Origin of the sequence: Flavobacterium sp. M31R6, assembly GCF_013284035.1 — a bacterium.
In the GTDB taxonomy this organism is placed as follows: Bacteria; Bacteroidota; Bacteroidia; order Flavobacteriales; family Flavobacteriaceae; genus Flavobacterium.
Map to the genome: position 1 here is coordinate 1,787,816 of NZ_CP054141.1, position 57,671 is coordinate 1,845,486.

47 protein-coding genes (2 of these 47 running past the window's edge) are annotated in these 57,671 nt (G+C 32.8%); 29 read left to right on the top strand and 18 right to left on the bottom strand.

Annotated features, from left to right (window positions below; genetic code table 11):
• Window positions 1-675, top strand: the 3' portion of a protein-coding gene (locus tag HQN62_RS07290) for an alpha/beta fold hydrolase (RefSeq protein ID WP_173503865.1). It extends 111 nt beyond the left edge of the window; only the last 675 of its 786 coding nucleotides appear in the window; the start codon falls outside the window, past its left edge; its stop codon occupies window positions 673-675.
• Between the two features lie 340 nt (window positions 676-1,015).
• On the opposite strand, the gene HQN62_RS07295 is transcribed toward HQN62_RS07290, so the two are convergent.
• Window positions 1,016-1,738: a DUF4197 domain-containing protein gene (locus HQN62_RS07295; RefSeq protein ID WP_116798353.1), complete on the bottom strand. Its 723-nt coding sequence runs from the start codon at window positions 1,736-1,738 to the stop codon at window positions 1,016-1,018.
• Window positions 1,739-1,931: 193 nt separating this feature from the next.
• On the opposite strand from HQN62_RS07295, the gene HQN62_RS07300 reads away from it, so the two are divergent.
• Window positions 1,932-2,588 (top strand): VOC family protein, encoded by a 657-nt coding sequence (locus HQN62_RS07300; protein ID WP_173503866.1) that lies wholly within the window; start codon window positions 1,932-1,934, stop codon window positions 2,586-2,588.
• A gap of 40 nt (window positions 2,589-2,628) precedes the next feature.
• Entirely contained in the window at window positions 2,629-3,672 is a 1,044-nt protein-coding gene (locus HQN62_RS07305) for a methyltransferase (protein WP_173503867.1), read from the top strand.
• Between the two features lie 97 nt (window positions 3,673-3,769).
• Here the strand turns inward: HQN62_RS07305 and purU are convergent, their stop codons facing one another.
• Window positions 3,770-4,624, bottom strand: a complete 855-nt coding sequence (gene purU / locus HQN62_RS07310) for a formyltetrahydrofolate deformylase (protein WP_173503868.1) — start codon at window positions 4,622-4,624, stop codon at window positions 3,770-3,772.
• A 329-nt stretch (window positions 4,625-4,953) separates the two neighbouring features.
• On the opposite strand from purU, the gene HQN62_RS07315 reads away from it, so the two are divergent.
• Window positions 4,954-8,406: a methylmalonyl-CoA mutase family protein gene (locus HQN62_RS07315; RefSeq protein ID WP_173503869.1), complete on the top strand. Its 3,453-nt coding sequence runs from the start codon at window positions 4,954-4,956 to the stop codon at window positions 8,404-8,406.
• A gap of 114 nt (window positions 8,407-8,520) precedes the next feature.
• The gene (locus HQN62_RS07320; protein ID WP_173503870.1) at window positions 8,521-9,726 is read left to right on the top strand and encodes an alpha/beta hydrolase; all 1,206 of its coding nucleotides are present in this window, start codon (window positions 8,521-8,523) and stop codon (window positions 9,724-9,726) included.
• A 101-nt stretch (window positions 9,727-9,827) separates the two neighbouring features.
• Here HQN62_RS07320 and HQN62_RS07325 read toward each other — a convergent pair whose 3' ends face one another.
• Window positions 9,828-10,232, bottom strand: a complete 405-nt coding sequence (locus HQN62_RS07325) for a secretion protein (protein WP_116795795.1) — start codon at window positions 10,230-10,232, stop codon at window positions 9,828-9,830.
• 184 nt (window positions 10,233-10,416) lie between these two features.
• On the opposite strand from HQN62_RS07325, the gene HQN62_RS07330 reads away from it, so the two are divergent.
• The 3 genes from HQN62_RS07330 (at window position 10,417) to HQN62_RS07340 (ending at window position 13,126) form a co-directional block, all read left to right on the top strand.
• On the top strand, window positions 10,417-11,289 hold the full coding sequence (locus tag HQN62_RS07330; RefSeq protein ID WP_173503871.1) for an AraC family transcriptional regulator: 873 nt from the start codon (window positions 10,417-10,419) through the stop codon (window positions 11,287-11,289).
• Window positions 11,290-11,457: 168 nt separating this feature from the next.
• Window positions 11,458-12,324 (top strand): alpha/beta hydrolase, encoded by an 867-nt coding sequence (locus HQN62_RS07335; protein WP_173503872.1) that lies wholly within the window; start codon window positions 11,458-11,460, stop codon window positions 12,322-12,324.
• A gap of 265 nt (window positions 12,325-12,589) precedes the next feature.
• Window positions 12,590-13,126 carry a hypothetical protein gene (locus tag HQN62_RS07340; RefSeq protein ID WP_173503873.1) on the top strand — a complete coding sequence of 179 codons (537 nt, stop codon included), beginning with the start codon at window positions 12,590-12,592 and terminating at the stop codon, window positions 13,124-13,126.
• A gap of 146 nt (window positions 13,127-13,272) precedes the next feature.
• Here the strand turns inward: HQN62_RS07340 and HQN62_RS07345 are convergent, their stop codons facing one another.
• On the bottom strand, window positions 13,273-14,232 hold the full coding sequence (locus HQN62_RS07345; protein ID WP_173503874.1) for a TerC family protein: 960 nt from the start codon (window positions 14,230-14,232) through the stop codon (window positions 13,273-13,275).
• A gap of 147 nt (window positions 14,233-14,379) precedes the next feature.
• Entirely contained in the window at window positions 14,380-15,396 is a 1,017-nt protein-coding gene (locus tag HQN62_RS07350; RefSeq protein WP_116795790.1) for a glutamine synthetase beta-grasp domain-containing protein, read from the bottom strand.
• Between the two features lie 383 nt (window positions 15,397-15,779).
• Here HQN62_RS07350 and HQN62_RS07355 point away from each other — a divergent pair, with 383 nt between their 5' ends.
• The 12 genes from HQN62_RS07355 (at window position 15,780) to HQN62_RS07410 (ending at window position 29,302) form a co-directional block, all read left to right on the top strand.
• Window positions 15,780-17,969 (top strand): glutamine synthetase III family protein, encoded by a 2,190-nt coding sequence (locus HQN62_RS07355; protein WP_116795789.1) that lies wholly within the window; start codon window positions 15,780-15,782, stop codon window positions 17,967-17,969.
• Window positions 17,970-18,351: 382 nt separating this feature from the next.
• Entirely contained in the window at window positions 18,352-18,972 is a 621-nt protein-coding gene (locus HQN62_RS07360; RefSeq protein ID WP_173503875.1) for a hypothetical protein, read from the top strand.
• Window positions 18,973-19,733: 761 nt separating this feature from the next.
• Complete coding sequence (locus HQN62_RS07365; RefSeq protein ID WP_116795787.1) at window positions 19,734-20,420, top strand: hypothetical protein; 687 nt, start codon at window positions 19,734-19,736, stop codon at window positions 20,418-20,420.
• 488 nt (window positions 20,421-20,908) lie between these two features.
• A complete protein-coding gene (locus HQN62_RS07370; protein WP_116795786.1) occupies window positions 20,909-21,430 on the top strand; it encodes a hypothetical protein in 522 nt (173 codons plus the stop codon).
• Window positions 21,431-21,433: 3 nt separating this feature from the next.
• Window positions 21,434-22,168 carry a CsgE family curli-type amyloid fiber assembly protein gene (locus tag HQN62_RS07375; protein WP_116795785.1) on the top strand — a complete coding sequence of 245 codons (735 nt, stop codon included), beginning with the start codon at window positions 21,434-21,436 and terminating at the stop codon, window positions 22,166-22,168.
• Window positions 22,169-22,216: 48 nt separating this feature from the next.
• On the top strand, window positions 22,217-22,624 hold the full coding sequence (locus HQN62_RS07380; protein WP_116795784.1) for a curli assembly protein CsgF: 408 nt from the start codon (window positions 22,217-22,219) through the stop codon (window positions 22,622-22,624).
• Between the two features lie 71 nt (window positions 22,625-22,695).
• Complete coding sequence (locus tag HQN62_RS07385; RefSeq protein WP_173503876.1) at window positions 22,696-24,072, top strand: CsgG/HfaB family protein; 1,377 nt, start codon at window positions 22,696-22,698, stop codon at window positions 24,070-24,072.
• Window positions 24,073-24,148: 76 nt separating this feature from the next.
• Window positions 24,149-25,648 carry a carboxypeptidase regulatory-like domain-containing protein gene (locus HQN62_RS07390; protein ID WP_254454495.1) on the top strand — a complete coding sequence of 500 codons (1,500 nt, stop codon included), beginning with the start codon at window positions 24,149-24,151 and terminating at the stop codon, window positions 25,646-25,648.
• A gap of 240 nt (window positions 25,649-25,888) precedes the next feature.
• Window positions 25,889-26,773, top strand: a complete 885-nt coding sequence (locus HQN62_RS07395) for an OmpA family protein (protein WP_173503877.1) — start codon at window positions 25,889-25,891, stop codon at window positions 26,771-26,773.
• 127 nt (window positions 26,774-26,900) lie between these two features.
• Window positions 26,901-28,079 carry an AIR synthase related protein gene (locus HQN62_RS07400; protein WP_116795781.1) on the top strand — a complete coding sequence of 393 codons (1,179 nt, stop codon included), beginning with the start codon at window positions 26,901-26,903 and terminating at the stop codon, window positions 28,077-28,079.
• Between the two features lie 44 nt (window positions 28,080-28,123).
• Window positions 28,124-28,480, top strand: coding sequence for a hypothetical protein (locus tag HQN62_RS07405; RefSeq protein WP_116795780.1), 357 nt, complete (start codon window positions 28,124-28,126; stop codon window positions 28,478-28,480).
• 222 nt (window positions 28,481-28,702) lie between these two features.
• A complete protein-coding gene (locus tag HQN62_RS07410; protein ID WP_116795779.1) occupies window positions 28,703-29,302 on the top strand; it encodes a GNAT family N-acetyltransferase in 600 nt (199 codons plus the stop codon).
• Here the strand turns inward: HQN62_RS07410 and HQN62_RS07415 are convergent, their stop codons facing one another.
• Genes HQN62_RS07415 through HQN62_RS07430 form a run of 4 tightly spaced genes read right to left on the bottom strand, consistent with a single transcriptional unit; the run spans window position 29,303 to window position 36,336 of the window.
• Window positions 29,303-29,698: a hypothetical protein gene (locus HQN62_RS07415; protein WP_116795778.1), complete on the bottom strand. Its 396-nt coding sequence runs from the start codon at window positions 29,696-29,698 to the stop codon at window positions 29,303-29,305. It abuts the gene before it with no gap.
• 44 nt (window positions 29,699-29,742) lie between these two features.
• Window positions 29,743-31,665, bottom strand: a complete 1,923-nt coding sequence (locus HQN62_RS07420; RefSeq protein ID WP_116795777.1) for a tetratricopeptide repeat-containing sensor histidine kinase — start codon at window positions 31,663-31,665, stop codon at window positions 29,743-29,745.
• Between the two features lie 33 nt (window positions 31,666-31,698).
• Window positions 31,699-33,606 (bottom strand): tetratricopeptide repeat-containing sensor histidine kinase, encoded by a 1,908-nt coding sequence (locus HQN62_RS07425; RefSeq protein WP_116795776.1) that lies wholly within the window; start codon window positions 33,604-33,606, stop codon window positions 31,699-31,701.
• 21 nt (window positions 33,607-33,627) lie between these two features.
• Window positions 33,628-36,336, bottom strand: a complete 2,709-nt coding sequence (locus HQN62_RS07430; RefSeq protein ID WP_173503878.1) for a tetratricopeptide repeat protein — start codon at window positions 36,334-36,336, stop codon at window positions 33,628-33,630.
• A gap of 421 nt (window positions 36,337-36,757) precedes the next feature.
• Between HQN62_RS07430 and HQN62_RS07435 the strand changes: the two genes are divergently transcribed.
• Window positions 36,758-37,195, top strand: a complete 438-nt coding sequence (locus tag HQN62_RS07435) for a hypothetical protein (RefSeq protein WP_173503879.1) — start codon at window positions 36,758-36,760, stop codon at window positions 37,193-37,195.
• 79 nt (window positions 37,196-37,274) lie between these two features.
• Here the strand turns inward: HQN62_RS07435 and bamJ are convergent, their stop codons facing one another.
• The 7 genes from bamJ to HQN62_RS07470 all read right to left on the bottom strand — a co-directional run bounded on the left by bamJ (window position 37,275) and on the right by HQN62_RS07470 (window position 44,693).
• Window positions 37,275-38,348 (bottom strand): BamJ family beta-barrel-assembly machinery protein, encoded by a 1,074-nt coding sequence (gene bamJ, locus HQN62_RS07440; RefSeq protein WP_173503880.1) that lies wholly within the window; start codon window positions 38,346-38,348, stop codon window positions 37,275-37,277.
• Between the two features lie 32 nt (window positions 38,349-38,380).
• Complete coding sequence (locus HQN62_RS07445; protein WP_116795772.1) at window positions 38,381-39,505, bottom strand: peptidylprolyl isomerase; 1,125 nt, start codon at window positions 39,503-39,505, stop codon at window positions 38,381-38,383.
• A 99-nt stretch (window positions 39,506-39,604) separates the two neighbouring features.
• Window positions 39,605-40,252 carry a gliding motility-associated peptidyl-prolyl isomerase GldI gene (gene gldI / locus HQN62_RS07450; protein ID WP_116795771.1) on the bottom strand — a complete coding sequence of 216 codons (648 nt, stop codon included), beginning with the start codon at window positions 40,250-40,252 and terminating at the stop codon, window positions 39,605-39,607.
• Window positions 40,253-40,258: 6 nt separating this feature from the next.
• Complete coding sequence (locus tag HQN62_RS07455; protein WP_173503881.1) at window positions 40,259-41,263, bottom strand: DHH family phosphoesterase; 1,005 nt, start codon at window positions 41,261-41,263, stop codon at window positions 40,259-40,261.
• Between the two features lie 168 nt (window positions 41,264-41,431).
• The gene (locus HQN62_RS07460; RefSeq protein ID WP_173503882.1) at window positions 41,432-42,907 is read right to left on the bottom strand and encodes a rhomboid family intramembrane serine protease; all 1,476 of its coding nucleotides are present in this window, start codon (window positions 42,905-42,907) and stop codon (window positions 41,432-41,434) included.
• A gap of 77 nt (window positions 42,908-42,984) precedes the next feature.
• Window positions 42,985-44,241, bottom strand: coding sequence for a voltage-gated chloride channel family protein (locus tag HQN62_RS07465; RefSeq protein WP_173503883.1), 1,257 nt, complete (start codon window positions 44,239-44,241; stop codon window positions 42,985-42,987).
• A gap of 65 nt (window positions 44,242-44,306) precedes the next feature.
• Entirely contained in the window at window positions 44,307-44,693 is a 387-nt protein-coding gene (locus tag HQN62_RS07470) for a RidA family protein (protein ID WP_116795767.1), read from the bottom strand.
• A 352-nt stretch (window positions 44,694-45,045) separates the two neighbouring features.
• Here HQN62_RS07470 and HQN62_RS07475 point away from each other — a divergent pair, with 352 nt between their 5' ends.
• Window positions 45,046-45,711 (top strand): hypothetical protein, encoded by a 666-nt coding sequence (locus tag HQN62_RS07475; protein WP_116795766.1) that lies wholly within the window; start codon window positions 45,046-45,048, stop codon window positions 45,709-45,711.
• 25 nt (window positions 45,712-45,736) lie between these two features.
• On the opposite strand, the gene HQN62_RS07480 is transcribed toward HQN62_RS07475, so the two are convergent.
• Both HQN62_RS07480 and HQN62_RS07485 read right to left on the bottom strand, forming a co-directional pair.
• Window positions 45,737-46,264, bottom strand: a complete 528-nt coding sequence (locus HQN62_RS07480) for a hypothetical protein (protein ID WP_116795765.1) — start codon at window positions 46,262-46,264, stop codon at window positions 45,737-45,739.
• A gap of 118 nt (window positions 46,265-46,382) precedes the next feature.
• Entirely contained in the window at window positions 46,383-47,525 is a 1,143-nt protein-coding gene (locus HQN62_RS07485; RefSeq protein ID WP_173503884.1) for a DUF3179 domain-containing (seleno)protein, read from the bottom strand.
• Between the two features lie 204 nt (window positions 47,526-47,729).
• Between HQN62_RS07485 and guaA the strand changes: the two genes are divergently transcribed.
• The 7 genes from guaA to yidC form a co-directional block, all read left to right on the top strand.
• Complete coding sequence (guaA, locus tag HQN62_RS07490; RefSeq protein ID WP_116795763.1) at window positions 47,730-49,259, top strand: glutamine-hydrolyzing GMP synthase; 1,530 nt, start codon at window positions 47,730-47,732, stop codon at window positions 49,257-49,259.
• Window positions 49,260-49,320: 61 nt separating this feature from the next.
• Window positions 49,321-51,222 (top strand): LysM peptidoglycan-binding domain-containing protein, encoded by a 1,902-nt coding sequence (locus tag HQN62_RS07495; protein WP_173503885.1) that lies wholly within the window; start codon window positions 49,321-49,323, stop codon window positions 51,220-51,222.
• A 63-nt stretch (window positions 51,223-51,285) separates the two neighbouring features.
• The gene (locus HQN62_RS07500; protein ID WP_254454496.1) at window positions 51,286-53,244 is read left to right on the top strand and encodes a PBP1 and LysM peptidoglycan-binding domain-containing protein; all 1,959 of its coding nucleotides are present in this window, start codon (window positions 51,286-51,288) and stop codon (window positions 53,242-53,244) included.
• Between the two features lie 41 nt (window positions 53,245-53,285).
• Window positions 53,286-53,687: an OsmC family protein gene (locus tag HQN62_RS07505; RefSeq protein WP_173503887.1), complete on the top strand. Its 402-nt coding sequence runs from the start codon at window positions 53,286-53,288 to the stop codon at window positions 53,685-53,687.
• 55 nt (window positions 53,688-53,742) lie between these two features.
• Window positions 53,743-53,973, top strand: a complete 231-nt coding sequence (locus HQN62_RS07510) for a DUF3820 family protein (protein WP_116795759.1) — start codon at window positions 53,743-53,745, stop codon at window positions 53,971-53,973.
• Window positions 53,974-54,140: 167 nt separating this feature from the next.
• Entirely contained in the window at window positions 54,141-55,754 is a 1,614-nt protein-coding gene (locus tag HQN62_RS07515; protein ID WP_173503888.1) for a CTP synthase, read from the top strand.
• Window positions 55,755-55,878: 124 nt separating this feature from the next.
• Window positions 55,879-57,671: the 5' portion of a membrane protein insertase YidC gene (yidC, locus tag HQN62_RS07520; RefSeq protein WP_173503889.1), read on the top strand. It continues 106 nt past the right edge of the window; the window shows 1,793 of its 1,899 coding nt (coding positions 1-1,793); its start codon is at window positions 55,879-55,881; its stop codon lies beyond the right edge, outside the window.

The following is a 57,671-nucleotide window of genomic DNA, read 5'->3' on the forward strand; positions in this document are numbered from 1 at the left end:
AAAGACTACAATATTTTGTTGTTGGATTTGAGAGGTCATGGAGAATCCAAAACAACTTTGAAAACGGCCTTCAAACAGAAATATACTTTTTCGGCTTTAGCCAATGATATTCTGGAAGTTTTGGATCATCTTAAAATTGAAAAATCACATTTTGTTGGAATTTCATTAGGAACAATCCTCATCAGACAATTGGCAGAAATGTATCCGGATAGAGTGCAAAGTATGATTCTGGGTGGAGCCATCTTAAAAATGAATTTCCGTTCCCAGATATTAATGCGTTTAGGAAACACTTTTAAATATGTATTGCCTTATTTGGTTTTGTATAAGTTTTTTGCTTTTGTTATAATGCCTAAAAAAAGTCACAAGCAATCACGATCACTTTTTATAAATGAAGCCAAGAAATTATATCAAAAAGAATTTATCAAGTGGTTTAAATTGACTGCTGAGATAAATCCAGTACTAAAGTGGTTCCGTCAGGTTGAATTGAATATCCCTACGCTTTATGTTATGGGAGAAGAAGATTATATGTTTTTGCCGTCAGTTCGTAAAGTTGTCGAAAGCCATTATAAATCATCCAAGTTATTCGTAATTGAAAATTGTGGACATGTGGTCAATGTAGAACAGCCTAATGCTTTTAATTCAGCTGTTTTGTCTTTTATACATAGGGCCAAATAAAATCAAACTTATTCTAAATAAAAAATGCCTGCACCATATAGATGCAGGCAATTTTATAACTAACCAAAACCAAAGTAATAAATAACCAGTTTATTACATTGCAAAGATCAGCATAATGTTTATTTTTTGTTGTTAAGGAACTGTTATTACTTTTTCTTGAAAAGTTAAGTTTTGTATTTTAATTTTAACACATTAAAATTTTGATTTTTCAAAAACAGAACTAATTGATTATCAGTATTTTTTTGATTTGGTTTAAGATTGACATTTTTGAATTTTAAAAAAGCATAAAAATCACTTTAGCTATTGTTATTTAAATTGATATTGCCATTGTGACCCAATCTTACTTCTTGTCCTGTAAAGCAAAAACTTTTTTCAACACATCCGAAGTTCTGGCATTCAAATTGGTTCGGATGTTTTTTTCTTCAACAGTAATCATTTTGAAAACTCCTTCCAATGCTTTTTTGGTTATGTAATCCGTAAGGTCTGGATTTACTTTGGTAACAAACGGTATGGTGTTGTATTGCTTAATTATATTTGACCAAATCACATCAGCTCCAACCTTACCAATCGATTGTTGAACCACTGGGTTAAACTTGGCGTAAAGCGGTGTTTCTGTTGATGACTGCAAATAAACCGTTGCGGCATTTTCTTTACCCAGCAAAATACTTTTGGCATCGGTTATAGTGATATTTTTGATAGCCGAAACAAATATGGGTGTTGCTTCTTTTACAGCATCTTCAGCGGCTCTGTTCATAGCTAATATTCCTTGATCGGCCAATTTTGACATTCCCATCTTTCTCAGCGTTCTGTCCAGTTTGGCTAATTCTTCGGGCATTAGAATTTTAACTGCATCATTTTTATAAAAACCATCGGTAGCAGTAAGTTTTGATACTTGTACGGTAACCCCTTTGTTAAGGGCTTCTTTTAGACCAGCAGCTATATCTAAGCTATTATTTGATTTCGTTACAGCATTGATTTTTTCGGATGCTTTTGTCAGTATGTCTTTGAATTGTGCATTGCTGATTGCAGGTAGGATAAGGAATAGGAATAGGGCCTTTTTCATTTTATTTTTAATTTTTTTCAAAAGTAGACAAACAATATTTACTAATGAAAAGCAATTTCCCAATGAAATGCTAAAAATGATAGACATCGTTTGCAATAATCGCTTGGTTTTATTTATTATATTTGTAATGTGTTGAAAAATAGATGTTTGTGTTTTTTTTTTTTTTGAGTTGGAATAATTGCAATTTTAAAAAATGAAGATACTGGAATTGGGATTACTGTCGGATGATGTTTTAGAAACGGAAGCTTTTTATAATCAAGTTTTGGGATTGGATACTTTGTATAGAGATCACTCCTCTGTTTCATTCCATGTAGGCGCCACTAAACTGACTTTTCATACTTCCCAAAATGTAAAACCGGTTTATCATTTTGCTTTTGATGTGCCAAATAACAAGCTTATTGAAGCTTTTTGTTGGATAGAAAGCAAAACCGAAATAATGTATGTTATTCCGCCCGATAAAATTGCCGATTTCTACAACTGGAATGCCAAGTCTTTTTATTTTTATGACAATAACGGGAATATTCTGGAGTTCATTGCGAGAAATGATTTAGATAACGCTTCACAAAATTCATTTGATGGCAAATCCATTCTGTCGGTTAGTGAGATGGGATTGGTTTCCAAAAATGTTGCAGCACAATGTGATGAACTATTTGAGAAATATGGATTAACGCCTTATTCAAAGCAACCCAAATTACCCAAGTTTATTGTTTTGGGAACTGTAACGGGAATTTTTATCCTTGTGGAAGAAAACAGGGATTGGTATCCAACAGATAAGAAATCAAAATCATTTTGGACAAAAATAGTTTTTAATCATGAAGGAGAAACTAGAGTATTGGAAGTTTTAGAATAAATAAAATCAAAATAAATGTAATATTAAATCAAACAAAAAAATGGAAAATCAAGACAATCAGCCATCACCGGCTAGTATTATGCAAATCGGATCTGGGTTTTGGTCATCAAAATTATTGCTGGCTGCAGTAAAGTTTCAATTATTTACCAAACTTGCTGAAAAGCAATCGATGTCAGCTCAGCAAATAAAGACGATGTTGAATCTGAAGTGTGCTGATATTCATTTGTTTGATTTTTTGGATGCCTTGACGGGACTTGGATTTCTGAATAGGGAAGGACTTTTGGAGTCAGCAATTTATTCCAATAGCGTCAATGCCGAGGCATTTTTGGTTATTAACAAGCCGGCCTATATTGGCGGAATGCTGGATATGCTGAATAACCGTTTGTATCAGTTTTGGGGAAACTTGGAGGAAGGTTTGCTTACCGGTTTGCCACAAAATGAAATTAAGGCAGGAGATGATAATTTATTTCACGAACTCTATAAATCACCTGAAAGATTATTGGAGTTTATCAATGCGATGGGAAGTATTCAGATAGGGAATTTTAATGCTTTTGCCCAGCTATTTGATTTTTCAAAATACAAAACCTTGACTGATGTTGGCGGATGCGGCGCGGCGTTGTCTACTACAGTGGCAATGCACCAGCCTCATATGAAATGCACTAGTTTTGATCTTCCTGTTGTGGAGCCTATTGCAAAAGAAAAAATAGCAAAGACACCTTTTTCGGATAGGGTTACAACAGCAAGCGGCGATTTTTTTGCTGATCCATTTCCAAAAGCAGATGTCGTGGTGATGGGAAATATACTTCACGATTGGGATGAACCAAAGAAATTGGCACTTCTTCAAAAAGCTTACGATGCCCTTCCGGAAGGTGGAGCATTTGTGGCGATAGAGAACGTAATTGATGATGATAGATCCAAAAATGTTTTCGGAATGATGATGAGCCTAAATATGCTGATTGAAACCGGAACTGGTTTTGATTATACTTTTTCCAGTTTCAATAAATGGACAAAAAGCGTTGGCTTCAAATCGACATCGATTGTTCCGCTCACAGGACCTGCAAGTGCGGCAATTGCTTATAAATAGATTGTTTAATGAAAATAAAATCTGCCTAATCTGCGTGCTAATTTTTTTCACGCAGATTTTTGCAGATTTTGCAGATTTAAAAAAACGGTTCTATTTCTTAAGAGAACACAACTGTTTTGTTATTATAGACCATCGTTTTTCGCTCGGCGTGCAAGGTAATGGCTCTAGCAAGAACCATACGCTCCAAATCACGACCTTTCATAATGAAATCCTCAATCGAATGGCTGTGGGAAACTCTGGAAATATCCTGTTCAATAATTGGTCCTTCATCGAGCCCTTCGGTAACGTAATGACTCGTGGCACCTATAATTTTTACGCCGCGCTTGAAAGCTGAATGATATGGTTTGGCTCCAGGAAATGCCGGTAAAAAGGAATGGTGAATATTAATGATTTTGTTTTTGTAAAGTGCAATCAAATTTGGAGTGATAATTTGCATATAGCGAGCCAAAACAATAAAATCAATATCAAACTTTTTCAATAATTCAATTTGTGCTTTTTCACCTTCTTCTTTGTTGTCTTTCGTGAAAGGAATGTGAAAAAACGGAATATTAAAACGCTCGGCAACCGGTTTCAAATCTTCGTGATTACTGATTATTAAAGGGATTTCTAATGGTAGTTCACCAGCACAAAAACGCCCCAAAATATCATACAGACAGTGATCGTATTTTGAAATAAATAACGCCATTTTTGGTTTTTCATCCTGTGGATACATCGCCCAAGTCATATTAAAAGGAGTGGCAAGATTCGTCTGAAAATGACTTTTTATAGTTTCAATATTCCAGGTGTCCCTGCTAAATTCACATTCCAGTCGCATAAAAAATACATTTTCATCGGCATCAACATGTTGGTCAAGGTAAATAATATTTCCATCAATTGAAGCGATATAATTCGTCACCGAGGCAATAATCGCTTTTTTATCTTCGCAATGGATAAGTATGGTAATTTTTTGCATTTGTTTAAAATTTTCTAAAAATAATTAGGAGCTATTCCTATAGATTTTTGAATGATGATTGCCGATTTCTGATATTAGATTTTGTACTGTTAAGCATAAAGATTGTTGGTTTTATGAATTTTAAAACTTCAAAAATCAAATATCGTTAATCAAAAATCTTAAATTATTTTTATCAGGGCTAGACCTCGAAAATACCAATTTTTTCCGAAAACTAAGCTCGTTTTCTTAATAAAAAACATTGTTATCATATTTTGTGTTTTATGTTATTTTTAATGATTTTTATTTTAAAATTTATGTAAATTGCACCCTTAAATTATCATATTCACAAAATGGAATTACTTAAACCGTATGTACCCGTAAATAAAGTCCGAATTGTAACTGCTGCATCACTTTTTGATGGTCACGATGCCGCAATTAATATAATGAGAAGAATTATTCAGTCCACAGGAGTTGAGGTAATTCATTTGGGACATGATAGAAGTGTAGAGGAAGTGGTGAATACCGCCATCCAAGAAGATGCCAATGCGATTGCAATGACTTCCTATCAAGGAGGGCACAACGAATACTTTAAATATATGTATGATTTGCTTCAGGAAAAAGGAGCGGGTCATATCAAGATTTTTGGTGGAGGTGGAGGAGTGATCCTGCCTTCGGAAATAGCCGAATTGCAAGCCTACGGCATCACCCGAATTTATGCTCCAGATGATGGACGTGCGATGGGATTACAAGGAATGATCAATGATTTGGTACAACGTTCTGATTTTCCTATCGGAGATAAATTGACGAATGAACTCGATTTAATAGAAAATAAAACACCAACGGCAATTGCCCGTTTAATCTCGGCTGCCGAGAATTTCCCAGAAATAGCAAAACCATTTTTTGATAAAATCCATACTAAGAATGAATCTTCAAAGATTCCTGTTCTTGGAATCACCGGTACTGGTGGTGCAGGAAAATCATCATTGGTGGACGAATTGGTGCGTCGTTTTTTAATCGATTTTCCAGAAAAAACCATCGGACTGATTTCTGTCGATCCATCCAAAAGAAAAACAGGTGGAGCGTTATTGGGAGATAGAATTCGTATGAATGCCATTAACAATTCAAGAGTTTATATGCGTTCGTTGGCAACACGTCAATCCAATTTGGCACTATCAAAATACGTAGCCGAAGCCATTGAGGTTTTAAAAGCCGCAAAATATGATATCATCATCCTTGAAACTTCTGGAATTGGTCAATCTGATACAGAAATTATGGACCATTCGGATGTTTCATTATATGTAATGACACCAGAATTTGGTGCGGCAACCCAATTGGAAAAAATCGATATGCTTGATTTTGCTGATTTGGTAGCCTTGAATAAATTTGATAAGCGAGGAGCTTTGGATGCCATTCGCGATGTGAAAAAACAATACCAACGTAATCATAATCTGTGGGATGTGAATCCTGACGAAATGCCAGTTTATGGAACTATTGCTTCTCAGTTTAATGATCCAGGGATGAATACGTTGTACAAATCCATTATGGATAAAATTGTGGAGAAAACAAATTCCGATTTGAAATCGACTTTCCAAATCACCCGCGAAATGAGCGAGAAGATTTTTGTTATTCCACCACATAGAACTCGTTACTTATCTGAGATCGCCGAAAGCAACAGGAAATATGATACTGTAGCTTTAAGTCAAGAACAAGTGGCTCAAAAGTTATACGGAGTATTTAAAACGATTGAGAGTGTTTCCGGAAAAATTCCAGTAATCAATAAAGCAGGAATTGATGAAGATTCAGTATTGCCAAGTGCATTAGAATCTGAAAAACCAGGTGGCGCAGATAATAAAATCTTTTTAAATCTTTTGCTGAATCAATTTGATAAAGTAAAAATGGATTTAGATCCACACAATTGGAAATTGATTCTTAATTGGAACGACAAAGTCAATAAATACAAGGATCCAGTTTACACTTTTAAAGTTCGTCACAAAGAAATAAAAATGGCTACGCATACGGAGTCGCTTTCGCACTCGCAAATTCCAAAAATTGCCTTGCCAAAGTACCAAGCTTGGGGTGATATTTTACGTTGGTGTTTACAGGAAAATGTACCTGGAGAGTTTCCTTTTACCGCAGGATTATATCCGTTTAAAAGAGAAGGTGAAGATCCGTCAAGAATGTTTGCCGGTGAAGGTGGGCCAGAAAGAACCAACAAGCGTTTCCATTATGTAAGTGCAGGATTGCCTGCGAAAAGGCTTTCTACAGCATTTGATAGTGTGACTTTATATGGTAACGATCCACATATCCGTCCTGATATTTACGGAAAAATTGGTAATGCAGGGGTTTCTATCTGTTGTTTGGACGATGCCAAAAAATTATATTCTGGTTTTGATTTAGTGCATGCCATGACTTCGGTAAGTATGACAATTAATGGACCAGCGCCTATGTTGCTTGGATTCTTTATGAATGCCGCTATTGATCAGCAATGCGAATATTATATAAAAGAGAATAATCTTGAAGAGGAAGTAGCTGATAAAATCAACGAAATTTATAAACAAAAAGGAGTAGAACGTCCCCATTATCAAGGCGATTTGCCTGAAGGGAATAATGGTTTGGGATTATTCCTTTTGGGAGTAACTGGTGATCAAGTATTGCCTTTGGACGTGTATAATGAAATTAAAGAAAAAACACTTTCGCAAGTTCGTGGGACAGTTCAAGCCGATATCCTAAAAGAAGATCAAGCACAAAATACCTGTATTTTCTCGACTGAATTTGCTTTGCGATTAATGGGGGATGTTCAGGAATATTTCATTGCCAAAAATGTAAGGAACTTTTATTCAGTTTCCATTTCAGGATATCATATTGCCGAGGCAGGTGCTAATCCAATCACGCAATTGGCTTTTACACTTTCAAATGGTTTTACTTATGTGGAATATTATTTGAGCCGTGGAATGGATATCAATGATTTTGGACCAAATTTATCGTTCTTTTTCTCGAATGGTGTCGATCCGGAATATGCAGTTATAGGTCGTGTGGCTCGTAAAATTTGGGCGAAAGCCATGAAAAATAAATACGGTGCGAACGAAAGAGCTCAAATGTTGAAATACCATATTCAAACTTCGGGACGTTCTTTACACGCACAGGAAATTGATTTCAATGATATACGTACAACTTTGCAAGCCTTGTATGCTATTTATGATAATTGTAATTCATTGCATACCAATGCGTATGATGAGGCAATTACAACGCCAACTGAAGAATCTGTTCGTAGAGCAATGGCAATTCAGTTGATTATCAATAAAGAATTAGGTCTTGCCAAAAATGAAAACCCAATTCAAGGTTCATTCATTATCGAAGAATTGACAGACTTGGTTGAAGCAGCTGTTTTACAGGAATTCGACAGAATTACAGAGCGTGGAGGTGTGCTTGGTGCAATGGAAACAATGTACCAACGTTCTAAAATTCAAGAAGAAAGTTTGTATTATGAAACTTTGAAACACACAGGTGAATTCCCAATTGTGGGAGTAAATACTTTCTTGAGTTCCAAAGGTTCTCCAACCGTAATTCCGGCCGAAGTAATTCGTGCCACCGAAGAAGAGAAACAATATCAAATTACTATGCTAGATAATTTACATCAGTGTCATGCCGCTTTGGTTAAAGAACATTTGAATACCCTACAGGAAGCTGCTATCAAAGGCGAAAACCTATTTGGACATTTGATGGAAGCAACTAAAGTTTGTTCTTTGGGACAAATCACCGAAGCATTGTTTGAAGTTGGTGGTCAGTATAGAAGAAATATGTAAAATAAGCACATACTTTTTGTCTTTCGCAAAAGCGTATAATTATTATTAAAAATCAAAAAGATTCTTCAAAAATGAAGAGTCTTTTTTTTGGTTTTATTTTTATAAATTCGTGCTATGAAAAACACTCTTTTATGTCTTTTTATACTTCTCATTAGCATTTGTAGTTATTCACAAGAGAAACAATTGTTGCCAAAAGGAGTAATTGTTGATTCGGTTAAAATAGCAAATACAGCTAATGAGTCCTATGCCGTTTATTTGCCAAAGCAATACAGGAGAGAGGTGCCTTCTGCGATTGTTTTTATTTTTGATCCAGGAGGAAGAGGGAAAGTTGGGATTGAACCTTTTATTTTGGCTGCAGAAACGTATAAATATATTTTGGTATGTTCCAATAATTCGAAAAATGGACCAACTGATCTGAATTTAGAAATTGCAAATCGTCTGTTTGAAAGTGTGTCAACTGAATTTAATTTAAATCCTTCAGAGCTTTACATTTCAGGCTTTTCAGGAGGTGCAAGATTAGCGGGCAGTATGGCTGTTTCTTCGGTTGCTTTTCAGGGAGTAATTGCTTGTGGAGCTTCTTTTAATGAAATGGATAAGTTCGCTTTGCAAGATGCCAGTTTCTCGTATGTGGGTATGGTAGGTGACAAGGATATGAATTATCAGGAAATGGTTCGAAATGAAGAGTGGTTGAACAAAATGATGGTAAAAAATACTTTGTTTGTTAGCCATCAAGGTCATGCTTGGCCATCGCAAAAAGAAATGCTTCGTGCTTTTGATTGGTTAGAAATACAGGCTTTTAAAAATAGCATTAGAAAATCCAACGAAACTACCATTAAAAGAATCTATGATGAGAATTTAAAAATAGCCGATAGTTTAAAAGGAAATAATGAGATGATTACGGCTATTGCTGAGTATGATAGATGTTGTGCTATTTATGATAGTAAGGATGAAAAAATAAAAACGATTATTGAGTCAATAAAAAAATCCAAAGAATATAAAGCTCAGATTGCAAAAAGAGATGAAATATCAGTTTTAGAAAATGAAATTACCAATTCACTTTTAAATCAATTTGATAAAGAATTGGAAGTTGCAAAAAGTGATGATGATTTTAAATTTTGGAAAACAGAATTAAAAAAGCTCGATGAGAGAAAAGCAAAGAGCAAAGATATTGCAATTAAAAATATGGTTGATAGGATACAATCTATGACCAGAGCATTGGTTTATGAAACAGCCAATGAAAGTAAAAGAAATTTTAAAAATGATAAATTGCTTTATTGTGAGGAATTGAAAAAAGTAATTCAATTGTATGATAAAAAATAATGGTTTTGAGTCAGGTTTGATAGAATATAAAAAAAACAGCTCCCAAAGAAGAGCTGTTTTTAGATAATTCGAAGTTTTAGTTCTTAAATAAACTAATTCAATTAATTAGTTGTAGCTACATTTTGATTTTTCATTTTCAATTCTCCTTTGTAAACTTCAGCGACTGATTTTCTTGATAAGGTTGAAACTTCTTTTGAAATAACAATCTCATGTGTTACTTTTTTCAAATTGGTTTCAACTTCCAAAAAGTAAACACCATCAGGAAATTCTTCAAGGCTGTATGTTCTTAAAATGCCACCTTTTCCAGTTGCAACCTCAGAATAGATTACAGTATGGTCTTTATCGTAGATAGTCACATTCGCTTTTGGAATCTCATTTACAGAAAAACTAATTTCTTTACCAGTTCCTTTTTTTACATTTAGTAAAAAATCACCATCGATTGCATAACTGCTCATTGTAGTCATTGCCACTAAAACTACCAGACTTAATTTTAAAATCGTTTTCATAATACTGTTGTTTTAAATTAGTAATCAAATTTCTAATGCTAAAGTAGATTGATAATCTATTTGATTATACAACTGTTTTTTCTTATTTATGTGTTATTTTAACCTTGCGAAAACGATGTATGTTAATTTTTGATAATATAGAATTGTTTTGTGTTAAATTTGAATAGTTTTAAAAATGGGTCTAATGAAAAAAATGAGTCCAACACTTGAAATTATCACTCCTTCTTTTGGGAGTTCTTTTACTTTTTCCAGATATGTTGAGAACGCCAATTGCAAATCGGATCTCTGGCATTACCATCCCGAAATTGAATTGGTTTTTGTCAATGGAGGTTCCGGGAAAAGGCAAATAGGAAGTCATATATCCTATTATTCAGATGGTGATCTAGTTCTTATCGGAAGCAATTTGCCTCATTGTGGATTTACAAACGAGCAAACTGGTAATAAGAATGAAACGGTAATCCAGATGCGTCCAGATTTTTTGGGAAATGATTTTCTGGAAATTCCGGAATTAAAAAATATTCAGCATCTTTTGCATAAAGCAAAAGGAGGTATTGCTTTTGGCCCCGAAACCAAGAAGTTAATTGCGGGCTTGATGGAAGATATGGAAAAGCAATCGGGTTTTGATCGGTTGTTAAGGATAATCCGTGTTTTGAATACTTTGGAAACCAATAATGAATATACTATTTTGAATGCTGATGGTTTTACCATGGAAATGCAGGTTCAGGACAATGATAGAATTAATGTAGTTTTTAATCATGTTAAAGACCATTTTCAGGAGCCTATTCAGCTTGATACTGTTTCAAATATGGTGAGCATGACGACTCCTTCATTTTGCAGGTATTTCAAAAAAATCACCAATAAAACATTTACCACTTTTGTAAATGATTATCGTTTGGTTCACGCTTCAAAACTCTTGTCTGAGAATACGAAAAGTATTACTGAAATTTGCTATGAAAGTGGGTTTAATAATTTTAGTCATTTTAATAAGTCATTTAAAGCATTTACGGGCAAAAGTGCTTCCCAATACAGACATGAATTGAAGTCTTATATGGAGTGATTTTGAGCTCATGGTTTGTTTGTTTTATATTACAAAAACAAATCAATTTAAGTGTAATTATTTGTATATTAATATTTTGTTGTTTTTTGTTCTCTAATCAAATAAAGAGTGTTCTGTTATTGCTTTTGGAAATTGTATATTTACATTTCATCCAAAAAAAGGAATAATATGAAAAATTTACGAATACTGTTTATTGCATTTTTATTTGGCAATACGATTTTGTCTTTTGCTTCTACAGTAGACACTTTGCAAATTCCAAGTGCTGCTATGAGTAAAACCTATAAAGCAGCTGTAGTCTTGCCTAATTCGTATGCAAAAGGGAAAGCTGTTTATCCAGTGCTTTATCTTTTACATGGTGCTTATGGGCATTTTTCGGATTGGTTATCAAGTACGCCCAATAAAAATACAGTTAAAAATTTAGCCGATCAATATAATATTATAATAGTGATGCCAGAAGGGGAGACATTCAGTTTCTATCTTAATAGTCCAGTAAATAAAGGCAGTCAGTTTGAAACTTATATAACTGAAGAAGTAATTCAAAAGATTGACAAAACGTATCGAACGGTAAATGATAAAAAGGGACGTGTCATTGCAGGGCTTTCTATGGGAGGACATGGTGCTTTGTCTCTTTCTGCCAAACATCCCGAATTGTTTTGTGCTGCAGGAAGTATGAGTGGAGCTGTAGATATGGGAACAATGTTAGGTCGGGAGCCAAATGATCAAGTTATAAAGTTAATGCAGCCTGTTTTTGGCGATCAAAGCAATAATCCTGATCTATATGCACAAAACGCAGTAATGGGAATGGTTGATAAAATTAAAGTCAATAAACTAGCGTTAATTATTGATTGTGGTGTAGATGATTTTCTTATTGAACCCAATAGAGAATTGCATAGAAGATTAGTGTATGCCAAGGTTTCTCATGACTATACTGAACGTCCAGGAGCACATACTTGGGAATATTGGGAAAATGCATTACCTTATCAAGTCTTGTTTTTTAGTAAAATATTAAAAAATAATGGAGTTCTAATTAATTAAACAATGATTAAGAATAGAGAAAGAGCTTTTCGGTTAGAAGAGCTCTTTTTCTATGAATTTTATTTTTAAAGTGTTTATTTTTAATTTGATACAAACAATTGTACTGGAGAAGGAATGAATTTTTAATAATGAATTTAGGTGTTTTCGCCCATTATTGTTTGTGTAAAACAAAAACTTTTAAATTATTTTTAATAATATTATAAAAAATAATTTTTTTTTGGCTCGATTTTTGAAATACCTTTATAGAACTTTAAATATATAAAAAATGAAAAAAATAATTACACTTTTGGCAGTTATAGGGATGTTTGGTTTTCAGGGATGTACTGGACCAGAAGGACCTCCTGGAGTTCCAGGACAAGATGGACAGGATGGATTGATAGCGGAAGTATTTGAACTTAAAAATGTTAATTTTGTTAATGACCCATTGGATAGCCCAGATTTAGGTTATTATATTTATCGAAAATTGGATCCTAAAATATTAGATTCAGATCAAATTTTAATTTATAGATTGGCTGGGACAATTGATGCCAATACTCCAATATGGCAATTGATTCCAAGGACTTTATTTTTGCAGCAAGGAGAGTTGGACTATGATTTTGATTTTAGCAAGGAGGATTTTAGTATATATGCTGGAGGTACTTATAATTTATCGTTAACTCCGCAGTATCTAAATAATCAAACTTTTAGAATTGTAATTTTGCCAGGTTATTTTTCAACTTTAATTGATAAAAATAATTACAATGCTGTAATAAGTGCTCTGAATATAAACGAAAGTCAAATTAAGAAAATTGATTTGCAATAGTAAACTTTGTAAGCATAAAAAAAGGAAATCTCTCGATTTCCTTTTTTTATGCTCTTAATTTGAAAGAGCATTTCCGTTTTATAAAATCAAGAATATAAAATTTAAATTTTTATATATCTAATGTCAAAACTGCTTAAAAGCGGGGCTTATTTAGTTTCTGAAATGTTTTCTTTTTTACTAATTTGAATAGAAACAATTACACCGATAACAAGTGTCAAAGCAATAAATGACAATGAAGCCCATTCAGGAATTTCGATGTAATCATGCAATAACATTTTTAATCCCACAAAACTCAAAATAGCAATCAAGCTATATTCCAGATGACTAAATTTCTCTAGCATATTGGCAAGGAAAAAGTACAAAGAGCGCAATCCTAATATCGCAAAAATATTGGAGCTAAATACTAAAAAGGGATCGGAAGTGATAGCTAAAATAGCCGGGACACTATCTACCGCAAAAATTACATCCATTACTTCGATGACTATTAATGCCACGAATAATGGAGTAGCAGCATTCCCTCTTTCTGTTTTTATGAAAAAATGATCTTTTTCGGTATGGGTAGAAATAGGAATTATCTTTCCTAGGATTTTATAGATTAAAGATTTTTTAGGATTAAACTCTTCTTCATCCTTGGTAAATAGCATTTTTATAGCAGTGAATAATAAGAATGCTCCAAAGATATAAGCTGTCCATGTGAACTTATTGATCAACAATACACCAAAATAGATCATTAAGCCTCTAAAAACTATCGCTCCAAGGATTCCCCAAAACAAAACACGATGTTGGTATTTTTTTTGTATTTTGAAAGAAGCGAAAATCAAAGCGATTACAAAGATATTATCAATACTTAATGATAGTTCAATTAAGTAACCTGTTATGAATTTCATTGCAGCGACAGAGGGCTTCAATTGATTGGGGTTTAGTACATAATCAGTTGAATACAACCAATAAACCACACCAGAGAATAGCATGGATAAAGTAAACCATATAGCGGTCCATTTGCTGGCTTCCTTGGTGCTGATAATATGGGGTGTCTTGTTGAATATTCCCAAGTCAAGAGCCAGTATTATAAAAATCAATACAATAAATAATATCCAAACAATCATAGTCGTATCTATTTTTTAGTGGGTCTCAAATGTGAAATTTGATTTGTTAATTTGTTTCTATTAATTTTTAAAGGTACTGTAATTTGCTTAAATAAAAAAAGTGCCTTCAATTACGAAGGCACTTTTTGGTTTTTGATATGCTTATGATTATAATGCTGATTTTACAGTTTTGATAATTCTTGCAGCAATTTTGTATGGATCACCATTAGAAGCTGGTCTTCTGTCTTCTAAATATCCTTTCCAACCATGTTGAACAGTATATAATGGAATTCTAATTGAAGCTCCTCTGTCAGAAACTCCATAAGAGAAATCGTGAATAGAAGCAGTTTCATGTTTACCAGTCAAACGTTGTTCGTTGTATGCTCCATAAACCGCGATGTGCTCTTCAACAACGGGACGGAAAGCTTCACATATTTTTTCGTAAGTTTCTTTAGAACCACATGTTCTTAGTACTTCGTTAGAGAAGTTAGCATGCATACCAGAACCATTCCAGTCTGTATCACCTAGTGGTTTTGGGTGGTATTCGATATAGTAACCGTATTTTTCAGTCAAACGATCTAGTAAGTATCTAGCAACCCAGATTTCATCACCTGCTTTTTTAGCTCCTTTTGCAAACAATTGGAATTCCCATTGTCCACAAGCAACTTCTTGATTGATCCCTTCAAAGTTAAGTCCAGCAGCAATACATAAATCGGCATGTTCTTCAACTAATTTTCTTCCGTGTGTGTTTTTTCCACCTACTGAACAGTAGTACATTCCTTGTGGAGCAGGATAACCACCTACTGGGAAACCAAGAGGTAGTAATGTTTTTGTATCCATGATAAAGTATTCTTGCTCGAATCCGAACCAGAAATCATCGTTATCGTCATCAATTGTAGCTCTACCGTTTGATGGGTGTGGAGTTCCGTCAGCATACATAACTTCAGACATTACCAAGTATCCATTGATACGAGTTGGGTCTGGATAAATAGCTACCGGTACAAGTTGACAGTCAGAAGAACCGCCTTCAGCTTGTTTTGTAGAAGAACCGTCAAAAGACCAATTTCCAATTTCTGCCAATGTTCCTTTGAAGTTTTCGTGTTCTTCAACTTTAGTTTTGCTTCTTAAATTTTGCGTTGGTTCGTATCCGTCTAACCAGATATACTCTAATTTTATTTTAGCCATAATATTATAAATAATTTGTTTTTTGATTTTTTTTCTGATGCAAATATAAAATAATTTAATTATGTCGTAAAATTAGGGGGTGGTTTTTATTTATGTGTATTTAATTTTTGATATTACTGCATTTTAGGAGGGGTATAATTGAAATATTATAATTTTTGTAGGGTATAATAATTAAATTCGTAATTAGCGGGTTTTTAATATTAATTATAAGTTAAGATTTTTATTACTATTATTTAAAAATCAAGCTGTTGGTACAATTTTTTTGATATTACATCTAGCTCAATTGGATGCTATGTATTAATGGGGCCTTTAATTATTTTGTTTAGTAGAATAATTTATATTTGTATGTGTTTATTAATGATTATTAATTTAAGATTTATCATATGTCATCAATTCGTTTTCAAGCTTTAAAAGAAGCTTCAAATAGAAAGTTAGTAGAGTTTCAGGAGACAGGAAGAAAATCGGTTCTTTTTGGGGCTAATGTGTTCAATGATAAGGCTATGAAGCAATATTTGACTTCAGATGCTTTTAAAGGTGTACAAGGTGCAGTTCAACACGGAACTAAAATCGACAGAAAACTGGCAGATTATATTGCCATGGGAATGAAAGAATGGGCTTTGTCCAAAGGAGTAACTCACTATACGCACTGGTTTCAGCCACTTACGGGAACAACAGCAGAGAAACATGATGCTTTTTTTGAAACTTCTTATGACGGAAGTGATCCATTAGAAAAATTTGGTGGGGCTCAATTGGTCCAACAGGAACCGGATGCATCGAGTTTTCCTCATGGTGGAATAAGAAACACATTTGAAGCAAGAGGTTATACTGCTTGGGATCCTACTTCACCAGCGTTTATTTTTGGAACGACATTATGTATTCCAACTATTTTTATTTCCTATACAGGAGAAGCGTTGGATAATAAGATTCCATTATTAAGAGCATTGTCGGCTATGGATGAAGCTGCTACGGAGGTCTGTAGATATTTTGATAAAAATGTTAAGAAAGTAACAGCTACTTTAGGCTGGGAACAAGAATATTTCTTAATTGACAGATCATTGGCTAATTCACGCCCAGATCTTATCATGACAGGAAGAACTCTGTTGGGACATACTTCTGCCAAAGGACAACAGTTGGATGATCATTATTTTGGGTCTATTCCAACTCGTGCTTTAACCTATATGAGAGATTTGGAACAAGAATGTATGTTGTTGGGAATACCGGTGAAAACACGTCATAATGAAGTGGCTCCGAATCAATTTGAATTTGCACCTATTTTTGAAGAGACAAATTTGGCGGTAGACCATAACTGTTTGTTGATGGACGTTATGCAAAAGGTAGCTGAGCGTCATGATTTGAAAGTATTGCTTCATGAAAAACCTTTTAAAGGGGTAAATGGTTCAGGGAAACACAATAACTGGTCATTAGCTACAGATACTGGAGTAAACTTATTGAGTCCTAGTAAAACGCCGATGACTAATTTACAGTTTTTGACTTTCTTTATCAATACTATTAAAGCGGTGAATGATTATGAGGCTTTATTGAGAGGGTCCATTGCTACTGCTAGTAATGATCATAGATTGGGAGCCAATGAAGCTCCACCGGCAATTATCTCCGTATTTATTGGAGAGCAATTGACTAAGGTGTTGGCCGAATTGGAAGGAGTTTCCACCGGGAAATTGTCTCCAGAAGAAAAAACCGATTTGAAATTGAATGTTGTAGGTAAAATTCCAGATGTCCTTTTGGATAATACCGATAGAAACAGAACTTCACCTTTTGCCTTCACCGGTAATAAATTTGAGTTTAGAGCGGTTGGTTCTTCAGCAAACTGTTCGAATGCCATGACTACGTTGAATACTATTGTTGCAAAACAACTTAAGGATTTTAAAGTTGCTGTCGATGATTTGATTGAATCAAAAGACATGAAGAAAGATGATGCCATTTTCAATGTTTTAAGAGAATACATTAAGCAATCCAAAAAAATCCTTTTTGAAGGGGATGGTTATAGTGAGGCCTGGCAAAAAGAAGCTGCAAAAAGAGGATTGAGCAATTTTAAAACTACTCCGGAAGCTTTGAAAGCTAGAGCTTCTAAACAAGCGATTGATTTGTTTGCTGAAATGGGTATTATGAATCAAATAGAAGTTGAAGCACGTTACGAAATTGAATTGGAGGAGTATACCAAAAAAATACAGATTGAAGGAAGAGTACTTGGAGATATTTCAAAGAACCATGTAATTCCAACGGCGATTAAATATCAAAATACTTTGATTGAAAATGTGAAAGGATTGAAAGATATTTTTGGATCGGAGTTTGAATCCATTGCCAAAGAGCAAATTATTCTGATAAAGGAGATTTCTGGGCATATTGAAGGTATCAATTCTAAAGTGGAAGAGATGACTGAAGAAAGAAAGAAAGCCAATAATCTGACAGATGCCCATGCTATGGCAGAAGCTTATTGTAATCATGTAAAACCATATTTTGAAATCATAAGAAACCACTGTGACAAGTTAGAGTTATTAGTCGATAATGAACTATGGACTTTGACTAAATATCGTGAATTACTTTTGACAAAATAATTTTGGCAAATCCATTAAGAAAGGGGCTATTCGTAAGAAAGCCTCTTTTTTTTTAAATTAAATTGTAAAATTAGTAGGATAAATATAGATTTATATTTATTCAATTTTACGCTTTATCGGTTTAGTTTTACAGTTTGTCGAAAATAGCTAATGAGTTAATAAATAAGGCATTGCCTTTTTTTGAATGTTCGGAACATTTTATAAATTTGTCCCGTGTCAAAATGAGATGTAGCTAAATGAAATTATCTTAATAATGTCACAAAAATGAAAAATCCCCTATTTCATTAAATGAATAATCTACAAAATATAATATAACTTGCCCTGTTTATATTATTAAAACCTACATAATATTTGTATTAACAACCAATTAAATATATGTATTATGAAAAAAGTTTTATTGAGCGTCTCGATGATGCTATTAACAATGGTAGGTTTTGCCCAGGCAAACGTAAGTAACGTAGATCAGTATGGCTGGTTTAATGGGGCATTAGTTGCACAAGTAGGTGCTTCTAATGATTCTGATGTTCTTCAAATTGGATTAGCTAATGATGCGGTAGTAGGTCAAGTAGGGAATTTGAATGAGGCTTTTATTGGGCAATTAGGAGTTGCAAATGGAGCCCTAATAACTCAGAATGGATGGTCAAACGATGCTGCGATTGTTCAAGTGGGAGCATTCAATTATTCTGAAATTAATCAAAAAGGGAATAACAACAGTGCTACAAATTGGCAATTAGGATTTGGGAATGATTCTAAAATTGATCAGGACGGGAATGATAATACTGCTTTTGATGTACAAGGTTTTTGGGGAAATGCAGTTGCCATAAATCAACTTGGAACTGGAAATAGTGCATCATCAATTCAACTTGGCTGGGACAATACATCTGACATTATGCAAAATGGTCTAGGTAACTTTGCCGCAACGATTCAAGTTGGTAATGATCATATTAGCACTATAAATCAATGGGGTGCGGGTAATGTTGCAGTGGTATACCAATCCAATTAATTAGTAAAATTTAATTATTTCAAAAGCAGAACTGATTGGTTCTGCTTTTTTTATTTTGAATAGTGAAAAGTGTCTAGGTCAGAAAATATAATTTAGAAATGCGTTTCATTTAGAAATTTTATAGGTAGGTAGTCTGTAATTTGATTTTTTATCGTTTAAAATTAATTTTTAATATTTTTTTTCAGTTAATTCATTTTGATTAATCTTATAATTTAAATTGGAGATTGATATTAAATAATAGCCGTTTGATTTTTAGAAATATAAAAAAGAGCATTTTAAAAATATTTGATTGAATGTTCAAGTGATAATGTAAATAATGTCTTTTTAAATGACATATTAAAATGTAGAATTAATGTAAAAGAGGGCATAAAGGAGCTAATGTTATAACAGTTGTTAAAAAAGGAAAGCTATAGTTCAAGTTAAATTTACATGCTTTTTGTTCTTTGTCGATTTACTATTACACTTCATCGAAAAACTTGGAAATGTCTATAAAATAGGTGGTTATAAGTTTTTTTTATAAAAATAAAGTTATAAATTTGACTCGTAATACTTCATAAAGCACTTGTATTAAGATTGTTTAGATGTATTTATTAAGTAAGAAATTCCCAAATTTCATTTTTTTTTAAGCCTACGATATAGTACAATTTGCCCCTCATTGGACTATCTAAAAAACCTACAGAATTGAATAATATAATTCCCCTGTTATATTATTTTTAGCCTACATAATAATTTGTATTAACAACCAATTAAATATATTTATTATGAAAAAAGTTATTTTGAGCATCTCAGCGATGCTATTGTCCGTAGTAGGTTTTGCACAAGCAAACGTAAGTAATGTTGATCAAGTGGGATTTCTTAATGGAGCATTAGTTGCCCAAGTAGGATCATCTAATGATTCAGATGTTTATCAAATTGGATTGGCCAATATATCTATAGTGGCTCAAGTTGGAGATTCAAATGAAACCGACACTAATCAGGGAGGTATTTTAAATATTTCAACTGTTACTCAAGATGGTAATTCAAATGATGCATATGTTGGACAACTTGGATTATTTAATGTGGCAACAACAGCTCAATCTGGTGATAGTAATGATGCCGTAACAGGACAGTTAGGGGCCTTTAACTCAGCTTCAACTATTCAGGTAGGAAATGATAACAGCGCAACTACTTTACAATTTTTAGTAGGAAATTCATCTGACATCTATCAAGAAGGTGAATTTAATACAGCAGGGGTATTGCAATTTGGATTCAATAATTCCGCTTCTACCACTCAATTAGGTACTTATAATGACAGTAGTACTTGGCAATTAGGTTTTGATAACTCTGCAACTACTATGCAAGATGGAGACAGCAATTTCGCATTGACTATTCAACTTGGAGATTCACACATAAGTACTATCTCTCAAGCTGGAGCTGGTAATAATGCGATTGTATACCAATCTAATTAATTAGCAGAAAAATTTTAAAAAAGGAGAATTGAATTTAATTTCAGTTCTCCTTTTTTTATTTTAAATATTAATTATTTGCATTTAAAGTGATAAAAATGTTTTTATCGCTTTATTTTTTGTTTTTAAGTGAGTTTAGTTTTAAATAGTAGCCAATGTTTAAAATTGGTTAAAAAAGAAAGTAATTTCTTGTTTTTGTTTTACCATATTTTACCCTTCAACGACTTAGTGTCGCTTTTTATCGAATAAGTGACTCACTGAGGTAAAATAGCTTATTTCAGTTAGTTATCTTTTAAAAACATTTTATAAATTTGAGTGTATAATTGAAATTTAAAGTTTAAAAGCGTTGCTTTTTTACTGAATTGCTAAAATTTTGGTTTCTGATCTTTTTTCTTTTTTACAATTAAAATTGGATTCTGTTAACTGGAATTATTGAGGTAAGCATTTTTTAAAATTTATTTTAGGACTTATATTTTTTAAATCCAAAAGCCATGATTATTAAAGTTAAAATATTTTTATTCCTTATGTTTCTCTCTTCTCCGGTCGTGCTAAATGCCCAAGAGGATTTTGACAATAAATCACTTGATGGGGTTTCATTAATGACAAAAGAACTGTTGATTAGAAATAATAAAGTAAATGTTGAAAATTCACAAAGTACCAATCAATTTCTTCAAAATAATAATTTAGTTCAAATTCAGCAAATTGGAAATTATAATTATTCAAATGTTTATGTTAGAAGTTATGCAGCCGAGGTTCAGTTAAATCAGAATGGAGATAACAATTTTGCTAATGTTTATAGAAACGCCTACATAATTAACGAAAATATTAGCCAAACTGGGAATAATAATTTCATTAGTGATTTCTCGGTTTATTCAGCGGAACCAGTAAACACAACATTCAATCAATACGGAAATAATTTGACAATAATTAACAATGGTTCAAATTCCATTTCCAAGAATTTACAGATCAACCAAACTGGAAATTCTGGCACTGTGTATATTTATAATCGTTAGATCATGAAAGACTTTGTACTCAAATGGGTTTGTTTGTTTGTGTTTTTTAGTTTACAAAAAATGTATTCTCAGGCTGTTTATAAAGAAGTAAAAGCAAAGATTGAAGTTGAAAAAGTTGAAAATATCCTTTCTGTTAAAGGTACAGTCGAAAATTTAAAATCTGAGTATAAAAGTATCTCCTATAAATTGACAGTTTTCAAAAAGAATAAAAGCAATTCAAATAGTTCCAAGAATTCTCAAGATGGAAGAGTTATTTTGGATCCTCAACAGAAAGTTGTCTTATCAAAAACTCAAATAAATGAGGGCAAGGACGATCAAATTATTCTATTGTTGATTATATATGATGAAAATAATGTCATAATAGGTAAAGATCGAATAGAAATGGGAATTGATGACGAGTCAAAAGTTGGGGAAGCAAAACCAAATGACGGCTTGGAAATGATGGGGATTGTGTCTAATGATACCAAGACAAAATTAGGAAATGATTTCTACGAACTGTTTTATAAAGAATATTCTAAATTAAAAATTAAGACCAATAAAATTGTTTCGGTTCAAGAAGAACTAACTTTTGGAAGGACAACAAAAATAATGGTTTCAGTAGATGGAGAGTTAATTAATGAATTTATATCACGACCTGATGAAGATTTTATGAAATACATGGCTGAAACCGTCTCGGATAATGTTTTTAAATATTTTAAAAATATTGAAAAGCAAAACAAGGCTATAATGAGATATTAAGAGTCGAGTAAAGTATAATTTATGTTTTAATAATTAAATCAAAAAGCAATGAAATCATATCTAGCTTTAATTTGTATGCTTGGTCTTTTTTTGAATGCAAATGCTCAGGCGTTAGTGTACAAACCCATGAATCCTAATTTTGGAGGTGATACTTTTGGTTATCAAATGTTACTTAGTTCAGCCGATGCACAAAATGATTTTAAGGACAATGGTGCAAGTACTTATAAGCAACCAACACAATTGGAACGTTTTAAAGAAAATTTAAATAATCAATTGTTGAATAAAATTTCAAATTCATTATTCAGTGACCAGTTTGGGAGTAACGGTATATCTCAGGGTACCTATAATTTTGGGACATTATCCGTCGATGTTTACCCATCGAATCTTGGTTTAACAGTAGATATATTGGATATAGAAACTGGTGAACAAACACAAGTAATTGTTCCGGGAAGTTAATATTATAAAAGTAATAGAATAGAAAGTAATAGAATAGATTTTGCCTCAATTTTTGTTAAATAACCTTATTCATGAATCGAAAAATAACAATTGCATTTTTACTTGCGCTTCTTTTGTCGAGTTGTGGTGCGTACTTTAATCAGCCAGTTGGAGTTCAAAAGGCTGTTTTTGGTGAGAACACACCTGCAACTATAAATTTAAGAAGTTTACCACTCCCTAAAGAGCAAGTAGTAGTAGGTGTTTACAAGTTTAAAGATCAAACGGGTCAATATAAACCTACCGAAATAGGAAGCACATTTAGTACTGCAGTCACACAAGGTGCTACTTCTATACTAATTAAAGCGCTTCAAGACTCTAAATGGTTCGTGCCTATTGAGCGAGAAAACCTTAGCAATCTTTTGAACGAAAGAAATATTATTCGTTCTACAAGACAAGAATATGCTACCGATTCCAATACCAAGGATGCCCCTTTGACACCGTTATTGTTTGCCGGTGTTCTGTTAGAAGGTGGAATTATATCATATGATTCCAATATTATTACAGGTGGATATGGAGCAAGATATTTTGGCGCAGGAGCTTCGACCCAATATCGACAAGACAGAATTTCTATCTATCTAAGATTAGTTTCTACTTCAAATGGTAAAATTCTAAATACAGTTTATGTTTCAAAAACAATACTGTCCCAAAGTGTTGATGCTAGTTTGTTTCGGTATGTTAATATTAATCGACTCTTAGAAGTTGAAACAGGATATACTAGAAATGAGCCTATTCAGCTTGCGGTTACCGAGGCTATCGAGAAAGCGGTTGAAGGTCTGGTTGTTGATGGAATTAAGGATAAAATTTGGGATGTAAAGGCTACAGATGAGGAAGTTAAAGCATTTTTGGACAGTTATGCCAAAGAAAAGGAAGAAGCTGATTTAGCCTTGCTTTATGGTAGAGACAGAAATGAAAAAAGAGGTAAAGTTGGATTTGATTTAGCTGGAGGTGCAGCTTATATTGATGGAGATTATGCAAATCCAACACCTAAACCAATGGTGAAAGCGGGAATGAGATACTTTTTTACTCCCTATTTTGATATAAGCGGTTCGTTTAGTGTTTTTCGAGTCGGCAATAAAGATAGATTAGATGTTGGTTATGGATCTATAGATTTGAATCTGGATTTTTTAATTCTCCCGTATGATGCCTTTAGCCCTTTTGTTTATGTAGGCAGTGGTACTTTTTTTAACAGAGCTTACGAAAATATACAAACCAAAATTCAAGCAGGGATAGGTTTAGAGTATTTAGTGTCAAATAATTTTGGAATCAAAGCCTATAGTGAGTTTAATATGGATTTTTCGGATAAACTCGATTATATAACAGCCGGTAAAAGAGATGATTATTTTTATTGTTTTGGTCTAGGTGTGAGTTATTATTTGCCTCAACATTTTGGTAAAAAATCAGTAAAATAATGTTGATTTAGAAATGCTAAAGTTATACTTAGATTTTGCTAATAATAGATTAAGTTATTTATAAAAAAACCTACAAATGGAAAAGTTAAGAATCGGAATTTTAATGTGCTTAATTATCTTAACTTCATGTTCTGAAGAAAAGATAACTGACGGCGGAACTGGTACTGTAAAAGGTAGAGTTGTGGATGCTGTTACTTATGCGCCTATTGAAAATGCAAAGGTATCTTCAAATCCGGCTACAAATACATACTATTCAGATAAGGATGGATATTTTACTTTTGAGGGAATTGAAACAGGAAAGTATACATTTGAAGCGAGAAAAGATAAATACGTTGCTAAATTTGAAGCGGCAACAGTGGAGTTAAATAAAACTACTCAAATTATATTTGAGATGAAAGTCTCTACTGCAGATAATAGGCCTCCAGATGTTCCAGTATTGACTTCTCCTGTTGATCTAGCAAAAAATCAGGCCATAAATCTAAAGCTAACCTGGACTGCAACCGATATTGATAAAGATTCATTGACTTATGTTGTTACTGTTAAAAATGGAACTACAGATGAAATTACAACTTATAAAGACATAAAAACAAGAAGTTTGGACTTGAAAGGCTTGAAATATAGTACCAAATATTATTGGCAAGTAGCTTCTTCTGACGGAATTAATACACCTGTCAATAGTTTGACAAGTTCTTTTACTACTCTGCCATTTCCCAATCCAAGATTTTTATACATCAAAAAGGTAAATAGTAATAATGTGATTTTTACTGCTGATGAAGCTGGCAATGAGTTACAATTAACATCTTCGTCTGTCAACAGTTATCGTCCTAGGAAGAATTTGCAATCCAATAAAATTGCCTATATCAGTTCTGATGGATCCCAAAACCAAATTTACATGATGGATCTTGATGGATCGAATGTTAAAAAAATAACAAATACGACTCCTATTGCTGGATTTAATATGGAAAATATCAACTTTTGCTGGAGTACCAACGGAAGTCAAATTATTTATCCAAATTTTGACAAATTATACCGAATAAATATTGATGGAGGAGGACTGATTGAAATGTTCAGGACGCCAAATGGAAAATTTATTTCTGAATGTGATTGGAGCCAAGATGGAAAAGAAATTGTGCTCAAGGTAAATGATATTTCGGGTTACAATGTTGAAATTTATGTAATTAAATGGAATGGTCAGGTGTTGTATAGTGTGTTATCTGGAATAACTGGTGCAGTTAGTGGTTTAAATATGTCCTTTGATATGCAAAAAATCGTGTTTACCAGAGATGTTTCTGGGAATGAAAATTCAACCTATAGAAGATTTGATTCAAGAATTTTTATTTATGATAAGGTTGCCAATACTATAACACAGCTGAATACTAGCAAAGATAATGGCTTTAATGATTTGGATGTAAAATTTTCTCCAAATGAAGCGGAAGTCATTTTTACCAATACTTCAAATGATGGAATATCAGTAAAAAATGTATACAAAACATCGCTCACAAACACAGGCACAGGTACTACGGGAAGTGCTAGAACTTTATTGTTTTCGGGAGGTTCGATGCCAGAATGGAAATAAGGATATTATAAGAGTCTAAAATATAAAGGTTGAAATACGTTTAAACTTTTCTTGCAATTTATGGAAGAGTTTAGGCGTTTTTCTTTTTTGGGGTTTATTTAAAAAATTGATTTAGTAGATTTCCCCAAATTGATAATTCTGTTTTTGAGAGTTATTATAAACGGTCATTTGTGTTTTCTTTTTTTTCATGGAACTATCGATTAAGTTTTATTGTAAATTTGAGGAATTAATCCCCGAATCATGAAGTTTTTTGCTACTCTATTATTTAGTTTCGCGGTTTCTTGTGTTTTTGCGCAAGAACAAGTTTCGTTTTTTTTTGAAAGCAACAAGTTTGTTTTGAAAAAAGAGGAGTTAATAAAACTGAATAAATGGTTAAATGCAAATAATACCGTAAAAGTCGTTGGAGTTCATGGTTTTTGTGATGAAGAAGGATCTGTTGTTTATAATGACACTTTGGCCAAAAAGCGAATCGATTATGTGTTTAATATCATAAAGAGCAAAGTAAAAATTAGAGAGGATTTCAAAACAAGAAATTTTGGAGAGTTACATACTTCGTCTCCTATTCAAGCTGAAAACAGAAAAGTCACGTTGTATTATATTTTGCCAAAAGATTTTGCAAATGAAGAAAAAATAATTGCCCCAAAAAAAGAAGTGACGCTAGAAAAGAAAAAGCCAAAAATTAAATTTTCGGATGTTTATGTTTTTGAAAACCCAGATGGTTCTACAGTCAATATTAAAATTGATACTATCTTTATGAAAAAAGTCAGTCTTGCCAATGTAGGGGAGAAGCTAAAACTGGAAAGCATGAATTTTTTTGTAGATACTTTTGCAATAATGCCGCAATCCAGATCGGTAATGTTTGAATTGCTCACAGTTATGCAAAACTGTCCCGATTTAAAAATACAAATTCAAGGTCATATTTGTTGTGTAAAAAAAGATATTCGGGATTTAAGTACCCAAAGGGCTAAAGCCATTTGCAAATTTTTGGAATATAACGGTATTGATAAAAGCAGAATGACTTTTATTGGATTTGGCAGTTCGAAACCATTATATGCTTTACCAGAAAAAACAGAAGCAGAACGGGAAGCAAATCGCCGTGTAGAAATTGAAATTATTGCCAATTAGTACAAGATTTTAGAAATCAGAAATTGGATTCCAGAATTTGAAATTTGCCACAGCCATTGCTATTGAAATTTAATTGTATAATTGTTACATTAAAATTATCTTTGCCCAACATACACACAACTAAAAAATGAGTTCAGATACTTCAAAAAGATATGCACAACGCGGTGTTTCGGCATCAAAGGAAGATGTGCATAATGCCATTAAAAATATAGACAAAGGTTTATTCCCTCAAGCATTTTGTAAAATTGTTCCAGATTATTTGACACAGGACGAAGACTATTGCTTAATAATGCATGCAGATGGTGCTGGTACAAAATCATCATTAGCCTATATGTATTGGAAAGAAACAGGGGATATTTCGGTTTGGAAAGGAATCGCCCAAGATGCCTTAATAATGAATATTGACGACTTATTGTGTGTAGGTGCAACCGATAATATTTTGCTTTCTTCTACTATTGGAAGAAACAAAAATGTAATTCCTGGTGAAGTTTTATCTGCCATAATCAATGGAACCGAAGAGCTGATAAAAGAGTTGGAGTCGTTTGGAGTTACTATCCACTCAACAGGAGGAGAAACTGCCGATGTTGGTGATTTAGTAAGAACCATCATCGTCGATTCTACCGTAACGGCTAGAATGAAGCGTTCCAAAGTAATCGATAATGCTAATATAAAAGCGGGTGACGTCATTGTTGGATTGGCTTCTTTTGGTCAGGCCACTTATGAAAAAGGCTATAACGGAGGAATGGGAAGCAACGGATTAACGTCTGCGCGTCATGATGTTTTCGAAAAATATTTAGCCAACAAATATCCAGAAAGTTTTGATGCGGCCGTTCCTAATGAATTGATTTATTCCGGGCAAGTAAAATTGACCGATGCCGTAGAGAATTCACCTATAGATGCAGGTCAACTAGTACTTTCGCCAACAAGAACCTATGCACCTATTATCAAGAAAATTTTAGATAAATATACTTCTGCGGATGTTCACGGAATGGTGCATTGCAGCGGAGGAGCACAGACAAAGATTTTACATTTTGTTCAAAATCTACATATTATAAAAGACAATTTATTTCCAGTGCCACCTTTGTTTCAATTGATACAAGAGCAATCCAAAACCGATTGGAAAGAAATGTACCAAGTATTCAACTGTGGACATCGTATGGAAATATACGTGCCAGAAGAAATCGCGCAGGATATCATCGCTATCTCAAAATCATTCAATGTTGATGCCCAAATTGTGGGTAGAGTAGAAGCCTCTGATTCCAAAAAACTAACAATTACAAGTGAATACGGTACTTTCGAGTATTAAAAATTGTTAAATCGTTTAGTTATTTAATTATTTAATTTAAAAAAATGTACGAACTACTATTTTGGAAATACTTGGAAGGCGTTTATCTGAATCATCACGAAGTGTATGAAGCAATAGATGAGCAGCAACTTGTGGACGGCTTAGAAACACTTCCGGTTGAGGTAATCCTAAATAGATTTCATACCGTTTTTTCAAAATGGGAAAAAGTCGATGAAAACAGCTGGAAAAATACCAATGGTAAAGGCGCTTTTCAAATAAGAACAACCCCACAAAGCATAAAAATAGATTGTTACGGCACCGAAGGCAAGACCATGAATTTACTTGTAGATACCATGGCAGAATTCAAATGCCCTCTTTATGATCCTCAAGTACCCGAACGTTACGACGAAATGAATGAATAGCTTTTTTAAGGAGCTAATCCAGCTATCCACTACAAGTCCACGCTGTAAAACACCATTTTTCTAAGTCATAAAAGGAGCTTCCGTTGGTCGCTCTTTTATAACAAGAAAAATTAGTGTTTTACAGCGTGGACTTTTCGTTTCTATCTGTGCTAAGACATCTGTGCATATTTAGAAAATTACTGTGATTTGTCTTTTTTTTATAAATTAGTAAAAAAAATAATAATGTCTACTTTTCAATTCCCGCAAGATATAATACTCGAAGACGAAATGGTTTTGCTTCGCCCCCTGCAAGCAACCGATGTCAAAAACCTATTGGATATTTCAATCAATGAACCTGAAACTTGGGAGTATTCTTTAGTTCGCGCCAACGGAAAAGAAAATCTTGAAAATTATATTCAAATAGCCCTTAAAGCCAGAGAAAATAAAACCGAATACCCTTTTATAGTCCAAGACAAAAAAACGGGCAAATATGCAGGCAGTACGCGTTTTTATGACATCAATATGGGATTTAAAACGCTGCAATTGGGATATACTTGGTATGGGAAAGATTTTAGGGGAACCGGACTCAATAAACACTGTAAGTATCTTTTGCTACAATTTGCATTTGAAACACTCGGAATAGAACGGGTAGAATTTCGTGCCGACAACAACAACCAGCGGAGCATAGCTGCCATGAAAAGCATAGGGTGTAAAGTTGAGGGAGTTATGCGTAGTCACATGCCAACTGTTGATCGTAATGTTCGCAGGGACAGCATAGTATTGAGTATTCTTAAAAGCGAATGGTTTGATGGGGTCAAAGAAAATTTAAAAGCAAAATTATAATTATTTTAATTTGGCAAATACAATTGGACCATTATTTCCTTTCTCATCCTCGTAGGATCCTCTTAAAGTATCTTCTTGTTTGTTTAATGTAAGGTGATGTTTTCCTTTTGTCGCCCAACCAGGGATTGCTTTTGTAACAACAGCATCATAAGTAACGGTTGTTTCTTTTATTTCTCCAATACCATATTCGACCATTTTATTGCCTTTAAATTCGAGGTAATGAGTCATGACTATTTTATTTCCGTCTTGGGCAATTATCACATAGCAATTCTTAAAATTACTGGAGTTTACATCTGCCCATAATCCACTTATATTTGCGGATGAAGGTTCTGTTTTTGAAGTACATGATGATAGGACTATAAAAAGCGTCAGTAATGCAATTATTTTTTTGAACATGATTTTAGGTTTTGTATAAGGTTAATGCAAAAGAGTGTAATGAATTAAATAAGGCTAGAGTTTTTGTTAGGGAAACTAATATAAAATGTACTTCCTTTCCCTTCTTCGCTTTCAACCCATATTTTACCTTTGTGTTTTTCTATAAATTCTTTACATAAAATTAATCCTAGACCTGTACTAGGTTCTTCTTCAGTTCCAACTCGGTTGTTTTGTACATCTAATTTGAATAGGTTTTCTACTGTTTTTGGATTCATTCCAATTCCTGTATCTTTAACTATAATAACAGTGTTGTAGAGATCTTCTTTTTCTTGGATGTTAACTGATCCTTTTTTTGGTGTAAATTTTATAGCATTCAAAACAATATTACGAATTATAGCTTGGAACATATTTTTATCAGCAAAAAGAGTTGCCGAATTAGAAATTGTTGTAGTGATACTTATTCCTTTTTTGTCTGCATTATCTTGTAGTGTGATAATGCTATCTAATAAAGTTGATTTTAGCGGGTGTTCTTTTGGAACAAATGGAATTAAACCTTGTTCCATCCGTGACCACTCCAATAAATTCTCCAAAAGGGCAAAAAGATTTTTGGCAGAACTTCTCATATTAACAGCGGCAAATTTTATATCCTCGGCGGACATCATGTCTATGTCTTCGGCCATTAACTCTGTTAAGCCTAAAAAGCCATTGAACGGACCTCTTAAATCGTGAGCTATAATCGAATAAAATTTGTCTTTTTGAGAATTTATATTCGAAATTAATGTGTTTTTTTCTTTGAGCAAGAGGTTGTTTCTTCTTTTTGAATCATATAGGAATAAGAACAAACCCAATAGGGCAGCAACTGCAGTAGCTATGGTAATTAGAAAATATACTTTTCGTGAATCGCTATTTATTCTGAGGGTCTGGATTTCTATTTGTTTATCTCTTAAATCTATTTCTCTCTGAAATTCAAGATTAGCTAATTTTTTCTCGCTTTCTTTCGAAAATATAGAGTCCTTTATGCGGGAATGTTTTTCAAAACAATCCAATGCCACTTCATAATTACCTTTTGACTTGTTAGTTTTGGAAAGATATAAATAGGTTTCCTGAATATCTTTTAAAGATTTGTATTTTTTAAAAATTTGTAAAGCATTTTCAAATAAAGAGATGGATCTATCAATAAGTGCTTTTTTATCCTTTTTATATTTTTCATCTTGAGACATTAAGTAATAAGCTCTGCCAAGATCATAAGTATTATAATTATTGTACAGGTTTGAATGATCATCATAAGTTGCAATTGACTTATTTAGCATCTCAATGCCTTTTTCATAATTTTTTAAGTTGATATAACAAATGCCTATATTGGAAAGATTTAAACCAATTCCTTCTGTGTCGTCAAGTTTTTTATTTATTATTAAGGCTTTGTAAAAGTAGTTTAATGCTTTTGGATATTCTTTTTTTTGCAAATAGACATCACCGATATTATTTAATAGCAACGAAACATTTCTTTCTTTTTTGGATTGGTAGCTTAGTTGAAGCGCTTTGTTATAAAAAATAAGACCTTGCTTATAATTTTTGAGGTCAATATAGATTAGTCCTATGTTATTGTAAACCGTAGTTAGACTTTTGACATCATTCAAATTTTCATAGATTGCAAGTGCTTTATAAAGGTTTTTTAAAGCATGCGCATAGTCTGATTTTATTTCATAAGCTGTACCCAAATTTCCATAGGTCTGGCCAATCTGCTGTTCGTTTTTTGTTTTTTGAGCATAATAAAGTGCTTTTTTTGCATATTTTATTGCTTCATCAGGTCCAATGTATTCTGAATAAGAGGAAAGTTTAGTTAGTAAAACTGTTTTATCCGAGTCCTCTTTTGTTTGGTTTAATGCTATTTTTAACGAATCAATGGTCTTATAAATAGGATTTTGAGCTTGTGCTGGAACTGTTGAAAAGATAAAAAAAAGTAATAATTGAGTAGTTTTTTGAATCATTTAGTGCGGTATTTTTTTCAAAAATACACTAATTTATGAAATAGCATGTGGAAAATTAAAATAAAAAGTAGTGCCTATATTTACTTCACTTTCTACCCATATTTTCCCATTATGTTTCTCCACAAATTCTTTACACAATATCAATCCCAGACCGGTACTGGGTTCGTTTTCGGTTCCATTTCTATTGGTTTTAACATCAAGTAGAAACAGATTATTGAGTATTTTGGCATCCATTCCGATTCCGGTATCAGCTATTGAAACGACGGTACTTTTCGAATCATCATGAGCCTCAATTTTTATGGCTCCATCTTTTGGTGTAAATTTCACCGCATTTGACAATATGTTTCGAATAACCGATTGCAGTATGTGATGATCTGCATAAATGGTTAAGTCTTCCGGTATTGACGTGTGAATTTTGATTCTTTTTTTATTTGCTTCGTCTTGTAACGTACTGATACTTTCTTTTACTAAGGGAAGAAAATTGCTTTTTTGAGGGGAAAAAGGAATCAAACCTTGTTCCATTCTCGACCATTCCAGTAAGTTCTCCAATAGACGGTTCAAATTAACAGCAGAGCTTCTCATGTTTGCGGCTGCAAACTGGATTTCTTCTTTGTCCATATTGTCAATATCTTGAGCTAATAGTTCTGTTAGTCCCAGAAAACCATTAAAAGGACCTCTAAGGTCATGTGCAATTATAGAAAAGAATTTATCCTTTTGTTTGTTGATGTTGGATATTACTTTGTTTTTTTCTTTTAATTGTAGGTTCGTTTTTCTCTTTGATAAGTATAGCCAAAAAAACAGCGCTAAAAGAATTATAACTGCAATGGTTATGGTGTATAATAAATATACTTTTCGAGCTTCATTTTTGATTTTAAGATTTTGAATCTCAATTTTTTTATCTCTCAACTCGATTTCTCTTTGCGATTTTAGAAATTCTATTTGTATTTTGTTTTCATTTGAAAAAATAGAATCGTTGAGATTTGAACTTTTTTCAAAAAACGAAAGTGCCAGTTCTGGTTTTTCTTGAGTTTTATAAATTTTAGATAAATAAGAATAAGAATCTCTGATGTCTATTAGTGATCCCTCTCTTTTGAAAATTTTCATGGATTCATTGATGTAGTCCAAAGATTTTTGTAAAAACTGATTGCTGTTTGTCGTGTTTTTTTCTGCTAAGGCAAGATAATAATAGGATTTCCCTAATTCTAATTTATTATAGGCATTGAACAAACTGGAATCATCTTTATAAATTGAAATTGATTGATTACTGGCTTCTATTGATTTTTCATATTGTTTGAGAAAGTTTAATGTAATGGCAATATTGGTATAGTTTAGCCCGGACTCATAACTGCTTTTTTCATAAGCGTTCATTTTAATTGCTTTATCAAAATAGCTTAATGCTTTTTGATAATCTTTCATTCTTAAATAGACATCCCCAATGTTATTTAAATATGTGGCAATTGATTTTCGATCATTTATTTCTTGACTTTCTTTCAATGCTTTTTTATAACAAGTTAGCGCTTGTTTATAATTTTTAAATTCCACGTAGATGGTGCCAAGTCCATTATTTGCTTTGGCAATACCGTTTTTGTCGTTTAGAATTTCAAATAAGTGAAGCGATTTATAATTGTAATCCAGTGCTTTTGGAAAATCGGCTCTTATTCTGTAATAAACTCCAAAATTGTTGTATGAAAGAGCTATTCCTTTTTTGTAATTGGCTTTTTTTGAAAGAGCATATGCTGAGTTAGAATAATACAGACTTTTTTGAGAGTCGCTATAATACAATAAAGCAGATAAATCACTAAGCGCTTTTATCTTAATGGTATCTACCGTTGCTTGATTTATTACTGTTTTTATAGAATCAATTTTCTGTTCCTGACTTTTTTGAGAAAATGAATTAATACCAATAAAAAGTAAATAAATTAAAATGAGATTTTTTTTCATTTTGATTATTATAAAGCCATTTTAAATGGCATTGATTGTATTATTTTTTGGAAAACTAAAATTAAAAGTAGAACCTTTTCCTTCTTCACTTTCTACCCAAATTTTTCCTCTGTGCTTTTCCACAAATTCTTTGCAAAGAATCAACCCTAATCCAGCACTTGGCTCGTCATCGGTTCCCCTTCTGTTTGTTTTGACATCAAGTTGGAATATATTTTCGATCATTTTGATATCCATTCCTATTCCAGAATCAACTATTGAAATAATAGTATTTTTTAAATCTTCTTGCGCATATATTTTTATCTTTCCTTTTTTTGGAGTGAATTTTAAGGCATTGGATAAAATATTTCGGATAACAGACTGCAAAATGTGATGGTCTGCAAAAATTTTAAGATTTTGATTTATAATAGTTTCGATTGTTATGGCTTTCTTGTTAGCAGCATCTTGTAAGGGCTCTACACATTCTTTTATGACTTTGACCAAATTACTTTCTTGTGGAGAAAATGGAATCAATCCCTGTTCCATTCGAGACCATTCAAGTAAGTTTTCCAAAAGACGGTTCAAATTGTTAGCAGAACTTCTCATGTTGATAGCTGCAAATTGAATTTCTTCATTATCCATATCATCAATTTCTTCGGCCAATAGTTCCGTCAGTCCTAAAAATCCATTGAAAGGTCCCCGCAAATCATGCGCAATGATGGAGAAAAATTTGTCCTTTTGTTTGTTGATGTTTGATATCTCTTCGTTTTTGTTTAATAGTAATTCGTTTGTGTTTCTTTTGATTATATACAGCCAGAAGAATAAAATAAAAAGTATTGCAATTGTGATGGTAATAGTTACTAACAAATATACTTTTCTGTAATCACTATTTATTTTAAGTTTTTGAATCTCAATCTGTTTGTCTCTTAAGTCAATTTCTCGTTTGGATTGAAGATTAGTTAATTTGTTTTGGCTTTCATTTGAAAATAGAGAATCTTTTATAGTATTGTGTTTTTCAAAATAATTTAAGGCTTCGGTGAAATCACCCTGTTCTTTTTTGGTTTTATAAAGTTCAAGATAGCAAATGCTCAGCCGGTCCAAAATACCTTTTTGTGTAAACAAATACGCAGCATTATTAAGAGATTGAGCGGATTGTGCTAGTAATTCTTTTTTATTGCTTGAATTTACTAAAGCCATTTTGTAATAGACAATTCCCATTCCTATGTAGTTATTGCCAATATTATAGGTTTGACTTTTATCGTAACTATTTAAAGCTTTTTTGAAATAATCAAGACTCTCTTCATATCTTTTTTGGTCAGAATATATTTGTCCAATTTTTGAATAACAATATCCTAAACCATTTAAATCATACATGGAAAGATTTAGGTCTTTTGATTTAGTATAATATTCAAAAGCTTTCCTATAATTTTTTTCATTGTAATAGGCCGAGGCAATATTATTCAAGTTATAAACCATTGATATTTTATTGCCCGTTTTTTTGTTTATCTCAAATGCCTTATCGAAGTACTTAAACGCTTGATTGTGTTTTTTTATTTCAACATATACCAACCCTAAATTGTTATAAGCTTCCGAAATACCAGTTTGGTCATTTAGTTCTTTATATTTGGATAATGACAGGTCAAAATAGTTGATGGCCTTATTATAGTCAGTTAATACCCATTGGCATACCCCAAGGTTGTTATATGCCAAAGCAATTCCTTTTTTCCAGTTTATTTTTGTTGCCAGTTTAAGAGCTCTTTCTCCATAAGGAATTCCTTCTTTTGGATTGGTGTAAAAATAACTACTGGTTAATCTGTTTAGAATGTTGATTCTTGTAGTGTCTTCTGTCGCTTTTCCGAGTGATTCTTTTAAAGAATCTATTGATTGTGAATACTGTTGTTGTTTTGAGGATGTTTGTTCCAAAGCCTTCTTTGAAAGAGCGATATATTTGTTTTTATTTATAGCATCCGACTTGGACATCAAAAGATAAGTTTCGCTCAATTGCTTAAGTGTATTGTCAATGTTGCCTATTTGATTTTTATCGTATTTATTTAAAGCCATTGATAAATAACTTACCGCTTTTGGATATTCTTTTTGCTTTGAATAAATTTCGCCAATACGTGCGTAGCAATAGGCTAGTCCATTATTGTCCTTTATTTCTTCATTTATTTTAATGGATTGTTTGTATTGTTCAAGCGCTTTTGAATTATTATTTTGTTTGAAATAAACATCGGCAATATCATTTAAGCCATATACTATTAATAATTTATTGTTTAGTAGTTGGTTAATTTTTAATGCTTGTTCAAAATATAAAAGTGCTTCTGGATATTTTTTTTGTACCAAATAAACAAGCCCAATATTTTTGAGCGTGCCAGAAACAGCTGATTTCTTTGGTATTTGTTTGTATAATTGTAACGCTTTCTGCAAATGATTTATGGCTTCAGTATAATTGGCTTCAGTTTGGTAGCAAATTCCCAGATTTTCATTTGCTTCGGCCATTCCTTTTTTCCAATTTAAACTATCTGATAATGATAATGCATTCCTCCCATATTTTAGCCCTTCTTGCGGATTGGAATACCTGTATGTTGCAGCAATTTCGTTTAGGATATTTATTTTGGTAGTGTCAACGGTCGTTTTCTGAAGTTTTATTTTTAATGTCGCTACTAATTCTGGATTTTGGTCTTGAGAATAAGCAAAGTTACCTAGTATGACTAGGCAGATTATCCATTTATTTATTTTGTGAAGGATGTTCATTGAAGCTTTTTGTCGATCTTTTTTTATTAAAATAGTATTGAAATAGAAAATTTTGTATTGTCGTTATCCAACAATCGTACCAAAAATACTAAACATATAGATGTATGACACTTTTTGATAGATAAAATGCATAATATGTTAATTTTTGTAGTATTAAATTTATTTTTATTTAATTTCTTTTTAATGCGCTATTATGAATTTGGGATAATGACAGTTTTTTTTATGTAATTTATTGATTAAGAATTGTTTTGTCATAAAGTTATAAATTTATATTCACCAGAAGTATTCATTTCATTTTTCTAAAGAATTAAATTTTGCTTTTTTAATTGTATTCTTTGTTTTTGATTTCTAAAAATGGAATTCCCTTAAAAAAGGATACCTTTGTGGGCTGTAAGAAATAAATAAATTAAAAGGTATCTATATGAAAATAAATCCAAAAAACGGAATTGACAAACTCATTTTCGGAATGAAACAAAATGATGTTATTGCTGTTTACGGTAAGCCTAATAAAAATTACAAAGACGAAGATGATAATGTGATTTTTGTTTATAATGACCTTAAGATCCGTTTGACTTTTTATGAAGAAGAAGATTTGAAATTGGGATATTTAGTGGCCTCAAGTCCAAGTTTGGAGTTACTTGGTAATAAAATCATCAATAGAAAAATATCGGACGTAAAAAAGGATTTGGCACAAAAAGGAATAACCAAATTTTCTCAGGAGGAATTCGATACTTTCGAAAATTACTTCAATGAAGAAAATTGGATTATTCTTCAAACCGAATTTGATGAAGTAGTTAAATTCGAAATTGGAGCAATAATCAATAATAAAGATGAATTTGACTGGAAGTTTAAAAAGTAGTTTTGTTCATTTTATATAAATAATAAAACCCAACAGTTTCTTTAAATCTGTTGGGTTTTATTTATAATTGTTTAAATATTTATTGATTTATTTTAATCAATTCTACTTCAAAGATTAAATCGCTTTTTGGAGGAATAGCACCAGGATACCCTCGTTCTCCATAAGCCAAAGTATAAGGTATATAAAATTTATATTTTGCACCTTCCTTCATCAATTGAAGTCCTTCTGTCCAACCTTTAATTACCTGATTTAAATTAAAATCGATTGGTTCACCACGTTGAACACTGCTGTCGAAAACTGTACCATTGACAAAACTTCCTGTGTAATGCGCTTTGATATTACTGGTTAATGTTGGCATTGCACCCGTACCTTCTTTTAAAACAATATATTTTAAACCACTTGCAGTTGTTTGTCCATTAGCAAATTCTTTCAAAGCTATAGCATTTGCTGCAGCTCTTTCACTTTCTTCTTTCTCAGCTTTTAATTTATCTTCAACCGCTTTATTTCCGTAATAGTCAGTGAATACTTTTGCAGCATCAAATTTTTTGGCTGCTTCTCCTTTTCTAGAAATAGTAATCTTTGTGATCACATCATCTTGCGCAATAGCATTTACTACTGCCATTCCTTGTATTACTTGACCATAAATAGTATGTTTACCATTCAGCCAAGGAGTATCTTTGTGAGTAATAAAAAATTGACTTCCATTGGTAGCGGGACCAGAATTTGCCATAGCAAGAATTCCTGCTTTGTCAAATTTCGAATCGGTAAATTCATCTTTGAAAGCATAGCCAGGTCCGCCAGAACCATTACCGTCAGGATCGCCACCTTGAATCATGAAATCTTTGATTACTCTGTGAAATTTTAGACCATCAAAAAAAGGTTTTCCTTTTAGTCTTTCAACTTTTACAAATGGATTTTTTCCTTCTGCCAAGCTTATAAAATTTGCTACTGTAATAGGCGTTTTTTTGTAAAATAATTCAACTGTAATATTTCCTTTGTTCGTTGCGATAGTGGCATAAATGCCTTCTGGAGTAACAGTAGAAGACGCTTTTACAGTTGTTCCTGGTTTTTTTGTAGCAACAGGTTTTTTTGTGTTTTGTGCGTGTAAATTGAATAACCCTAAAAAGAGTAATAATGCGATTTTAGATTTCATTGTATAAAATTTAAGTGTCAACTATTTTAAAATTAATTAGGCATTTTTTCCATTAATTCAATCTCAAAAATGATATTGGTATTTGGTGGAATTACGTCACCTGCACCAGCTTCTCCATATGCAAGATGTGAAGGAATAAAAAGAACAGCTTTGTCTCCGATGGACATTTTTTCTATTCCTTCAATAAATCCAGGAATTAAACCATCTTTTCTGCCTGCTTGAAATGGGATTGGAGTGTATTGATTGGCTGCTGCTCTTGCCGGATCAAATTTTCCAAAAGTTTTGGATACATCTTCAATACTTGTGTCAAATAAAGTACCGTTTTCCAAAAATCCTGCATAATGAATGTAAACAGTTGAACCCATAGCTGGCTTTTTGCCGCCACTTTTTTTAGTGATTACATACTGAAGTCCAGTTGCTGTTTTGGTGGCTTTACTTTTTAATTCCGTAAAAGAAGCTACTTTTTGATCACAAACGGCTTTGTATTTGGCTTCATATTCTTTTTTTGCAGCGGCTTCTGCGGCTACTTTTTGTTTTTGGCTTTCAGATTCTATTTTGAAATAATCGTAAAAAGTTTTTTTAGCATCAAATTTCTTGGCATCTTCACCATTTCTGATGATAGTTACACTTTTTATAAAATCATCTTGCTCTATTTTATTCACCACTTCAAGGTTGTAATCTACTACATGTCCAAAAATAGTGTGCTTTCCGTCTAACCAAGGGGTCTCTAAATGGGTGATGAAAAATTGGCTGCTATTGGTTCCAGGTCCATTATTGGCCATTGCCAAAATTCCACCTTTGTCAAATTTCAAATCGCTAAATTCATCTTTAAATTTGTATCCTGTATCTCCAGATCCTGTTCCAAGTGGATCGCCAGTTTGTATCATGAAGTCTTTGATAACTCTATGAAATTTTAGTCCGTTGTAAAATGGTTTTCCTTTCAAAGTATCATTGACAACAAATTCATTTTCGCCTTCAGCCAATGTAATGAAGTTAGCAACTGTTACTGGAGCTTTTTTATAATCTAATTCCAATAGGATACTTCCTTTATTGGTTTCTATTTCGGCATATAAACCATCAGGTAAATTGTTGTGTTCTTTGTTACAGGAAATTAAAGTTGTAATGAGGAGTAGTGCAAATAAAATATTTTTTTTCATATGTAGATAATATTATTTTTTCATTGGAGTATGGAATTCGCATGTCTTTATTGGCATGGGTAACCTATTTAAGGTTATGCTCATTTCATTCTGCTTTTTTTAATTTGTTAACGTGTCTTTTATGGTTGATTTGGGTTTTATAGGCATAGGAGGGCTAACTTTTGCGACGGTATTAGGTTGAATTTGCGCATTATATTTAGATTCAGGCATAAAGTCGCGAAGGGTAACAGTGCAAAGTAAAGGTTGATTGGTACCTATTTTATTATTGTCACCATGATACCCATAACCCATATGCGAAGTAAAAAGGAAATGTACTTTTTCTGTTTTTCGCATAAGTTTTATTCCATCTCTCAATCCCATCATGATTTCCTGTTTGTCTACTTTGTAAATCTGAGGCTCTAATTCGGCTTCGGAATAAATAATATTGCCTTTCAAATCTTTTATTTCATAATCAAAAAAAGCAATATCTCCTTTTTTGGGAGTAAGACTATCGGTCAGGTTTCTGGTTTCGTAGTAATACCAATATCCTTTTTTGGAGGCTATGTATTTTTTCGTGGGATCACTTTTTATTACAGCTTCGATTTGGTCTTCTTCTCCAGCGATCATTTTCTTGTTTCGGGCTATAGATTGCTTCATGAAGCTTCCGGATGATTGTGAAACAGGTCTTCTGGCTTCTTGATGCTGTTTGCAACTCGTCAATAAAACGGCAGCAAAAAAGGTAATTAGTAATACTTTAAAATAGTTCATGGGCTATTATATTTTTAATTTTTGTACTAAACTTTCAAATTTGTGTAGTGTTTCCTCCATTGATACTTCCGATTTTCCTCCGGCAGCATTGCTGTGTCCTCCACCTTGAAAATGATCTCTGGCAAATTGATTTACATCAAAATCACCTTGTGAGCGAAAAGAAATTTTGATGATTCCTTCTTCTTTATTTTCGATAAAAATAGCAGTAAAAACAATTCCTTTTATGCTTAAACCATAATTAACAATGCCTTCAGTGTCACCTTTTACATAATTAAAACTGTTTAATTCCTCTTGTGTCAATGAAGTGTAGGATGTTTTATGATCCATCATCACTTTCATGTTTTGTAAAGCACGACCCAATAGTTGCAAACGATTATAGGAACTATTGTCAAATAATAAGGTTGGGATCAAACTATTTTCGACTCCTAGGTCAATTAATTCGGCAATTATTCTATGAGTTGTTCCAGTAGTCTTTGGAAATCGGAACGAGCCAGAATCAGTTAGGATTCCTGTATAAATGCAAGTAGCAATTGTTTTATCGATATCTTGTTTTTTATCTAAAAAGGAAATGAAATTATACACCATTTCGCAAGTAGAACCAAATGCAACATCCGAATAGGTATAAGTAGCATAATCGTCTGGCCATTGATGATGGTCAATCATGATAAAAGGAGCGGTAAGTTTTTCTAAAACCTGTTCCATTTCGCCCACTCTGTGGAGTGCATTAAAATCCAAAGTAAAAATAAGTTCAGCTTCTTCTAGTATTTTGGTACAAAACTCTTTATCTTTTTCGTATATTTTAACCGTTTCGGAGCCTGGCATCCACGCTAGAAAATCGGGAAAATCATTTGGAGAAATCACTGTAGGATTGTGATTGTTTTTTATTAAAAAATGATATAATGCTAATGTTGAACCCATGGCGTCTCCGTCTGGACCTCTATGTGGAATTATGGCAATTTTTTTTGGAGTTGATAATAACAACTGTATCGCTTGTATGTCTTGTATATTCATAGTTTGCGAAATTACATTTTTTAAACTAAAAGTTGAAAGCTTTTAAGAAATTATAAAGAAATATAGACTATAGGTATTCTGATTTTTTTTTGCGCCTAAGACTTTAATGAAAAATTTATTTCGTTATCAGTTTAAATGGAATCACTATTTTTTTGGTTCAAAGCAAACTTAGAATTCCTGTGTTGAATTGTTTTTAATTACTGTCATAATCTTAGTAATCTCACTATTAAGATATCCTATTTTAGAATCGTATTTATCTGTGTTTTCATTTAATTTGTTATACGCAAGTTCGTATAATTCTGTCCGTAACTTACAATATTCAATTAAATTTTTGTTATTGATGTGAATTTTTTCAGGAAGATACAACTTGTCCAACTCTTTTATTAATTTAATGTTTTCTTCCCAATAATAAATGCCTCTATCTTTAATCATGTAAAGCATTTGTTCTTTTGAAGAACTAGAGCCATAAGCTTCTAATGCCATTTTTTCCATATCAACGAAATCTTGCATTCTGTTTTCATATTCCATTGTTTGATATATATACATTTTGGAGTTTCTACAAATGATTGACAAAGCTATAATAAGTGGGATTGATACGGAATAGATTGCAATTATTGCCTTTTTTCTTTGTCCATCCAAGAGTGCGAGTATAATGCCAAATAAGATTCCAGAAAGAAATCCTCCAATATGTGCTGCGCCATCTATCCCATCCTTGTAACCACTGAGTAGATTTATGGAAATTAAACTAATAAGAGGTAGTAATAAATTAGAATTTAATTTTTCGTCTAATTTTTTAAAAAGAACAAAAATTATTAAAATTCCACACAGTCCAAAAATGGCACCAGATGCTCCAGCACTAACTAAATTATCGTTCCAATATAAACTTGTAATACTGGCAAGTATTCCACAAAAAAGATAAGTAGTCAGTAGTTGCCATTTTTCCATGTAAGGTTCAAGCAGTAAGCCAATATAAGCTAAGCTGATACAATTCATGAAAAGATGAATAATTCCAAAATGAATGAAACAGGAAGAAAGTAATCTCCACCATTCATTTTCGGTAGTTAATGGGCCATAATTTCCACCCCAATCAATGATTTCCTGAATCTCGGGAATGAAAATATTGACTCCTAATAAGCCCATCAAAATAAAAATTAAGATGTTTAAATTGATAAGGATTGGGGTAATAAAATAATTTTTTGTTGGTATAAAAATAGAGAAGAATGAATAGAAGCGGTTTGTTTTTATGGCCTCTGTATTTTGATTAAGAATGTTGTTTTTTAGAGTAGTAATGTATTCAGAAAGCAAATTTTCAGAGAATTCTAAATTTTCATTTTGACTATCTGCTTCATAAAATAATTCTAAAAATGCTTCAATATTCTTCTTATTTCGACCTTTATCATAAATTTGGTTGCCATTACTAGAACTGATAAAATAGGCAGCTTCGGTTTCTATTGTAATATGAATTTTCTCATTCCAAGTGTTTTGAGAATTAACTGTTTCAAATGTTATTTCCTTTTTGTTAATCTCAATTAATTGCCAATTTAGTTTTTTGGAAATTTCAATAGCTTTGAAAATAAATTTATTTTTCGATAAATTGTTTAATGGTAGGCCGTGTAAAAAAGAAGAAGGGAATCCAAAAGCCATTTTTCTGATGATTAAGTTTGTAAAGTAACAATACTACAAAAAAAATCATAAATAAAGTGTAAAACATTTTTTTTAGGCTAAAGGTATTTCAATCCTTTTTTTCTAATGCTTTGATATAAAATAGATTTTGGACCTCTAACAATTTGAGATTTGTAAATCCCGATAGAGCCGGAAAAAAAGTAAGCAATGATACAGGCAATTCCGATGAAAACGCCACTTTCTATACCAAAAAGTTCCATTCCCATAACCGTACAAGCGATAGGAGTATGGGTTGCACCCGAAAACACGGCCACAAATCCCATTCCAGCCAATAAAGCTATCGGTAATGGGACAATTACAGATAAAGCACTTCCCAATGTTGCCCCAACAAAAAAGAGTGGGGTTACTTCGCCTCCCTTAAATCCAGCTCCAAGGGTAAAACCAGTAAAGAGGATTTTTAAAAGAAAATCATAAGGAGCATTATGAATGGAAAAAGCATCTACAATCATAGGAACTCCTAATCCAATATATTTTGTGGTGCCAATTAAATAAATTGATATGGCTAGAATAATTCCGCCTATGAAAGGTCTTAATGGTGGATAATTTATGTTCTTGGAAAATAATTTTCCCCAAAAATGGGTGCTTCTTGCAAAAAGTAAAGCGGCTAATCCAAACAAAATACTGGCGATAAGTATCCAAAATATAGCAGTGAAATTCATTTCGGGAACTGCAGGAATGCTATAATGAGTGTGTTTTATTTCCCAGAATTCAACGGTGAAATAAGCAATATAGGCTACCAGAAAAGAGCAGACAATACTTCTAAAATTAATTTTGTGAAAAAAAATAACTTCCAATGCGAATATCGCACCAGCTAGCGGTGTTCCAAAAACCGAAGCAAAGCCAGCGCTAATTCCCAGAATAATCAAGGTTCTTCTTTCGGAATGATTTAGTCTGAAAATATTGGTGCATAAATCGGCAATGGCACCACCCATTTGCACTGCAGTTCCTTCCCTGCCTGCTGAACCACCAAATAGATGCGTTATTAATGTGCCCAAAAGAACCAACGGCGCCATAAGGAACGGAATCTTTTTTTCGGGTTTATTGTACTCTTCCAATAATAGGTTGTTGCCTTTTGCAATTTTGGAATCAAAGTAAAAGTAACAATAGCCAATAAGTAAACCGCCAAAGGGCAGGAAACAAATAATCCAATTGTGATGATTTCGGACTTGGGTTACAAACTCTAATGAAACCAAGAAAAAAGCAGATGCCGATCCAGAAAAAATGCCTATCAAACAACAAATGAAAGTCCATTTGAGTGTGATAAGCATTATTTGTTTTATTTTTTCAAAATTCATCGATTGCGTTACTTTTTTTAAATAAATTTTATGCTAAAGTATTACAATTCATACTATTTTTTGAACTATTCTGATGCAATTGCTGTAAATTCTATTTCAACCAAGTATTCTGGAGCAACCAATTGGTTGATACCATAAAAACCGGTAGTGGGTTTTATGTCTTTGAAAAAAGTTGCATGTGCTTTTGCAACTTCTTCAAAAGTAGAAACATCGGTAGTGAAAATTCGGGTGCGGATCACGTCTTTCATTCCTACTTTAAGATCTTCCAATACTTTTTCGACTCTTTCCAAGATATTTAAGGTTTGTGCATATGCATCATCGGCTTTTACTTTTTCGCCGTCAACTATTGCAACAGTTCCGGATACTTCAATGATGTTTCCTATACGGACTGCACGACAATATCCCATTTTGTCTTCCCATGGTGACCCAGTTAAGATGTTTTCTCTTTTCATTATTTGGTTTTTTAGTTTTGTTAATTGCTGCTTAAAAGTATCTAAATCTAAAGATTTTCCTTTAAAGGGCGCAATTTATAAAAATTAGAATTAAAAAAACAATCACTTTACGGCGTGAGCTTATCTTGAGGTAGTTTTTCATTTTTTATAACAAAATAAGCGAGATGTTTTAATTTCTGATAACGGTTCAGTGATTGGAGATAATTTTATTGTGTAGTTTTGTTTTTTCTAAATTTAGAATTTCTTAACAGGTCAGGAGAAATAAATTATGTTAGTTTTGTGATTTTATAAGCACTGTTTTTTTATTTTTGAAAAAAATGTTTTTAGATAGAAAACCTACTTTTTTAATGCTATGAAACAAATTTTATTTATTTTTCTGATAGGTTTTTCGACCTGTACGTATGCTCAATTTGAGTCGAGTACAAAGTTCAAAGCGATTCCGCCAGTTAATATAAAACCAAAAGAAAAGAAGCCTACACCTCCAATTGATTCTTCTGTTATTATTCCTCCCAATGTTTATAAAAGCCCAAATGTACAGTCGCCTCCGAATGCTGTTTCGGACTATAAACTAAAAGTTAAGAGTGAGATTTCCATGATTCCAAAGAATGAGTTCATTAATCCTGGGGATGAGGTAAGAGATAGATTGAACAAAAAAACTGACCGTCAGGAAGGAGTTGCGTACCGTCGCAATCAAAGTTTAGGTACTTATAAAACGACTTCTGAATCAGCCAAAGTCATGTATAGGGATGCCCAATATGTAGACGGCGATTTAATTAGGGTGTATTTGAATGGAGAGGTCATTCAATCTTCAGTGTATTTGGATAGTAATTTTAAAGGTTTTGAAATTACTTTGCAAAAAGGTTTTAATAAAATAGATTTTGAAGCATTAAATCAAGGGGATTCTGGCCCCAATACAGCCGAATTCAGAGTTTATGATGATAAAAAAAATCTGGTTTCGGCTAGTGAATGGAATCTTGGTACAGGTTTTAAAGCCACTATTATTCTTGTAAAGGAGTAGTTTTAATTTTTTTTAGAAAAAAAGATTAAAAAGGATCGGCAGTAACTTTAAATTTCATATCCGCTTTTACTGTTGTCTCTTGGGTCAAGGTTTCTTTTGTAATTACCGATGTTCTTATTTTGTAACTCGAAGCCTTAATATATTTGTCTAACTTTTGGGCAGTACAAGTAAGATTGATAGTATTTGTGGTTGAGCTGATATTATCCAGAAAAGCCAATTCGATTTCATCATCGGCAGTTGTAGAAATATACATGTGAACAGATTTTAGAAAACTAAATGTTTTATCAGCAGGACTTGTGATACTCAATTTTAATTCATCCAATTTTACATCTTTTACTAAATCCACATTTGTGTTATTGTTCTTAAATTCTGAAGTAGAATTGGTTGTAACATCTGGCGTTGCCACTTCAAAAGGAGAGTTAAAAGGCAATCCACTATTTATTTTAAATGTAGTTTGATCGGAAATAGTAAAAGTCAATAATTTGTCTACTTCATTGCATGAGACTATCATTAAGGCTAAAAGAACTAGAATTGTAATTTTTTTTGTTTTCATTTAAGGTAAAAGTTTATGATTTGGAGTTTCGTGCAAATGTAATCTAACTAGATATACAATCTCATCATTTAACGGTTTTACCATTTAATTATTATATGAATCGAATTATGTAGGAATGTTATTTCAGTGTCAATGGATGAAAAGTTCTCCAACTATGCCAGTATTCTTGATAGGCTTTTATGGATTTAAGTCCATTAACTAAGGGGTTTGTTGATTTTCCAAGAAATGTATAGCTGTTTTGTCCATCATTTAATAGATTTCCTTCAAGAGTGAATTTTTGATCATTATTATTTCTTTGTAAAACCGTGAAACTTTTTTTGTCATTGGCCAAAACCAATACGATTGGTTTATTGTTGATTACATCATAAACGATTCTTTTCTTTACAAAGTCATTCCAGTCATAGGCTTTACTTTGATTGTCAATGGTAATACCAACAACCCATGACTTGTCTTTCCATGAAAGTGTATCTCTTCTTGTTAGATTTCCTTTTCTTCTTCCGGATTCATAATTACTCAAGCTGTCATACTCTGTTTTGAAATTTTTGTCAACTTGCATGATTAAACTTTTTGGGTTTAAGTCGAGCCATTTGTTTAATGACATTTGATTGCTTTGTAATTCGGGTAAAGATTGTCCTTTTAATGCTCCTGCAATTGCTTCTCCAGTAGCTTGTCTCCACCAACTTTTGGTCGTTTTGTCTTCAAACATAGCATTAAAATGATCCATCCCTACTAATCTAAAAGTTTCTTTTTTACCATTTACTATTGGTTCAAAAACACGGCCAGATCTGCAAACAGTACAATAGGTAACAAGTATCGGATGTTGGGCAATTGTGTCAAACACCTGGTGATGGTATCCTAAAAATTGTATGGGATAAGCTCTGGACTCTCCTTTGTAAGTGATGCCAATAACAATTCGGCTTGTATCCACTTTGCTTTTTGAGGCATCACTCATTTTTAGGTTAGTGGTTTGATGAAACATAGAATCTGCTGCCATGACATAATTTGTAGAATAACCAATCCCAATAGCGATAACTAAAGAGATTAGAGAGAAAATTTTTGATTTTTGAAAAGCGGCTTTAAAGCCAAAAAGGACCATTAGTATAAAAACCAATCTAAAAATCCATCTCCAAGAATACAAAAAATAGGCCAAATCGATACTGTTCATTTCCTGACTTCCAGGCATTGGCATTATAAAATAAACATTTGCAATTTCAAATATCAATAACCCGAGTATACCGAAATAATAGATTTTTTTTGCCATAGCGTGTAGATTTGGTTCTAATTAATAGTAGGTTTTGGTTTTTTATAATTGATTATAAATTGGATATTCTTTGTTTTTTGTTGCTTTTTCTTGAATTAATTTGACTCTTTTGCTTAAAATAAAGAAAAGTTATTCGATAAAAATAAAATAAAAATTTTTCAAAATACAATTTTTCAATTCCGAATATATAAAGTATTTTTGCGCATGCAACACAACGTACTTATTTTAGATTTCGGATCGCAATATACACAGCTTATTGCGCGTAGAGTTCGCGAATTAAATATATTCTGCGAAATTTTTCCTTACAATCATTTTCCAGATGATTTATCAAGTTATAAAGCCGTAATTCTTGGAGGAAGCCCTTTTTCTGTTAGAGGAGAAGATGCACCGCATCCAGATTTATCACAAATTAGAGGTAAGCTTCCTATGCTGGCCGTTTGTTACGGAGCGCAATATTTAGCCCATTTTAGTGGAGGAGAAGTTGCTGCTTCAAACACCAGAGAATACGGAAGAGCGAATTTATCCTATATTAAAGAAGGCGAAACTTTCTTTGACGGCGTTTCTGAAAACAGCCAGGTTTGGATGAGCCATAGCGACAGTATTAAAGCATTGCCTGCAAATGGCGTAAAGTTGGCGAGTACCCACGATGTGGAATATGCCGCTTACAAAATCGAAGGAGAAACTACTTATGCCATTCAATACCATCCTGAGGTTTTTCATTCTACTGACGGTTCAAAAATGTTAGAGAATTTCTTGGTAAAAATTGCCGAGGTTCCTCAAAATTTCACTCCAAATGCTTTCGTTGAAGAAATTGTAGCCGAAATGAAAGAAAAAATCGGAAACGACAAAGTTGTTTTAGGTCTTTCTGGAGGTGTAGATTCAACTGTAGCTGCGGTTTTATTAAATAAAGCAATTGGGAAAAATCTGTATTGTATTTTTGTAAACAATGGATTGCTTCGTAAAAATGAATTCCAAAGTGTTTTAGATCAATACGAAGGAATGGGATTGAACGTAAAAGGAGTAGATGCTTCCCAACGTTTTTATGATGCTTTAGCAGGAGTTACTGATCCAGAATTAAAAAGAAAAGCAATCGGAAATGCGTTTATCGAAGTTTTTGATGCAGAATCACATCTTATCGAAGATGTTACTTGGTTAGCCCAAGGAACGATATATCCTGACGTTATCGAATCGGTTTCGGTAAAAGGACCATCAGCAACTATCAAATCACACCATAATGTGGGTGGTTTACCAGATTATATGAAACTTAAAATTGTTGAACCTTTGCGTATGCTTTTCAAAGATGAAGTACGTAGAGTAGGAGCAACTTTAGGAATTGATCCAGAATTATTAGGAAGACACCCTTTTCCAGGACCTGGATTGTCTATTCGTATTTTAGGAGACATTACTTTAGAGAAAGTACAAATCTTGCAAGATGTAGATAAAGTCTTTATTGACGGATTGAAATCTTGGGGATTATATGATAAAGTATGGCAGGCAGGAGCTATTTTATTGCCAGTAAATAGCGTTGGAGTAATGGGCGATGAGCGTACTTACGAAAAAGTGGTTGCCTTGAGAGCTGTTGAATCAACAGACGGAATGACTGCGGATTGGGTACATTTGCCTTATGAATTCTTGATGAAAGTGTCGAATGATATCATCAATAAAGTAAAAGGAGTGAATCGTGTAGTTTACGATATAAGTTCAAAACCACCAGCAACAATTGAGTGGGAATAATATAATTTTTTTAACATTAAGTCGTTACATTTGTAACGACTTAATTTTTAAAATTATATTTATGAAAGGACTTTTAAGAGTTTTATTATTTATCGGTTTTGTTTCTAATGTCTCTTTTGGACAGCAATCTGTAGCAAAACACACAGTTTTAAAAGGCGAAACAATCCCCCAAATCGCTCAAAACTATAACACTACTCCTTCTGAAATTTATAGACTTAATCCAGAAGCCCAAAACGGAATCGCAGAAAACCAAATGCTTAACGTTCCAGAATTACTTCCTCAATCCAAAAATACAATTACTCATACTGTTGCCCCAAAAGAAACATTGTTTGGGCTAGCGACAAAATATAATATCAAAGTCGAAGCCATTCAAAGTGCAAATACTGTTGCTTTGGCTAATGGATTGCAAGTAGGACAACAATTAGTTATTCCACAAGAAAATACTCAGAAAACAGAAACAGTTATTGCAAAAAATACTCATTTGGTTCAGCCTAAAGAGTCATTATTCAGCATTGCCAGACTTTATAATGTATCTGTTGAAGATTTAGATAAAGCGAATTCGGCTATTTTAAAAGACGGATTGCAAGTAGGGCAAGAAATTAAAATTCCAAACAAAAAGAAAACTCTTGATGGTAGAGTGAGAGTTATCAATGCCGAAACTGTTTTTTATGTGGTAAAAGCCAAAGAAACCAAGTATTCTATAGCAAAACAATTCGGAATAACTGTAGAACAATTGGAATCTCAAAATCCTGAAATTGTAAACGGATTAACTGAAGGAAATAAATTGGCTATCAATGTAAAAGAAGTGAAGCCAACCAATGAAAATGAAGAATTGATGCTTGCTTTGGCAGAAAAACAAGTTGTGGTAGAAAAATCCAAGGCTAATGCCAAAGAAATTAATAGCCTTAAAGAAAAACTAGTATTACAAGAAGAAATTAATCAAAAGGTGATTAATGTAAATGGTCTTTTGGTGAATCTAAAAGAGATTGAAAATACCAAAGAAGGTTCGGCCGAAAAACTTAAATTGGTTTTGGAGGCCAATAAAAATATTCAGGAAATTCTTTTGGTCAAATTGGATTCATTAGTGAAAACAATGGGTAAAGATTTGAATGAATTGAAAAAAACAGAATTGGTCGATCTTGACGAATCCATTCGTTTGCAAAAAATATCCAATGAGAATATCCAAAAGACGAATGAATTGTCACAACAGCTTAAAAAGCAATTGGCAGAGAACAGAAAAGTATATTCTGGTTTGATGGACAAAGCAGAGCGAATTGTTGTAGAAGAGAATCAAGAATACAAGAAAAGTATCAGAGAAAACAGTAAAACAAAGGTTGATCAGAAAACTGTGAAATTTACTCCGGTGGATTTGAAAAACATGGAAATGGAGCAAAAAACTCGTGATTTGAATAACATGAAGTTGATAACAAAACTGGATTCCTTAAATAATGAGAGTAAGTCAGAATTGAAATTACATATCAGTAAGGCTGCTTTTTATAGTAAACAAGCTCGATTGTTTGATGATAATTTGGCTAAATTAAAAAATCAAAGTTATCAGAATAAAGCATACGAATCTCAAACTAAAGCTAAAACAGCTGTGGTGTCTAAATCGCTTACTTTGGATCAAATTAAAAAAGAGTTGGCTAAGCAACCAGCTAAGGTTAAAGCAATTAAAATTGAAAAAATTGAAGGTGTAAAGGATTTGAAATCTGGATATTATGTTGTGTTGGGGAATTTTCATGTAGCTAGTGAAAGAGATGCTTTTATTCGAAAATTAACCGATTCAGGTTCTTTGGATGCTAATTTTTTCTATAATATTAATATACTTTCGTATTATGTTTATTCTAAGACCTTTGCTACAAAAGAAGAGGCGCAATATGAGTTTGTTCAAAAACAAGGAAAACCGCTTTTTGAAAAAATGTTTATTGCTAATATAATTTCCGAGAATACAATTAAGGAATAAATTAACAACGATAGAAGGAATATTTGCCATAAACACAGTATTTTTACTGAATTAAAAACACACATGAACCACGCTAATATGAACTATTTTTCAGTAGTATTTTGTACTATTTTATTTTCTGTTACTTCAAGTTTTTCGCAAGAAAAAGTAGAGAAATATGTTGTTGGTAAAGGAGAAACGATTGCCCAAATAGCCCAAAAGTTTAAAACAACTCCCTACGAAATTTACAAACTCAATCCAGATGCACAAAACGGACTGAAACCTAATAGCATATTGCTGATTCCAAAAAATAATGGAAAAAGCAGCCTGACTTCGACAAAAACGGTAACGCAACAGCCAAAAACGCATGTAGTGATTGCCAAGGAAACTTTATTTGGAATTGAAAGCAAATACGATGTAACCGACGAAGCTTTGAAAAAAGCCAATCCAGATCTTGAGAAATATGGTTTGCAGATAGGTCAAGTTTTGAATATTCCTTCAAAAAATAATTCAAAAACTCCTGTAGTGGCAAAGAATGTAGCAATTTATCATACAGTACAGCCAAAAGAAACCAAGTATTCGATTGCCAAACAATATGACATTACTATTGAAGAATTGGAACGAAAAAATCCTGAGATTGTAGCCAATTTAACTATTGGGTATGAGTTGTTGATAAAAGGAAACGGAAGTAAAACAGCAGCCAAAGTTGTTCCTGCCGAAACAAAAGTTGTAAGTGAAAAGCATATTGCTGTTAGTGTTCCTGAACCAGTAAACTATATTGATTATACAGTCAAACCAAAAGAAACATTTTATAGCTTATCTAAAGTATTCGGATTGACACAGCAACAATTAATAGAATTGAATCCAGCTTTATCAGCAGGCGTTCAAGAAGGAATGGTTTTGAAAGTACCATCGAAATCAAATCAAATTGCGGTAAATTCTGCCAAACAAAAAGTTGTTTTGACAAAAAAAAATAGTCAGGACAAAAAGACTTTGGTGTTGCTGTTTCCTTTTAATATTGCCAAAAATGGGGGAGACACTATCACTTCAACCGTTAATCGACTGAACAATGATAAATTTCTGAATATGACTTTGGATTTTTATTCGGGTGCATTGATGGCGATAGATTCTGCTAAACAAGTGGGGATTTCTATGGATGTAAAAATTTTTGATTCCAATGAAACCAAAACGACTTCAAACGTTAGTTCTGTTTTTAGTGATAACAATCTTACCAATGCTGATGCGGTAGTGGGGCCATTTTATCAAAGCAATGTCGAAAGAACAGCCAGTTTACTTACTCAAAATAATGTACCGGTTATTTCGCCATTGTCAAAAGATGCTGGTAATCCAATGCCGAATTTATACCAGTCAATTGTATCAACATCTGTGATGAAGTCAGCGATGTTTGATTTTTTAACTGCTAAACAAGGGAATGTAATAGCAGTGATTGATAAGAAAAAAGAGACTATCAGAAAATACATTTTAGAAAATCAAAAAGAAATAAAAATAGCTCCATTGACAGCAACTGGTGGTTTGGATGTGGAAAATTTTAAAAGATTATTGGTAAGAGACAAAATGAATTATGTTATTTTGGAGACAGGTAATACAGGAATGATTAAATACACGATGAATGCTATGCTTGGAGTTATGGCTAATTATCAAGTGCAATTGGTTATTTTGGAACCTAATGAGACTTTGGATACAGATGAAATAAGTTTTGAGAACTTGACAAAACTGCATTTGATGTATCCTTCTGCAACTCGTGAAAATAATACTCCTGAAGCTCAACTATTCATGCAGAGTTACAGAAAGAAGAACAAAGTCAATCCAAGTACTTACGCAATTCGTGGTTTTGATATTACTTTTGATACTATGATGCGTTTGTCACAAGATAAAACCTATCAGGAAACAGCCGAAACAATGATAACCGAACAAGTTGAAAATAAGTTTGATTATCACAAAAATGAAGAGGGCGGATATGCTAATAAAGGAGTTTATATCCTGTATTACGATACCGATTTGACTATTAAAGAAGCGAAGTAGTGTTCAGATAGCAGAAAAAAGAAAACAGAAAATTCAAAAAAATGACTTCAAAAGTAACTTATTTAGGGGATTTACGAACTTCCTCTATACACATACAATCGGGCAGTGAAATCCTGTCGGATGCTCCGGTTGATAATAATGGAAAAGGAGAAGCTTTCTCTCCAACAGATTCAGTTGCCAATGCTTTGGCTACCTGTATGATGACGATTATGGGGATAAAAGCAAGAGATATGAATGTTGATTTTAAAGGTTCAACTGCAGCCGTTACCAAAATCATGAATGCTGAGCCTAGAAGAATAGGTGCCATCGAAATTGTTTTTGAAATGCATGGTGTTACGGAACAAAAGGATAAAACTATTTTGGAAAGAGCTGCAATGACTTGCCCAGTTTTCTTGAGCTTGAATACTGATATTGATAAGCGAATTATTTTTAATTGGAGTTAGAATGCAGTGTTCATTTTTCTGAAAACTCATAAATAATAATTGATAACTCCTTATTTTGGACCAAAACCAAAAACAACTCATAAAACTGGCTCACACCAAAATGCCTTTTGGTAAATACGAAGGCTGGTTTCTTATTGATATACCCGAGTATTATATAGTTTGGTACAGTAATAAAGGTTTCCCAAAAGGAGAACTGGGCGATCAATTGAAATTAATTTATGAGCTAAAACTCAACGGACTCGAAGAATTAATTCGAAACATAAAAAAGAAGTACCCAAAACCGTAATTTAATTGTGGGGTTTGCTAGATTTTTAGATGGGTAGATTAAAGTTGTCTGCTAATTAGCCAATTATCCTACAAGTCTAAAAATCTAATATTGGACACTCTAGTATTCCAATTAAATTTGTACTTTTGCCACGTTTTTTACATAACTACAATACAAACAACAACAGAATGAATCAAACGAAATATATTTTTGTTACAGGTGGTGTGACTTCTTCTTTAGGAAAGGGAATTATAGCAGCATCTTTGGCAAAATTGTTACAAGCTAGAGGTTATAGGACGACAATCCAAAAATTTGATCCTTATATCAATGTCGATCCAGGAACTTTGAATCCTTATGAGCATGGAGAATGCTATGTAACGGATGATGGTGCGGAAACTGATTTGGATTTAGGACACTACGAGCGTTTCTTGAATGTACCAACTTCTCAAGCCAATAATGTAACTACAGGTAGAATATATCTTTCGGTAATAGAAAAAGAACGTAGAGGAGAATTTCTAGGAAAAACCGTTCAGGTTGTACCTCATATCACTAATGAGATTAAAGAAAGAATGCAATTGCTTGGTAAATCGGGCGATTTTGATATAGTTATAACTGAAATTGGAGGTACTGTTGGTGATATTGAGTCTTTGCCATACATCGAATCTGTGCGTCAGTTGGTGTGGGATTTAGGTGAAAATAATGCAATTGTTATTCATTTAACTTTGGTTCCTTATTTGGCTGCAGCTGGAGAATTAAAAACCAAACCAACACAACATTCCGTAAAAACCTTGATGGAAAGCGGAATCAAAGCTGATATTTTAGTTTGTAGAACAGAGCATGAGATTTCAGATGAAATTCGCAACAAATTAGCGTTGTTTTGTAATGTAAAAAGAGAGGCAGTTATTCAATCTATAGATGCTTCTACAATTTATGAAGTTCCAAATTTAATGTTGGAAGAAGGACTGGATGTTGTGGCACTGAAAAAATTGGATTTACCTAAAAAAGCAGCTCCGGATTTAAAAAACTGGAATACTTTCTTACGTAGGTTGAAATTCCCAAAACATACCGTAAATATCGGTTTGATTGGAAAATATGTTGAAATGCAAGATTGTTACAAGTCAATTCTTGAGGCTTTCATTCATGCAGGTGCTGCAAATGAAACTAAAGTTAATGTTATTTCTATACATTCAGAATTTATAGATTCTGAGAATATTAAAGAAAAATTATCCGGTTTGGATGCTATTCTAGTGGCTCCAGGTTTTGGAGAAAGAGGAATAGAAGGAAAAATTGAAGCGATTCGTTATGCCCGTGAAAATAAAGTTCCGTTTTTCGGAATTTGTTTGGGTATGCAAATGGCGATTATTGAATATTCCAGAAATGTATTAGGATTGGCAGATGCTAATTCTACCGAAATGAATGATAAAACTTCAAATCCAGTAGTGAATTTGATGGAAGATCAAAAAAATGTAACAGACAAAGGAGGAACAATGCGTCTTGGTGCATGGAAATGTGATATAACACCAGATTCGTTGGCACACAAAATTTACGGAAAAACATCAATATCGGAACGTCACCGTCACCGTTACGAATACAACAGTCAATATGTAGATCAATTGCAAAAAGCGGGATTGATTTCTTCTGGTGTAAATCCAGATACGGGTCTTGTAGAGATTGTTGAATTAGCAGATCATCCTTTCTTTATTGGTGTGCAATACCACCCAGAATATAAGAGTACTGTAGCAAATCCACATCCTATTTTTGTAAGTTTTGTGGCAGCAGCTGTTAAGGCAAAAAAGAAATAAAAGCTTATAATTAGATTTTAGAAATGATTTTTGTAAAAATGTAACATTAGCGATGTTTCGATGACTAACAAAATCAGTTTCTAATTCATCTAAATTAGAAAGACGAAAAACAACAATAAATAAAATGGAAGAAAAAAAATTAGACCTTAACTCGGTTATAGGTATTGTATTGATTATTGGTATTTTTCTTTGGATGATGTACCAAAACAAACCTTCGGAGGCAACTCTTGCTGCAGAAAAGGCTAAAAAAGAATTGGTTGCAAAAGAAGCACAAGCTAAAGCGGCAGCCGTAAAATCAATTGAAACTCCAATGGCTGCTGTTGCCGGTGATTCTACTCAATTGGCTCAATTGCAAAAAACTTTAGGTGGTTTTGCTTATTCTGCTACTTTACCTTCGGCAAAAAATGATGTTACAACAATCGAAAATGATTTTGTATTATTAAAAATCGCCAATAAAGGAGGTTACATTGTAGAAGCTACTTTGAAGAATTTTGAAAAATTTAAGAAGAATTCTGGACAATTGGTTTCTTTGATTAAAGACAACAATGCCGATTTGAATATTCAATTGCAAACAAGTGATAATAGAGTTTTAAATACAAAAAACTTGTATTTTGAACCTACATTAACTAAAGTTGGTGCTGATCAAATTCTTTCGATGAAATTGAAATCAGGTCCAAATGAATTCTTGGAGTATAAATATATTTTGAAACCAAACGATTATATGGTTGGTTTTGATATCCGTTCTCAAGGATTGAATAAAGTATTGAATACGGCTAAACCATTGGATTTACAGTGGAATTTAAAAACGTTCAGAACTGAGAAAAGTATTTCATACGAAAACCGTTTTACGCTTTTGAACTATGAGTATGGAGATGAAAAATTTGACAATGTTTCTGGAACAGGAAAAGAAGCAAAAGAAGATACTCCTGAAAAAGTTAAATTTGTAGCTTTTAAACAGCACTTTTTCAGTTCTATATTATTAACAAATACTCCTTTTGAAAAATCTAGTTTAAAATCTAATAACGTTGTATTGGATGAAACTAAAGATACTATTTTTACTAAGCAGTTTAATGCTACAGTACCATTAGCTTTTCAAAATGGTGAAGTGGACTATAAAATGAATTGGTATTTTGGGCCAACGGATTATGCTACTCTGAAAGCTTATGATAAGGGTATGGAGAAAATAGTTCCACTGGGTTGGGGTATTTTTGGTTGGATAAATAAATTTATTTTTATACCATTATTTGGTTTTTTAAGCGGTAATATTTCTTATGGATTAGCAATTATTATCTTTACAATTATCATTAAAATTGCGATGTCGCCTATTACCTATAAGTCATTCTTGTCCCAAGCCAAGATGAAAGTATTGCGACCTGAGATTACAGAATTGGGTGAGAAATTCAAAAAAGACCCAATGAAAAAGCAGCAGGAAACAATGAAGCTGTATTCTAAAGCGGGTGTGAATCCTATGGCGGGTTGTATTCCGGCCCTGATTCAGATTCCATTTATGTATGCTTCGTTTCAGTTTTTTCCATCAGCTTTTGAGTTGAGACAAAAAAGTTTCCTTTGGGCAGATGATTTGTCTTCATTTGACTCTGTTTATAAACTACCATTCCATATTCCATTATACGGAGATCATATTGGTTTGTTTCCATTAATGGCTGCCGTAGCAATTTTCTTTTATATGAAAATGACTTCTGGTGATCAACAAATGGCAGCTCCTCAACAAGAAGGAATGCCGGATATGGCCAAGATGATGAAATACATGATTTATATTTCACCACTTATGATGTTGATTTTCTTCAATAGTTACGGTGCAGGATTGAGTTTGTATAACTTCATGTCGAATTTAATTACAATCGGAATTATGTTTGTAATCAAAAATCACATTGTAGATCCAGATAAGATTCATGCTCA

Coding starts and splice junctions, on each gene's coding strand:
- HQN62_RS07295 (WP_116798353.1), bottom strand. CDS start 1,738: ATGAAAAAGGCCCTATTCCTATTCCTTATCCTACCTGCAATCAGCAAT.
- HQN62_RS07300 (WP_173503866.1), top strand. CDS start 1,932: ATGAAGATACTGGAATTGGGATTACTGTCGGATGATGTTTTAGAAACG.
- HQN62_RS07305 (WP_173503867.1), top strand. CDS start 2,629: ATGGAAAATCAAGACAATCAGCCATCACCGGCTAGTATTATGCAAATC.
- purU (WP_173503868.1), bottom strand. CDS start 4,624: ATGCAAAAAATTACCATACTTATCCATTGCGAAGATAAAAAAGCGATT.
- HQN62_RS07315 (WP_173503869.1), top strand. CDS start 4,954: ATGGAATTACTTAAACCGTATGTACCCGTAAATAAAGTCCGAATTGTA.
- HQN62_RS07320 (WP_173503870.1), top strand. CDS start 8,521: ATGAAAAACACTCTTTTATGTCTTTTTATACTTCTCATTAGCATTTGT.
- HQN62_RS07325 (WP_116795795.1), bottom strand. CDS start 10,232: ATGAAAACGATTTTAAAATTAAGTCTGGTAGTTTTAGTGGCAATGACT.
- HQN62_RS07330 (WP_173503871.1), top strand. CDS start 10,417: ATGAAAAAAATGAGTCCAACACTTGAAATTATCACTCCTTCTTTTGGG.
- HQN62_RS07335 (WP_173503872.1), top strand. CDS start 11,458: ATGAAAAATTTACGAATACTGTTTATTGCATTTTTATTTGGCAATACG.
- HQN62_RS07340 (WP_173503873.1), top strand. CDS start 12,590: ATGAAAAAAATAATTACACTTTTGGCAGTTATAGGGATGTTTGGTTTT.
- HQN62_RS07345 (WP_173503874.1), bottom strand. CDS start 14,232: ATGATTGTTTGGATATTATTTATTGTATTGATTTTTATAATACTGGCT.
- HQN62_RS07350 (WP_116795790.1), bottom strand. CDS start 15,396: ATGGCTAAAATAAAATTAGAGTATATCTGGTTAGACGGATACGAACCA.
- HQN62_RS07355 (WP_116795789.1), top strand. CDS start 15,780: ATGTCATCAATTCGTTTTCAAGCTTTAAAAGAAGCTTCAAATAGAAAG.
- HQN62_RS07360 (WP_173503875.1), top strand. CDS start 18,352: ATGAAAAAAGTTTTATTGAGCGTCTCGATGATGCTATTAACAATGGTA.
- HQN62_RS07365 (WP_116795787.1), top strand. CDS start 19,734: ATGAAAAAAGTTATTTTGAGCATCTCAGCGATGCTATTGTCCGTAGTA.
- HQN62_RS07370 (WP_116795786.1), top strand. CDS start 20,909: ATGATTATTAAAGTTAAAATATTTTTATTCCTTATGTTTCTCTCTTCT.
- HQN62_RS07375 (WP_116795785.1), top strand. CDS start 21,434: ATGAAAGACTTTGTACTCAAATGGGTTTGTTTGTTTGTGTTTTTTAGT.
- HQN62_RS07380 (WP_116795784.1), top strand. CDS start 22,217: ATGAAATCATATCTAGCTTTAATTTGTATGCTTGGTCTTTTTTTGAAT.
- HQN62_RS07385 (WP_173503876.1), top strand. CDS start 22,696: ATGAATCGAAAAATAACAATTGCATTTTTACTTGCGCTTCTTTTGTCG.
- HQN62_RS07390 (WP_254454495.1), top strand. CDS start 24,149: ATGGAAAAGTTAAGAATCGGAATTTTAATGTGCTTAATTATCTTAACT.
- HQN62_RS07395 (WP_173503877.1), top strand. CDS start 25,889: ATGAAGTTTTTTGCTACTCTATTATTTAGTTTCGCGGTTTCTTGTGTT.
- HQN62_RS07400 (WP_116795781.1), top strand. CDS start 26,901: ATGAGTTCAGATACTTCAAAAAGATATGCACAACGCGGTGTTTCGGCA.
- HQN62_RS07405 (WP_116795780.1), top strand. CDS start 28,124: ATGTACGAACTACTATTTTGGAAATACTTGGAAGGCGTTTATCTGAAT.
- HQN62_RS07410 (WP_116795779.1), top strand. CDS start 28,703: ATGTCTACTTTTCAATTCCCGCAAGATATAATACTCGAAGACGAAATG.
- HQN62_RS07415 (WP_116795778.1), bottom strand. CDS start 29,698: ATGTTCAAAAAAATAATTGCATTACTGACGCTTTTTATAGTCCTATCA.
- HQN62_RS07420 (WP_116795777.1), bottom strand. CDS start 31,665: ATGATTCAAAAAACTACTCAATTATTACTTTTTTTTATCTTTTCAACA.
- HQN62_RS07425 (WP_116795776.1), bottom strand. CDS start 33,606: ATGAAAAAAAATCTCATTTTAATTTATTTACTTTTTATTGGTATTAAT.
- HQN62_RS07430 (WP_173503878.1), bottom strand. CDS start 36,336: ATGAACATCCTTCACAAAATAAATAAATGGATAATCTGCCTAGTCATA.
- HQN62_RS07435 (WP_173503879.1), top strand. CDS start 36,758: ATGAAAATAAATCCAAAAAACGGAATTGACAAACTCATTTTCGGAATG.
- bamJ (WP_173503880.1), bottom strand. CDS start 38,348: ATGAAATCTAAAATCGCATTATTACTCTTTTTAGGGTTATTCAATTTA.
- HQN62_RS07445 (WP_116795772.1), bottom strand. CDS start 39,505: ATGAAAAAAAATATTTTATTTGCACTACTCCTCATTACAACTTTAATT.
- gldI (WP_116795771.1), bottom strand. CDS start 40,252: ATGAACTATTTTAAAGTATTACTAATTACCTTTTTTGCTGCCGTTTTA.
- HQN62_RS07455 (WP_173503881.1), bottom strand. CDS start 41,263: ATGAATATACAAGACATACAAGCGATACAGTTGTTATTATCAACTCCA.
- HQN62_RS07460 (WP_173503882.1), bottom strand. CDS start 42,907: ATGGCTTTTGGATTCCCTTCTTCTTTTTTACACGGCCTACCATTAAAC.
- HQN62_RS07465 (WP_173503883.1), bottom strand. CDS start 44,241: ATGAATTTTGAAAAAATAAAACAAATAATGCTTATCACACTCAAATGG.
- HQN62_RS07470 (WP_116795767.1), bottom strand. CDS start 44,693: ATGAAAAGAGAAAACATCTTAACTGGGTCACCATGGGAAGACAAAATG.
- HQN62_RS07475 (WP_116795766.1), top strand. CDS start 45,046: ATGAAACAAATTTTATTTATTTTTCTGATAGGTTTTTCGACCTGTACG.
- HQN62_RS07480 (WP_116795765.1), bottom strand. CDS start 46,264: ATGAAAACAAAAAAAATTACAATTCTAGTTCTTTTAGCCTTAATGATA.
- HQN62_RS07485 (WP_173503884.1), bottom strand. CDS start 47,525: ATGGCAAAAAAAATCTATTATTTCGGTATACTCGGGTTATTGATATTT.
- guaA (WP_116795763.1), top strand. CDS start 47,730: ATGCAACACAACGTACTTATTTTAGATTTCGGATCGCAATATACACAG.
- HQN62_RS07495 (WP_173503885.1), top strand. CDS start 49,321: ATGAAAGGACTTTTAAGAGTTTTATTATTTATCGGTTTTGTTTCTAAT.
- HQN62_RS07500 (WP_254454496.1), top strand. CDS start 51,286: ATGAACCACGCTAATATGAACTATTTTTCAGTAGTATTTTGTACTATT.
- HQN62_RS07505 (WP_173503887.1), top strand. CDS start 53,286: ATGACTTCAAAAGTAACTTATTTAGGGGATTTACGAACTTCCTCTATA.
- HQN62_RS07515 (WP_173503888.1), top strand. CDS start 54,141: ATGAATCAAACGAAATATATTTTTGTTACAGGTGGTGTGACTTCTTCT.